We start from the raw sequence: 57,671 nt of genomic DNA on the forward strand, positions 1-57,671 counted from the left end.
CGTCTCGAGGATCTTCAAACTCTAGATACTCTCCGTCGTAGCCGGCAAAAAGGCTATCCAAATTGGGGTGTTCCTTATTTTTCTCGATTGCAGCGAGAGAATCGAGGGAGTCTAAACGAGCCTTTCTATATTCTTCCCACTCATTATTTTTACATATAAAGTAGTATATGTAACCACCTCCTTCGGAAGATGAAGTGTCACCATCATCACAACGATGGAAAATCAATTCGCTACTACTCGACTCAACAACACTCGAGCTACTATTCTTTCCGCTTACGGAGCTAGAAGAATTCTTTTCTGCAGCCGAGGAACTAGATTTTTTAGAATCTTTCTGTGAAGACGAAGATGCGTCTTTATCTTTACCCGAAGAACCGTTGTCGTCATTGCTACTCGACGAGATTTCACCGATTGGATCGGGAGCGGAGCTACTAGATTCATCGCCACATGCTGCAAGCAGGGCTAGGAGAATGGACAGAGCCAACGCGTTTGCAAAAATCTTCACAGAAGACCTCCAGTTGTAAAATCCCACCAAACCTTCATTTTTGCGAAATATAATAAATGTCAACTGTAGGTTGCAGAACAACAATCCGCCTCCCCCCCCCTTGTTTTTCCCAAACTCATTAGGTATATTATAAATACGCCGGTTTATGAGAGCGTTGCCGGGCTTTCACCTGTTTAGTGCCAGCTCCAGAGTTAATATATTCACCTTTAAAATAAGGATAAGGCAATGGCTGTTCGTTCAAAATCGGCTTGGTTCCCAAGTAATAAGCATGTTGTGGTTCCGCCCTCGCAGGTTGAAAGGGTCCTAAAATACCTTAGGGGCGAAATTAAAGTCCCGGTGGTTGATCGCCCGATTACATATAAGTCATCTGCCAAATAAACAGATGCTTGATGCAAATCATTTTTCTCTACTTCCTTGCACAAAGGAAGATATTTCGGCTATTGCCTCTCGGGGGCATTTCTGTTTCCCTCCATTTTGATACAGATGATTGTCGCCTTGTGCAATGGGCTACAGAAATGGGAGAAAGGCTGCCATGTGCTGTAAACGTCATGCATATTTCTTGAAGGATGATGATTCGTTACTGGCTCCGTGCTGTCGCAAGGCTATCTCGTGGAAATACGATGTTCAGGTGTTTAACGAAGAAAGACGTTCTGAGGATTTTTTTATAGATTTATGAATATGAACGAACAGCAGCAGATTCTTTTTATGCAGATTCGGATTCTGAGAATGGCCTCGGAACGGTTTAACCTGTCGTTGAAAGAAACTGCGCAACTTTTCAAAAAATGCGACGCTCTTAAGTATATTCGCGAGTGTTTCGGTATTTTCCACGTAGAAGGTGACGAAGCTGTCTTTGATGATATAAAGGACTACCTTAAAATCAAGGGGGCTGCGGTATGAAAACTCTAGAAGCGGGGATGATTCTTTACCACGGTAGTTACTGTGTTGTGGAAAATCCTGAATTAGAAAAGTGTGCACGATTCAAGGATTTCGGTCAGGGCTTTTATTTGACAACTTCAAAGGAACAAGCTCAGAGCTTTGCAAAGATATCTGCATCAAAGGCTCAAGGTCGTGGTTTAATCCCTGCACAGGAACGTCTCGCGTATGTATCATCTTTTAAGGTGGCGGATATAGCCGGGCTTGACATTTTTGCTTTTGAAACCGCCAATGTTGATTGGCTGCATTGTATTGTTGCCCATAGACGAAACAAAACTTTTGAAGATATTCGTAATCAGATGACTTCTTACGATGTTGTTTCGGGAAAAATTGCAAATGACGATACCAACGCTACGATTCTTGCGTATATGGGAAATGTCTATGGTCCAATGGGTAGCGAGCAGGCAGACAACATTTGCATTAGTCTTTTATTGCCGGAGCGATTGCAAGACCAATTCTGTTTCAGAAGCGAAAAGGCTCTTTCAAAACTTCAATTTATTAAGAGTGAAACGGTTGTTTTGAGGTAATCTATGGTTAGTGATAAAACTCTATTCGCCATGGATTTGACTGCGCTGATGGCCGTTGAAAAAATCGCGAAAGATTCACAAAGGCCACAAGAAGATGTTCTTGTGGATTTTATGGGATCAAATACGGCGAAGATGCTTTACGATGATTCAAATAAGCTTTGGTGGGATGGCCCCGACGCCACCGCCGAGGAATTTGAACGCGAAAAAGGTTAGACTGTTCAAGCCTTTACTTCGCCACTTCCACATACCTGCCCTTGGGCAAATCGGGGAGTGCTCCGTTAGCGTTGCGTACTCCGACGGGCTTTCCGAGCACATTGAATATCTTGCTGCCGGGCTTGCCGTATTTTGCCTTGCGCAGGTTGGTGATGACGGTGGTGCCGCCTTCGATTGTTACCGTGATTTCGAAGGTGACCTGCTTGCTTCTGTAAACGAGGGCCTGCCTTACGGTGAAGCTTTCGCCGCCTTTGACCTTGTTCGGCATGTGGCCGATTTTTGTGGTCATGGTCGTGAGGTCCACGTTGGAGAACACGATGCTAGAACCGTTCGGATCCCAGGTCGTGATTTTGCCGTCCTTGTCGAACCAGTGGCCGGTGCCTTCGCCGGTCGTTTGGCTGTTGAGCGTTCCGTCGGGTTCTACTCCGTAGAACTCTACTTTGTCTTCAATTTCGGTGCGTTTGATGCCGAGGATGCTTGCGACTTCGCTGCCGTTCAGGTCGAGCGTTACGGGCGCATAGCTGTCGCTTATTGGGAGCGTTGTCTCAAGTGCGATTTTCTGGATGGTGATTTCAGCGACGCTGCTGGAACTTGCCACTGTCGACGAGCTGGACGAGGGCTCGGAGCAGTTCTCGCCGATGCAGAACGTGAGCGATTCACCGGGTGTTCCGATGTCAGTAATCTTGAGACCCGTCTTGGTGCCGTTATACCAGCGGATAGCGGGGTAGGCATCATCTGAAAATTCCGAATAAGTACCGCTCTTGAAGAACGTGTTGGCGGTGCTGCCCGGGCTTGGCCACTGGTCGCCGGGGTTGTCGCTTGATTTGCCTGCGGCGTTCGCGTGCACGATTCGGAGCCCCAGTTTGTCTGCAGCGGAATTGCCTTCAATCGAAAAATCGTAGTGTTGCATCAAGAGTCCGCTCCCAGCGAGTATCTTGTTGCGGCCCGTGTTGCGTACGTAAGACCACACCAATCCTTCTTGATTCGGCCTTGCGGGGTTCTTGTAGCGGTAGCAGAACTCTCCCGGCTTCGTGACTTCGAAGTCTGTTACGTTGTCTACATCTTCGCTGGTGATGTCCACGAACGGAATCCAGCCCTGGTCCGCACGGTAGAAGTCGTTTATCGCCACCGGGTTCAGGTCGTTCGCGCGGTTGCCCATGGTGCAGTAGTCGCCATACCAGTAGAGGTCCGGCCAGCCAAAGATCATGTGCCCCGATTCATGCACAAAGACGTATATCGAAAACTTGCCCGGCATGTCCGTCATCTGGTGGTGCGTGAGTCTTACTCCGTCGCGCCTTTCGCTGGACCATCCGGAATGCGGCCAGAGCCCCTGACCCCAAGTTTGCCCGGCGCCGGCGTACACGATGTTGATGGCTTCGGTAGTGCCGTCCTTGTCATTATCGTAACGAGAAAAGTCGACTTGAGAATCGAAGTACGCGAACACCTCTTTCATGAGCGAGTCGGAACCCGAGTATCCGTTCAGGCCTTCGTACCAGGACTTGGGATGTTTTGCGCGGTACCAGCCGTAGACTTCGTTGGTGAGGTCGAGTTGTCCGTTTGAAACATCTAAATAGTAGTCGCGCACAGAACCGTTGCAGCCGTCCCTGTTGAAGCCTTCCTTGTTCAGCCATTCCTCGACTTCGTCCACTGTAACGGGGGCGGGCTTGTCCGAAAAATCGACAAGGAGCGTGAGACTGTAGATTTTGCCCTTGGGGGCGGCGTAGTGGCCTTTCGTTTGTGTTGCAACTGCTCTCGCTAAACCGGAACTAGAGTTACTCGGGCTGATTCCAGAGAATGTGGGTCGAGCCTCTTCGGGCCATTCCTGGACGCGTTTCCCCTGATACACGATGTCTGCAAAAAGTGTTGTCGGGAGCGCTAATGCGATAAGACCATAAAGTAAAAACTTGTTTTTCATAAACATTCCATTTTTTAAACCACCGTATATGGAAATACATTTTTTTGCGGCGAGTGGAACTCTTTGTCCGTTTTTTATTACATTTCCTTTGAATAAAAACATTAACCATAGGATGTTACCAGAGTTTCCTTTCACGGGCTACTTCTAACTTCCTACTTCCTACTAAAAACTATGTCAAAATTCAAGCGCATTCTTCTCAAGCTCAGTGGCGAAGCCCTCGCAGGCGAAAAGGGCCACGGTATCGACAACCAGATTCTCTCTGACATGGCGTCCGAAATTGCCTCCATCGTCAAGCAGGGCGTGCAAGTCGCGCTCGTGATTGGCGGTGGCAATCTCGTCCGCGGCATTTCTGCGTCTGCAGGCGGCATGAACCGCGCCCAGGGCGACGCCATGGGCATGCTCGGCACCGTGATGAACGGCCTCGCCATGCAAGATGCTTTGGACAAGCAGGGCGTTGACTCTGTTGTGATGTCTGCTATCCGCATGGAACCGGTCTGCGAATTTTTCGATCGCCGCAAGGCTCTCAAGCTTTTGTCCGCTGGCTCCGTGGTTATCTTCTCTGCAGGCACCGGCAACCCGTTCTTCACCACCGACAGCTGCGCCGCTCTCCGCGCTATTGAAAGCGAATGTGACGTGATCATGAAGGCAACCAAGGTCGATGGCATCTACACCGCAGACCCGGTCAAGGATCCGACTGCTACCCGCTTCGACGACATCAGCTACAAGGAAGTTATCTCCCGCGGCCTCAAGGTCATGGACACCGCAGCAGTCGCCCTCTGCATGGAAAACAACATGCCTATCTTCGTCTTCAAGATGGAAAAGGGCAATCTCACACGCGCCGCCGTTCAGGGCGACCTCGGCACGCTGGTGCACTGCTAATTTCAAACGGTTAAATCAAACTGTATTTCTGGCTTCGTCCGCCCTTGTTTTCGGGGCGGACGATTTCTTTTTGAATCAAGTCCTGGATGTCGCGGAGTGCGGAATCGTGGCTCGTGCCTGTAAGGGCGGCTACCTCTTTCACCGAGAATACGGCCGGCAGTTCTCCGTTCCAGACAGCTTCGATAATTTTCCTTTCGCGTCCACTCAAGTCGGCCTGCTGGTTCTTTTGCAAGAACAGTATTTTCTTGAGAGCGCCTGCAATTTCTTTCTTGCTGTCTTCAATCGATTTTTGCATCGCGTTCAAGAACCACAAAATCCATTCGGTCAAGTCGCCATTGCCGGCCTGCGCTTTGAATAAAGTTTGTATGTAATTGTCGCAGTCCTTCAAAATTTGTTCGTTCAGCGCATACTGGCAGCGAGTCGTGTCTTCGCTGCGGGCGAGTAGCATGGCGGCGAGCGCGCGGGCAATACGTCCGTTGCCGTCTTCGAACGGGCGGATCGTCAAAAACCAGAAGTGAGCAATCGCCGCTTTAATCGCACCGTCTTGCGTCGAGTTTTCAAACCAGTCTATAAAACGTCCGATTTCAAGCGGAATGCGTTCCGGGCTTACGCCGGTAAATGTTCCTGCAACGCTTTCTTTTGTCCTAAAGCTCTTGACTTTGTTCTGACCAATGGCCGCATGCCATGCGAACAGGCGTTCTTCGGTCAGCGGGAGCTTGGCGTTTTGAATCGCGCCTACAAAATTTCGAATGTCGTTCCTGGCGGAATTCTTTTTCTTGATTTCGCTTTCAAGTATCGGAATATCCAGAGTGTAGCCGTCCAGCGCGTAGTTGGCCGCAATGTCTTTCGCGAGCATGCGCATCTCTAAATCTGAATCGCAAACCAGGTCTGCAACGCCCACGAGGGCGCCTTCAAGCAGTCGAGTCTGTCCCAAGGCATCCATTACGCTTTGTGCGTTATAGCGGAACTTGGTCCAGTCAGGGTACTGGTGTATAAAAAGCGGCTTCGAAACGATCATTTAACGCAAAATATACGTAGAATGGTCGCTTTTGCAAGTCCAAAATAGGAATGTTCCATCTTGGAATAAGAAATTATCACTTTTTTTCGCCGAATTCCAAAATTGTGTTTATATTAGTTTACAAGATGGATGAAAGGGGCCAAGCGGTTTGAGGTGTTTGCGCTTGGTGAGAGGCTCGGTGACGAGGTTGGCGTACCGAGCCTCTCCTTTTTTTTATTTTTGCCCTATGCAAAAAATCGATACATGGTACAAGGCCGAGGGCTATTGCCCTGCCGAAGAATTTGAAATCGCAAGCTACCTGCTTTTCGAAGCCGGCGTGGCGACACTCGAAGAATTGGACCCGAAAGAAGATGGTCGCACGGACTTCTGCTTTTATACCGGCGACAAGGCCGAACGCGACCGTATCGTAAACGAATTTCCGCTGTATCATTTTGCTGTTAGCGAAGAACCCGCGAAGGATTGGGACAAGTGGTGGCGCGACCGTGCGCAGCCGGTGTCCGTGTCACCGCATTTGTGGGTGCGTCCGCCTTGGGTTGAATTTACACCTGACGATCCCAAAGCCGTGGTGCTTGAACTTGAAGCCAAGACCGCTTTCGGTACTGGCGAACACGATACCACAAGTAGCTGCGCGACTTTGATGGAATCGATTGATTTTAATGGCAAGACCGTGCTTGATATCGGAACGGGTACGGGCATTTTGGCCATGTACGCCCGACGCTTGGGTGCAAAGCTTGCCGTGGGTACCGAAATCGACCCGCTCACGATTCCCTGCATTGCCGAAAACTTCGAACGCAACGGCTTCAAGGAAAGCGACTGTATTTTGGGATTCCTGGATGCTTTCAAGGACGGAGCCAAGTTCGACGTCATTCTCTGCAACATGATCCGCAGCGAACTCTGGCCGCTCCGCGACGACATCGAAGACTTGCTCGCCGCAGGCGGTGAACTCATTATCTCGGGCCAGCTCCTCACCGAAAAGGACTACATTCTCAAGTGGTTTGAAGAAGCCGGCTTCAAAGTCAAAGAAGAACGAATCAGCACAGAGTGGTGGAGTGTTTTGGCGACAAATGCGTAAGGCGAGAGTCGCGACCGTGCTTGCACAGGCATGACCGAGCCTAGCATTTGGCAATCTCACGAAGTGAGATTGCAATGGTGGAGTGTGCTCGCTCACTCCTAATTTAAAGAAAGCGTATTATCTTCCCCGTTTAAACGAACTGAATTGAACAGGGGAATTGTTACGATTGTTTTGCTTGTTATCTTGGCGGTTTTTACCGCCATTTTTATTGAAGTTGTGACCCTTGTTTCCGCCACGATCATTGTTGAACTTGCGGTCGCTATGGAAACTCTTGCGCGGTTCGCCAAACTGGGCTGCGCGCCTCTCCTTGCGGGCGGAGTTTTCCCAGCGACCCTTGTCGCCGGATTTCTGCGGCACGATGGTGACGGCGCGCTGCTCGCGTTTCTGCTGTTCGCGCTCGCGGTAGACTTCGTTTTCTTCGCGTTCCTTGCTCGGGAAGAATTCCTTGCCTTCGGCCTTCGCGCTGCGGCTAAGGAGCAGGCGGCCGATCTTGCCGAGCTTAAGGCGCTCAAGCGTTGCACGAATCTGCGGGCGGTTTTCGGGAATGTACCAGAAGAAGAACTGGCGCTGACTCCGCTTCTGTTCCGGCGTTTTCGCTACGTAAAGCGGCTTGCCGTCCGGTGTCATTTCGCTGTAGAACATCTCGGTCGCAATCGTCATCGGTGTCGGCGTAAAGTCCTGCACCTGTTCCAGCTGGAATCCGAGCTGCTTTGTCTCGAGTGCAAGTTCCGCCATGTCGGCTTCGGTACATCCGGGGTGGCTACTGATAAAGTAAGGAATAATCTGCTGGCGCTTTCCGATGCGTTTGCATTCGTCGTCGAAAAATTCCTTGAACTTGTGGAACAGCGTAAAGCTCGGCTTGCGCATCAGCTTAAGGACTGCGTCGCTCGTGTGTTCCGGGGCCACCTTCAGGCGCCCGCTCACATGGTAGTCGATGAGTTCGCGGGCGTATTCCTCGTGGTCGCGGCGTAGTTCCTCGTCGTCGGTTTCTTGCAACAGCATGTCGTAACGCACGCCGCTTCCGATAAACAGGTGCTTCACCTTCGGGTGATTGCGCACTTCACGGTAAAGTTCCAAAAGTTCGTGGTGGTGCGTGTCCATGTTATCGCAGACTTTCGGCGTTAGGCAACTGGGACGTGCGCACTTTTGGCAACGGCTCGGGTCGCGACCGCGCATGTTGTACATGTTGGCGCTCGGGCCGCCCAAATCGGTGATGGTACCGGCGAATCCGTCCATCTTGGTGATCAAATCGACTTCGCGCAGGATGCTTTCGCGGCTACGGCTTGCGATGAATTTGCCCTGGTGTGCGTTGATGGCGCAAAAACTGCAACCACCAAAACAGCCACGGTGCGTGTTGATGCTGAACTTGATCATGTCGAACGCAGGCACGTTGCCGCGCTTTCTGTAACGCGGGTGCGGTTCACGGGCGTAGGGGTATTCAAAGCTCTCGTCGAGTTCGCCGTATTCGAGTGGCGGGTACGCGGGGTTAATCACCACGGTCTGTTCCGCGACATCTTGCAGAATGCGGCGCTGGAACCACTTGTTGCATTCGATATCTACCTTGCGGCAGTTCTCGATTTGATTGCGCTTGTTCGCGAGGCATTCCTCGTAACTGTACAGACGTAAGTCTTCCCACTGCTTGGTCGTAGGAATTTGTCCCTTGGGCGCAAGGTAAGCGGTCTGCGGAATCGAATGCAGGCTGGAGAACGGTACGCCCTTCTTCAAGAGTCGCACGATTTCCTTGAGCGGCTTTTCGCCCATGCCGTACACGAGAATGTCTGCCTGCGTATCGAAAAGAATGCTCGGCTTGAGTCTGTCGCTCCAGTAGTCGTAATGCGTCACGCGGCGCAGACTCGATTCAAGCCCGCCAATCAGCAGCGGAACATCGGGGTAGAGCTTCTTTAAAATCTTCGCGTAGGTGTAAGTTGCGTAATCTGGGCGGAATCCGGCTTTGTTGCCGGGCGTAAAGGCGTCGTCGCTGCGGAGGCGCTTGGCGGCGGTGTAGTGGTTCACCATAGAATCCATACCGCTTGAAATCGCGAAGAACATTCGCGGCTTGCCAAGCTTCTTAAAGTCGCGCAAGTCATCGCGCCAGTTCGGCTGCGGGAGTATTGCCACGCGTAAGCCTTCGTGCTCGAAAAGGCGACCCACCACGGCATGCCCAAAGCAAGGGTGGTCCACGTAGGCATCGGCGCTGATAATGATGACGTCCACGTAATCCCAGCCGAGCTCGTCTAGGTCTTCTTTACAGATGGGTAAAAAGCGCGGATCGTACATAATGTGAAATGTAGAAAAAAAGAACTTAGAGCTTAGAACTTAGATTATTCTTCTAAGCTCTACCAACTAAGTTCTACCAACTAAGCACTTTTTTCTGCCATCTTTCTTGCTAAATTTTCTCCCATGAAGCCTTTAAGTAATCGTACTGAACATTTTACGGAATCGGTCATTCGTCACATGACGCGCATCGCGAACGCTTGCGGTGCAATCAACTTGTCGCAGGGTTTCCCGGATTTTGACCCGCCCAAGGCCTTGCAAGACCGCCTCGCCGAAGTCGCCCACACGGGCCCGCACCAGTACGCGATTACGATTGGTGCGCAGAATTTCCGCGAAGCGCTTTCTAAAAAGCAGGAACATTTCAGCGGATTGCGTTACGACCCGCAAACCGAAATGGTCATCACTTGCGGCAGTACCGAAGCCATGATGATCACGATGATGTCGGTCTGCAATCCAGGCGACAAGGTGGTCATCTTCTCGCCGTTCTACGAAAACTACACTGCCGATACGATTCTGAGTGGAGCGACTCCGATTTATGTTCCGCTCGACCCGCACGATTTCACCTTCGATGCAAATGTCCTCGAAGATGCCATGAAGCTGCCGGGCGTGAAGGCGCTCGTACTTTGCAATCCGTCGAACCCGAGCGGAAAAGTCTTTACCCGCGAAGAGTTGCAAATTATTGCGGACCTCGCTATCAAATATGATTTGTATGTAATCACCGACGAAGTCTACGAACACATCGTGTTTGCGCCGCACCGTCATACTTATATTGCGACGCTTCCGGGCATGCGCGAGCGCACCATCGAATGTTCCAGCCTTTCCAAGAGCTATTCCATTACGGGCTGGCGCCTGGGCTACGTGCTCGCTGCCGAACCCGTCATGAATAACATCAAGAAAATTCACGATTTCACGGTGGTGGGCGCCGCCTCCCCGCTGCAAGAAACCGCGCTCACCGCCCTCAATTTCGGCGACGATTACTACGCGGAATTGCAGGCGCATTACACGCACATGAAAGAAATCTTCACTGGCGGTCTGCGCAATTTAGGTTTCAAGTTCACCGAGCCGCAGGGCACGTACTTCGTGATGATGGATATCAGCGAATTCGGCTACAAGTCCGATGACCAGTTCTGTATCGACCTCGCGCAAAAAGTGGGTGTTGCCGCAGTGCCGGGTTCCAGCTTTTTCCGCGAACCGGTAAATCACCTGATCCGCTTCCATTTCGCCAAGAAAGATGAAACTCTCTACGACGCGCTTAACCGTCTGGAAAGCCTCAGAAAGAAAATGAAATAGTAGACAGTAGGAAGTAGGCAGTAGACAGTATTTGTTGCAATTCTCATTGCTCAAAGCGAAGCGACCTCATACCTCGTTCTTTTCCGCGTCCCTCTTGGAATAAACGCACCCGCAGTAATTCTGCCGGTATAGATTGTATTCCGCCGAGAGCTGAATAGAACGCTTATAGCCGCCCTTCTTCTTGAAGTCGCTGGGCAGGCGTTTGATTCCGTAAATATCGCACTGTTCCTGCACCACCTCGTTCAGCACCTGCGCATTTTTCATGGGGCTAATCGTGAGCGTGGTGGTGAAGTATTCGCAGTTCAGTTCGCGGGCGAGTCTTGCCGATTCAGCGAGGCGCAGTTCAAAACACTTGCGGCAGCGCGCACCGCCTTCGGGTTCGTTTTCGAGCCCGCGTGCGACATCGTAGAATTTTTTCGGGTCGTATTCGCCCTCGATCAGCGTGACCGGATGCTTCGTCTTGAATTCGGCGACGAACCGCTTGATTTCTTCGACGCGGTGGCGGTATTCTTCGTCCGGCGCGATATTTGGATTGTAGTAGAAAAGCGTGATTTTGAAGTATTGCGACAGGTATTCGATGGTGTAGCTGCTGCAGGGTGCGCAACAGGCGTGCAGCAAAAGCGTCGGCACTTCGCCGGTGCGTTCCAGCCTGCGGATAATATAATCCAAGTCGCGCTGGTAATTATGCTTAGGCTCGTTGCTCATTCCTGTCTACTTCCTACTTCTAACTTCCTACAGGTAATGTCCCGAAAGCGGTGATCCAGTAGCAAATGCTCGTTACGACCGCAAACGAACCCATCACGGTACGTTCCTTGTGGGCGGTGCTAAAGAGGACCGTCGCGGTATAAAAAGTCAAGTACAGCGCAAAGAAGAATGCGAGAATCCGCGTCACCATGAACGGGATAATCTCGGGCAAAACGTGCCCTGCCGAAAGTAGCACGAAAAGGGCGACGAACTGCATCGTGGTCGGCACGATGAAAGCCTTGCGGACCTCGGGCGGAATCACCTTGTAGCGCGCATTCATGGCGTAGGCACCAAGAGGAGCTCCCAGAGCGAGCGCAATATTCAGAGCGATGGAGGGCAAAAAAGCGATAGCCCCGATGATTGTAGCGATAATCATTAGCTCAAATTTAGAATTTAACCCCTAAAAAAGAGGACGGCCCTGGGTAAAGGAGGTAACCTAGGGCCGTCAGGGAGTGTTTGGGTACCCATAAAATAGATATTCCAACTTGGAATAAGCCTAAAAATCGTATAAATCGCGTATACCCGAGTAAACATCCTGTATCCACCTAAAACAGGGGCAAAAATGGCTTATTTTTTGAATTTTAGACCTTTTTTTCTATATTCCTCACTATGCTGGACCTCTATAACATTGTGGCGGAATTGTGTTCCGATATTGTAAGCTCCTGCTCGGAGAAATTTTTTGTCGAATACAGCTGTGTTTCCCCGGCCGAAAAATCCCGCATCGCAAAAGTCGTCCAGGCAGAAATTCCCGCGCTGTTTCAGGAATCCGGCAATGGGGTGAGCGTCCGCGAACTTTCCTCCGAAAACCAAACCACGGAATTTCTCGAAAATTTGAAATCGCTCGTCAATCGGTTGAAAGCCGACCGCGATTATTACGCGCTACTGGGTCTTTTGCAAATTTTGGACCAGGCGATGGCTTCGCTGTTGAATCTGGCTATAGCGGAATTTGAACAGGAAAAATTTTCAATCGTACTGAATACCAACCGCGAATCGGTGGGGGTTGGGCTCTTGCCGCGCTGTTCCTGCGTGTGGGAACGCAAACACCGCCTGATTCACCGCTATAACAACCTCGAAAGCTTCCTGTACAATATTCTGCTGATTGAAAATTCGGTGCTCGGCGAACTGATTGACAAGCATTATTTCTTGAAGAAGGATTTGTTCCCGCATTTCAAGGAACGCCATGCCGTAAAAATTGCCGCCACCCCCTTAAGGCGCGAACGCAATTTTAAAGTCCAGCTCACCGACAAGGATAAAATCCAGTACTTCAATATCGCCTACGAAAATCCTTCATTTGAAGCGGACAACGAACTCATCTGGAAAAAGATCTGGACTGCCGCCGAAAACGAAAGCGATATCGTCGTGTTTCCGGAGCTCCTCGGGAATGCCGAGATGACGGAATTCATGTCAAGTAAAATCAAGTCCCTTTCGCCTGCCGATGCCGCTAAAATTCCGTCGCTTATCGTGCTGCCCTCATACTGGGAAAAGAACCGCAACGTCGTCACAGTCATGGACAAGTTTGGCAACGTGATTTGCAAACAGAACAAGCAGAATCCATTCCGCAAGGAATTCGATGGAATCGGTTACCTGGAACAAATCAGTTCCAATCTCGTGGTGAACATCCTGCATTTTGAAGGCCTTGGCCGCATCGCGATCATGGTCTGCCGCGATTTCCTGGAAACCGAATACATGCAGCAACTCATGCGCTGTTTCAAGCTCACGCTGATAATCGTGCCGTCATTCTCGACAGGTTCCTACGATTTTCGCCGTTCGTTCGACTTGTGCGCCCACGAAGACTGCAACGTGGTCTGGATCAATACCTGCGCCGCACTCGTTAAAGGCAAAGAGGCAAACTTCCGGGACATCGGCTACGTGCGCAAGCGAATTTCGCGCAACGAAGACGAAGCGCAAATGCTTTACAAGATGCCGATTTGCAACGGGGCCTTCGACGGCGAATGTGCCCATGACTGCATTTATTACGAAACTATACAAAGGGTGTGATTATGGAATTTGAATCGATTGAAAAAATCCACCAGGGCAAGTTTATCACCCGCTACGATATTCACTACAAAACGGTCAGCGGTAAGCCCAAGACTTACGAAATGATCAGCCGCAATCCCGACATTGCGGGCCTCAAGGACATGCTCGAAAAGAAGCCGCATGCGGTCGTGATGATCATGCACGACTGCACCGGTCAAAAGCTTTTGCTTTGCAAGGAATACCGTATGGCCGTCGGCGAAAGAATCTATAATTTCCCAGCCGGTCTCATTGATCCGGGCGAAACCTACGAAGAAGCGGCCGCCCGCGAACTCCGCGAAGAAACGGGCCTCTCGCTCATGCGCATCGACGAAGTCTGGAAACCGAGCTATTCCGCGGTCGGATTTTCTAACGAGCGAAATGTAGTCGTTTTAGGCGTTGCCGGCGGTGAAATTCGCCCGAGCGATTCCGAAGTCGAAGAAATTCAGGCGCAGTGGTTCGACAAAAAACAAATCCGCGAAATCCTCAAGGACGAACGCCTCTCCGCTCGCACGCAGACCTATTGCGCCATGTGGAGTAGACAATAGAAAGTGGTTAGTGATGAGTGATGTGGAATGTGAGATGTGAAATGTGGGATGAGTGATTATTCATTTCGTCATAGAGGATAACTCTACTAATGTGCTAAAGCACCAAGTATCGTTTATCTCATTTGTCATTTCACATTACACATTGTTATGTATTTTCCTCTAAAACATAACCTTCGCTTTCATCGCCGCGTGCAGCGGGTGCATTGCCTCTTCCGCAGTCCGCCTGAATGTGACCGCCAGTGACAATTGCAATAAATCGTTGCCGACTTCGGCGCTGCTGCGTAATTGGATTTCTCGCGAAGGTGCTCCCTTCGGAATCGTGATGGCGATGCTTGCGCTGTTAGCTGCGTCTTGCGCGTAAGCGATTCCCGCTTCGTAAAGAGGCGAGCCAAATCCTTCATCTCGCGTGTGCCTTGCGCGAACCTTTCCCGAAAATACCAGCTGCTCGCGGTCGACATTCCACGAAGACCTGATTTTTAGCGCCAAGTCTTTTTGCCCGCAATGTCCCTCTGCCGAAAGGCATGTCACGCTTGCCGTTCCCCTCAAAACACCTGGCCCCGATTCTGCGCTCGCCTTGAACCGGGTCTTGCTCGTGTCACCTTCAAGCGGAATCATTGTCCGCGCATTGAGCGTCCATTTGCTTTTCCACGCATCGTGCGCCGTAACGCCAACGGTCTGGCTTCCCCAAAGTTTACTCTTTGCAATCGTCGCACTCAAGCGCGATTCCTCTGGCAACGAATCCCCATGTACGTAAGCGTCCGTCTTCCATGCAATTGTCGCATACTCCATCTTTTCGCGGTGCTGCAATTGCAATTTCATCAAGGGCAAATCGCCTGCATTTTCCGGGATCCACCAAACCGCAAAATTTCCCCAACTGCCTTTGGCCTGCGCCGAAACAGAATGCCTCTCCACGCTGTCGGCCGGGTGCCTGTGATTCCAGTAGGCAAGTTCCATTTCAAAGTCTTTTTCTTTTTTGGGTCCGCGGAAAGGCGTGAAGGCGAAACTCGGGCGGATTGTTTTCGCCGTATCCAGGAGTCCCCCTAGGCGAAATATTCCTATCGGGCTGTAAAGCGGATAGAATAGGGCTGTGCCCCACAAGGTGTCAAGCGGAATCACGCTATGCAATTCCTTGGTCGAAATTTGGCCGAAGTGCGCTTCGCTACCTTCATTCCGGTAAGTCAAGAGCGACTGCGTCCCAAGCCGTAAAGAATAGCGGTAAAAATTCAAGCGCAATTCCGTACGCCCGCTTTCCAAGCGCCCAAGCGAATCGGTGCGGCCTCGCCATTCAATATACCCATGCGGAACAAGGCTCGGCCGCGATTCCTTTTTCGTTTTTTTCTGTCGTGATTTCGCTTCCTTGCGCTTCGCTTTCTTCGGCTTGGGAACTTCTTCGCTCGCGCAACTTTCAAGCGCATACACCTCGGCGAGCATGCATGCTTCCTGCTCGTTGCCTTCTTCGAGCAAGTCCAGAATTTCTCGGGCTTCGTCGCCGTCAATGATTCCGTCATCCCACCATTCGAAAACTTGCGCCTCGGTAAGTCCATGCGCAGAGCCCGCATTGGCGGGCGTCAAATTTAAGGCGAACAGGATTAAGAAAACCGTTAGGTATGGGCGGTATAGAATTCTCATTTTTTTGGGGTCCTCTATATCTATACGCCAGAATCGCCGAAAGTGTGAAAAATCGCCCCTAAAAAATTCTATTTTTGTTTTTATGGCAAACAACTGGTCTAAAAAGCCCTTCTCGAAGGCTCCTTCCCGCAATGCGTCCGCTGCCGGCCGCGACTTCGTGCCGCACCTCAAGGCGCCCCGCACCGACTTCCCGCTCTTTAACGGCAAGCGCGTCACGCCCTCGCTTGCGGGCCTCGACAAGTTGCTGCATTATTACGGCGTAGAACTCCAGCCCGAAACGCTCAAGCAGATTTGGGAGTTTCACCAGCTGTTGCGTGCCAACAATGACGACCAGGATCTAACGCGCCTCAATGCGTTTGAAACGATGGTGGAACGCCATTATGCCGACTGCACGCTCATCAATGCGTACGTGCCCAAGTGGCCCGCCCGCATGATCGATGTCGGTAGCGGCGCCGGTTTCCCCGGACTCCCGCTCAAAATCGTGAACCCTTCCATTCGACTCACGCTGTGCGAACCGCGCCCCAACCGAATCAACTTCTTGAATATGGTCATCGAAAAGATGGGCCTCAAGGGTATCGACGTATTCGGCCACAAGGTCACGAGCCGCAGCATGACCATCCCTGTAGATGGCGTCATCAGCCGCGCCTTTGAACTCATGGAAAAGACGCTCCCGCGCATTGCCAATTCACTGAAGGTCGGCGGCCGCGTGTTCTTTATGAAAGGCCCCGCCGTCGCCGACGAGCTCAAGACATTCCATCCCGAAGATTTTGGCTACAAGTTTGTGGGCAAGCATTTCTACACCATTCCGAACAGCACGCAAGAACGCGCTCTCATAATTCTTGAACGAGTAGAATAAAATTAATGTGTAATGTGAGATGTGTAATTAATTAGTCATTCCACACTACACATTTCACATTGCGGCGAAGCCGCTAAGATGCTAGAATTTGAACAGCATGCCAAAGCGCATCTGACCGTCACGCACGCCGTCGTTGTCGCCTACGTCCTTGATGGTGGCGAAGTCGAACTGCAACACGTCCGAAAGCATAAAGCCGAAGCCCAAGTCCACTTCGTTACGCTTACCGGTCTGGTCGTAAAGGTAACCGGCGCGCAGGGCGATCGTGTTGGCGTAAACGAATTCAGTACCCAGGTTGAACACGCCCTGCATAATGGATTCCTTGACCTTGTTGCCTTCTCTTTCGGGGTTAATCAAGGATTTCCAGCTTGCTATGTAGAACGGTTCCGGATTGCCCTTGGCGTCGTCGTAGACCACTTCGCGGTTGTAGTCGGCGATTACGGTCCACTTGTAATCGGCAAGGCTCAAGATTTCATAAGAAAGTCCCAAGCGCCAGGTCAACGGAATCGGGTCTTCGATGGTCTTGTCCACGTAGTAAACACTCGGGCCGATGTTTGCAAGTACCAATGCGAAATTTAATTTGTCTATAAACAGGTTCTTCTTGAGTACGCCGATATCGAAAGCGTAACCGAAAGTGGTTGCTTCTTCTTCGCCTGCGGCCGCGCCCGAACTCAAGTCTGAATAGAAGAACTTGATCGAAAGGCCCAGGCCCCAGTCGTTCGGGAATCGGGTGCCGTAGCTGAAGCCGCCCACGATTTCAGAACTGTTATAGGCAACTAGGTCGTCGGCGTCCACGTCGCCCGAGGCAACGGTCGAACCGAAGCTCACGAAGTTCACGAAGAATCCGAGCGTTCCCCAGTCGTTCAGCGGAACAGTCATGCCTGCAAAAAGGTGGTACAGGTCAGGAATGTTCAAAATCGGCAAGAGTTTTTCGTAGAATGCGGTAATCTGGTAATCTGCATCCTTGAACTGCTCCATGCCGTTCGCGGTGCTGAACCAGACGTCGTTTCCTTGCGGAAGCACTGCCCAAACCTTGTTGGTACTGAGTCCGTTACCGCTGTGGTAATGTACCCATTCGTCTTCGCTCTTGGTCGAACCTTCTTCTTCGGCGGCGCCGCGCTCAAGTTCTGCCTTGCGGCCGCTTGCGGTGGCATAGTCCGGCAGGTGGCGCCATACGCCCTTGTCGGTTGCAATCCAGATTCCGCCACGCTGGTCTACGGAAATGTCATTTACCTTGTTGTCGGCGAACTGCACCTGTTCCCACTTGCGCAGCGTAAAGTGCGAAAGCCCTCCGTTGTGGGCGGCCCACACATGTCCCGAACTGTCGACAGCGAGCGCAGTCGGGGAGAGGTCCATAATGCCGTCTTCCTGGTTGAACAGGCTCCAACGGTCCTTGTCGTTCACGCTCTTTTTCGGGATAAGTCTTGCAATGCCTGCGCCTTCGACCGCCACATAAAGTTCCTTGCGGTTTTCGGACCACACTAGGGCGCGGACCTTTTGGCTCGGGAGCACTTTACCTTTCTGTTCGAATTGACCGTTGCGGTAAACGAACAAGCCATCTTCGGTACCGATCCAGATAGAAGCACCTTGACTTTCGAGGGCGGTAATGCGGTGGTGGCCCAGTTCTTCGTCGTAGTTCTTCCAGGCCTTGCCGTCAAAACGGTAGAGGGACTTGGGGGTACCCACCCAGAGTTTTTCGGTGCGGCTTTCGTAAAGCACTGCCGTAATGGTATCCTTTACAATCAAGTTCCAGGGCATCTTGACTTCGACCACGTGCTTTTCGTCGTCGGCATTCTTGATGTCGTTGAACTTCTTCACCTGGCGAACGTATTCGTCGAGACCGCGTTCGGTACCTACGTAAACCTTGACGGCGTCGCGGACCTTGGCGTTACCCTGCAGCGTAATGGAATGGTAGTCGACCCATTGTTCGCCGTCGAATTTCTGAATGCCGTTGGCGGTACCGGCCCAAAGTTCGCTCTTGCTGAAGAAGCCGTCCTTGGAACGCGAAGCCATGCTCGTGAAAAAAGGGGAATTCTTGGAATCGGCGGGGTAGCTCATGCGCCATTCGTCAGCCAGGGGGCCAAAGGCGAGACCAGCCGGGTTGTAGTACATTGCAGTCGGGTCGTCGGCGAGGGCGGCACCGGCTTCGCCCATACCCAGTTGGCGGGCGCCAACGGGCATTTCGAGCGTGATAATGGCAGAGCCTGCCGCAAAAGACAATGCGGGCGCAAAAAAGAGAGCTGTAAGTAGAGATTTACGCAAGTTGCCTCCAATCGGGGACGTCGTAGTGGCTACCGTGCGAGGGCACAACTGCCTTCCAACCGGACTTGCTGGGATTTTCCCAGGGTTGCTTGGGCAACAGCTTGCAATCGCAGCCTAAACAATAGGGCGGGAGAATTTCCGCGTGATTGCGGATCTGCTCGCGGGTAATAAAGTTTTCGTCGCTCACGAACTTCACGTATTGCTTGCCCTTGGGGCCGAGCTCGATTCGGTAGGTGGCGGTGCCGTTCTTGTCGCCTTCGTCAATGGTGCGGATCGTTTCTTCCATGGTGGCGTTCCACCGGGCGATCAGCTCCTCCTTCTTTTCGGCGGGCAGGTCTTGAGTGTCGAGCCAAGACCTAAGGGAGGCTTCGGAAGGCTTTACGGCGTTGAGTGATTCTCGGGCAGGGCGGACTACCACGGCGTACTGGCCCGAAACGTCGATCACGCGCTTGGGTTCGTCCTTTTCGTCGGAACTGTGAATAATCACGTACGCGCCGATGGCGGCGAGTATCACGGACAACACGATTATCGCTATGACAATAATGACTGATAGCATATTTTATTCCATTTGGAATTATTCGTTACTCTCAAAAACTAGCATTTTCTAAATTGTGGGACAGGAGATTTTATGTTAAAATTGAAGATTTTTCTTGTATTGCTGATGTGTAGTGCCTGTTTTGCCATTCCATTCAAGGTGGAAACGGTGAAGGAAGGCTCTGGAGACCCTATTAAGGCGGGTCAGCTCATCAGGGTGCATTACAAGAGCTATGTGTATTTAGACAGTGCTAGAATCTTGGCAGAAAAGGCTCGCCTGGCCGATTCGCTCCGTATCGCCGATTCTTTAAGGCTTGCAAACGATTTCAATTCTGACCAGGTCGCCGGCGTGACAAATGTTGACACGACCGCGCTCTTAGACAAGTCCGCTAAAAACAAGAAGAAAAAGTCCAAGAACAAAAAGGAATCCAAAGCCGCGGTCGATACGGTGGCTCAAGCTCCTGTCGCAGAACCGGTAACGCTTGCGACCTACATCGATTCCATTTCTCCGCTGCCCTCCGATACTCGCTTCAGACTGTTCTCGGAATCTTATGCCGGTGGCGAACCGCTTGAATTCACGCTCGGCATGGGCCTTGTTATTCAGGGCTGGGAAAAGGGCCTTGTCGGCATGAAGCCGGGCGAAATCCGCAAGCTTTACGTGCCTTACCAGATGGGCTATGGCGAAAATTCACTGGAAGGAGTTCCTGAATATTCCGACTTGTTCTTTATCGTAGAACTCGTCAGCGCCGATCCACCCATGGAACCGGATGCATTCCCCAAGAACGTGGAAGGTCTCAAGTGGCGCGAAGCGGCTAAGGGCCTCAAGGTTTACGATGAAAAGGTCGGCACCGGAAAGCCCGCCATGGTTGGCTCCGTGCTCAAGACGCATTACACGGGTTGGCTCCTTTCGGGTCGCAAGTTCGGTTCCTCTAAAGACATGGGCAAACCGCTCTCGGTCGTGATGGGTGCCGGCAAAATGATCAAGGGCTGGGAAGTCGGTCTCGACGGCATGCGCGAAGGCGGCGTACGCTGGTTCCGTGTGTCTCCGGCCATGGGCTATGGCGCAACGGCCTACTCCATGATTCCTTCAAATTCGACCTTGGTCTTCCGCGTGGAACTCGTTTCTTCCGAAGTAGACGACGCGGTCATCGCGAACATGGACTTCTTCCCCGACACCACGACGCTTACGTTTGAAAACGGTCCCGAAGGTCTCCGCTATGCAATCATCAAGCAGGGCGAAGGCGAACCCGCACAAAAGGGCAACGTGGCCAAGGTGCATTACACCGGCTGGCTTACCAACGGTTACAAGTTCGACAGCTCCCGTGACCGCGGCCAGGTCTTTGGCTTTACGCTGGGTGCCGGTCGCGTGATTCGCGGCTGGGAACTCGGCGTGCAGGGCATGCTCCCCGGCGAAAAGAGAATCTTGGTGGTTCCGCCCGGACTCGGTTACGGTGCTCGCGGAGCAGGACCTATCCCTGGCGGTTCAACTCTGATCTTTGCAGTTGAATATCTCGGAGAGTAATTAGTTATTATTTACCGGTACGAATCAAACTGGAGTTTTTATGCAAATCAAATGGCTTAATCCTGATGCAAAATTTGATCGCCTGGTTTTGGCTGGCGATATTGGTGGTACGAATACGAACCTTGGCCTGGTGGGCTACAAAGATGGCAAGTTCACGCTGATTCTTGAAACCGATTGCCCGTCCAAGGATATCGATGGCCTGGACGCCCCGATTCGTGAAACGCTCAAGATCGCAGTCGAAAGCCGTGCAGACTTGAAGCCTTCCCACATTTGCATCAGCGCTGCAGGCCCTGTGGCAAACAACAAGTGCGTTATGACGAACCTCCCGTGGAGTGTCGATGGCGAAGCCCTCTCCGCAGCAACGGGAATCCCGACGCTTGTCATCAATGACTTCATGGCAATCAGCTATGGCATTCCGACTCTCGATGTCGATGATCCAGCCCAGATTCACAAGCTTGTGCATACCGACGGCAGCACGCCTGCCCCGCAGAAGGCGACCAAGGCCGTGATCGGCCCGGGTACTGGCATGGGCGTGGGCTTCCTCGCATTCGACGGCGAAAAGTACATTCCGGCCTGCTCCGAAGGCGGACACTCCACATTCGCCCCGTTCGACAAGGACTCCCAGGAATTCCACGACTACATGGAAAAGAAGATCGGCACCGTGCCCGGCGTAGAACCGCTCGTGTCTGGCATGGGCCTTCGCAACATGTACGAATGGTGGAAGGAAACCCGCGGAGTGCCCGATAACGAAGCCTTCAAGAAGATCGAAGAAACCGAACCCAACGATCGTCCCAAGTACATCAGCCGTGCAAGCGATACCGATCCGGTGGCTGCCGAGATGATGCGCCTGTTCGTGAAGATGCTTGCCCGTTTTGCAAGCGATGCCGCAACGCTCTTCCTCCCGCTCGGTGGTTTCTACCTCGCTGGCGGTACCGTGCAGAAGGATCTTCGCTGGCTCGAACGCGACAACCTGTTCATGAAGTATTTCGAAAAGAACTACAATCCGAACATCCGTCCGCTCCTGAACAAGATTCCGGTGTATGTCATCAAGGACTACAGCATCAGCTTGTATGGTGCGGCAAACGCAAGCCTGAACCTGCAGAAGTAAGAGCTTTTCAGCGCTGTTTTTAGAGAGATGCCCGGCTTGGCCTGGCATCTCTTTTTTTTTCGGATAACAAAAAAGGAACCCCGAAGGGTTCCTTTTCAATATCTGTAACTTTCCGCTTATTCCCAGTCGTCGAAGTTGTCTGCGGCCGGAGCTGCGGGGGCAGGTGCCGGTTCGGGTGCGGGTGCCGGAGCGGGTTCCGGTGCCGGAGCAGGTTCAGGCTCGGGTGCAGGTGCGGGAGCCGGTTCGGGCTCGGGTGCCGGAGCAGGTTCAGGCTCGGGTGCGGGAGCAGGAGCCGGTGCCGGAGCGGGTTCAGGTTCGGGTGCGGGAGCAGGAGCCGGTTCGGGCTCGGGTGCTTCAGCCGGTTCGTTATAAGTATTAGAATTAGAGTAAGAGTTGTTGGAATAGTATTCGTCGCCACCGGGGTTGCCGACGTCGTCGTTCTTGCTCTTGTCGACCCACCAGGCATAGTTAAGCGGGGTGAGGACTTGCTTGCCGTATTCCTGGGCGTTTGCGCTAGATTCAAAATAGCCCACGCGAATGCGGTAGTAGGTACCTTCGAGTTCACCCGGGTTTTCCACTTCGGCGACATAGGCTTTGATTCCGTTTTCGGCGAGCTTGCTCACGATGCCGTTGGCAGCTCTCTTGGAAGACTGGATGCTAACCTGGATGACGTATTCGCCTTTGGAAAGGGGCTGGACGCCACCTGCTGCTGCAGGCACGAAGTTCTTGGCAGGTTCTTCTGCTTTAGCTGCTTCGGCAGATTCAGCGTTTCCGGAAAGGGACTGGATGGGCACGAGTTCCGGTTCGTCGGCCTTCGGCTGTTCGGCAGCCTGTTCAGTTGCCTGGCCGGCCGGCTGGTCGGCAGGAGCCTCTGCGGTGGGTTTGGCCGGATCCATCTTCGGGACGAGTTCTTCATCTTCATTGCAGGCGACAAGCAAAGAGCTTGCGAGGGCAATGGCGCTCAGAGACAAGATTGATTTTTTCATCCAATTCTCCAATTTTTAGAAAATAAGACAACCTAGACGGTCTTTTATAACAAAAATATACATAAGTCTTTGATAAACCGCAAGTTAAATTGTAAAATTTATTCAGAAAAGCCGGCAAAACAGGTTTTTTTTATACCCTTGACGAAATTCCGGCAATTAAATATATTTGGCTATCCAAAAACGAATTTCTAATTTAACCAAAGGATAATCGTGATCGGCGTAATTGTTAAGTCCAACGAACCTTTTGAACGCGCTCTCAAGCGTTTCACCAAGTCCTGCGAAAAGAACGGCATCATTTCCGATGTCAAGAAGCGTCAGCGCTTCGAAAAGCCTTCTGAAGAAAAGAAGCGCATCGAAACTGCAGCTCGTCGCAAGCGCTTGAAGGAAATCGCTGACCAGAACCGTAAGCGTCTCTACTAGTCGCTAATAAGGCATCGATTTTGTAATGAGTCGTCGGTCCATGACCGGTGGCTCGTTGCGTGTTTCTAGAGAATTTAAACCGCGGATGTGTCCGCAAAGGGTAAAACATGAGCAGTGCATTGCTGACAAAGATTAAGGACGATATCAAGGCCGCCATGAAGGCGCACGACGCCGAAACTCTCGGAACGCTCCGTACCCTCCATTCCGACATCAAGAACGAAGCCATGAAGTCTGGTGCAACACCTGCCCAGATCGAAGAAACCATCACCGACGAAATGTGCGTCGATGTTCTTGCAAAGAGCGTCAAGCAGAAGCAGGAAGCCATCGATATCCTCAAGAAGGGTGGTTTCATGGACAAGGTTCCTGCCGAAGAAGCCTGCATCGCACTCTACCGCAAGTATATGCCGGCCGAAATGACCGAAGACGAAGTCAAGGCCCTCATCGCCGAAATCAAGGCCGCGACCGGCGCCTCCAGCCCCAAGGACATGGGCAAGATCATGAAGGAACTTTCCCCGAAGGTCAAGGGCCGTTTCGACGCCAAGCGCGCCTCTGCTCTCGTGCAGGAAGCGCTGAAGTAAAAAACGGCAACCTTTGATTAAGGAGTCTTCCCCGACTTGGTCGGGGGACTCCTTTTTTTATCACACAAAATGTTATATTGATGACATGTTTAAGCGGTTAGGATATCTTTTTGTGCTTGTCTTTATGTCGTATGCTTCGGCATCCGGCATTTCCTGGAAAACGATTGATGTCAAGGCAGGTCCCTTCATTGGGGGCTGGAACGATGTCTCGACAACGATGACAGGCTTGTCGCTGTCGGTTGTGAAACCGATAACGTCTTTCGTCGGTGTTGGTGTTGTGGCTGAAATCGGAACATCTGCTTCGGAATGCGAAGACTGCATGGAATATGAGTTCAACGAACTTTCCGAAGGTGCTCTTGTCAACTTTAACTATCCTATCTGGGGTGGCTTTAGCATTGTTACGAACTTCATGTTCCTTGTGGATTTTCAGGATGGATCGTATGCCGGTATAGATGGTGTTGTAAGGACTGATGCCTTTGATGAAGAAGGAAATCGTTTCGATGCTTACCAATATGAATTTGACGAAGGGGATTATTATCGCGAATCTTTCATGTTCCGCTCAAATTTGGGTTTTGCCTGGCGTACCAAGAACAATGTTTTTGGATTGGAAGTTTATCCGATAAACTATGCCATAACGGAATATGATGCTTGTTTGACTTTTTCGTTGAATGCGGTCTTTCGAATTTTTTAGGAGATTTTCTTGCCCACCTCCCAAACCAAAATCCAGGAACTGGAACTGCTCTACAAGATCAGTTCCATTCTGAACCAGACGCTCGATTTCGAGAGCGTTGCGCACCCGATTCTGGAGGTGGTGGAATCGACGATGGGCGTGGAACATGCGACACTTACGCTGTACAACCGCCACACCGGTGAAATCTCCATTGAAATTGCGGAAGGCTTGAGTAGTCGCCAGGCGCGCAAGGGCCGCTACAAGGTGGGCGAGGGCATTACCGGCCGTGTGGTGGAAACGGGCAAGCCGATTATCATTCCCTCGGTCGCGAAAGACCCGGACTTCTTGGACCGCACGGGGCGCGGCAAGACGGAGGACAAGGCGTTCCTCTGCGTGCCTGTCATCATGGAGCATCAGGTGATTGGCGCCTTCAGTGCCGACGTGCAGAATCCGGTAGAAGACGAACTTCCCGAAAAGCTCCGCCTGCTGGAAATCATCGCACAGATGCTTGCGGCGGCAGTGAAGCTCCGTCGCGAAGCTCGAGAGGAAAATGAACTCCTGAAGGCCGAAAACGAACGCTTGACATTGGAACTCAAGGACCGTTTCCAACCCGACAACATTATCGGTCGCTCCAGCGAAATGCAGCGCGTGTACGCGCAGATTGACCAGGTTTCAAAGAGTCCGCTCCCCGCACTCATTGTGGGCGAGGTGGGTACGGGCAAGGGGCTCGTGGCCGAAGCCATCCATTACCGTTCCGACCGCAACATGGGCCCGTTCGTCCGCGTCCATTGCGCCTCCATGCCGGAATCGGTACTTGACCGCGAACTTTTCGGCAGCGTGCGCGGTGCCCTCGTGGGTGTGTTCGCCGAGACGCCCGGCCGCGTAGAACAGGCCGAAGGTGGCACGCTGTTCCTGGACGAAGTGGGCGAGCTTTCGCCAAACCTTCAGGTGAAACTCCTGCGCCTGTTGCAGAACGGCGAGGTGGAACGCATTGGCGCCCGCATTCCCAAGAAGGTGAACGTGCGCGTGATTGCGGCCACCACCAAGAACCTGCAGCAGATGGTCGAAGAAGGAACCTTCCGTGAAGACCTCTATTACCAGCTGCACATTTTCCCGATTTACGTGCCGCCGCTCAGGAACCGCAAGACAGATATCGTGCTTCTTGCCGACCACTTTGTGGAGCATTACTGCCGCATCGTGGGCAAGAACGTGCGCCGCCTTGCCCGCACCACCATCAACATGCTCATGAGTTACCCGTGGCCCGGAAACGTGCGCGAACTTGAAAATGGAATCGAGCGCGCCGTCCTCGTTGCTGACGAAGACGTCATCTACCCGCACCATTTCCCGACCACGCTGCAGACCGCCGAAACCAGCGGCACTCCCGTGAACGGAAACCTGAAACTCATGGTGGAAGCTTACGAGAAGGATATCATCTGCGATGCCCTCAAGAGCAGCCGTGGGAAAATCGCCGCTGCCGCCCGCAGTCTTTCCACAACTCCGCGCATTCTTACATACAAAATAAACCAGCTCGGTATAGACCTCGCTGGTTTCGGTAAATAGTTTTGCGGGGCTACAGCCCCGTTTTTTAGTTGTATGTTGCGGAAAACCTTAGACTGATGGAAAGCGAAGATTCTCTAGCGTCGGCGAGATTTGTTTCAAAGCCGTACAAAAGTGCTGCTGTTGCACCGATGCCCCAGTTGTCGCTGACCCACCATTCCTTACCGGCTGCAATCTGGAATGCAAATCCGCTGCGGGAATATTTGTCTGGGTTAGAGACTACATGGGCATGGAAGGTAGAAATGTCGTCATAGACGCGGAATTGTCCAATGCCAAGGGATGCAGAAGCAAGATAGTTTCCTGGGAAATAGAGGGTGGTGCCGATGCCCAGCAGCGACAGGTTCGCTTTGACTTCGTTGTCATCGAGTCCTTCTCCAACGCTTTCTGTGGGGGTGTCTCCGGTTAAGGTGATGTGTACGGCAACCATGTCTGTTACGCTACAGCCGAGCTTTACATCAATATCGGTAGCAAGACCGGAATGACCGTAAGTGTCTTCGTCATAATTGTATGTAGTGTAGTCCATAGACTGGTAGCCCATGCCCATGGCGAAGTTCAAAAAGAACCCGTCGTGGACATGCGGTTCCGATGTAGCGAAAGAAAATGATGCTGCAAGGGCTGTCAACATGAAGAGCTTTTTCATTTCGTTATCCTTGAAAGGCTTATGTGTAATTAGTTGAATGTGAACGTGGCGCTAAGCGAGAACATGTTGGTGGTCGCTTCGTTCTTTTCGTTATCGTATTCGCCTTCAGCCGAGGTGTAGGTGTACGAGAATGCGATGCCGAGGCCAAGTTCTTCGTGAATCCACCATTCCTTACCGATTGTTGCGATGATTCCAAAACCGGAATCAAGATTCAGAAAATCGGCGGATTGGTTTCCGAAGGTTACGCTGTAAGTGGTGACACCGGCCGATGCGCCGAGGAATACGTTGCTTCCGCCAGGAATATAGAAGGTTGCGCCGCCGCCCATAAAAAGAATGTCGAAACCATCGTGCGACAAGCGGTCGTCTCTGCCGGTCTTGCTGGTAGCTTCCAAATCAGGATAGAGTTGGTTCATGGCGAATGTTGCATGAATGATAAGCCCATTAACAATGGCTCCACCAATCTTGATGGAGGCTTCTGCTTGAAAACCGTTGGATTCAATTTGGGCAAAACCATCATCAATGTCATCATTGAATGTTCCGTAACCTAGTCCGGAAGTGACGCTGAAAAAGAATCCGTCATGGGTGAAAGGAGCCGATACGGCAAAAGAGAGGGAGGCCGCAAAGGCGATTAGCGCAAATAGCTTTTTCATTATGTTCTCCTTTAAGCTGGAAAAAAGATAGAAATATGTTCTCTTGTCTTTATGTGCCTTCGCCTTATGAAGTTAATTTCTATATTTATTTCCGTTATGATAATCCATTCCTTCTACATGGGCTTTCAGTGATTAGCGGTTAAAACTTGTAATTTCCCTGACCACTAATCACTAACCTCTAACAACTGAGAAAATTATGCAATTTCGTCCCGTTAAGGAACAGCTTGATATTTTGATGCGCGGTGTTATCGATGTTGTGCCGCAAGATGAACTTGAAAAGAAACTTCAGAAGTCCTACGATACCGGAGTTCCGCTCCGTATCAAGATGGGTGTGGACCCGACGGCCCCGGACGTGCACTTCGGCCACACGGTCGTGATGCGCAAGCTCCGCCAGTTCCAGGATTTGGGTCATACCGTCGTGCTTATCGTGGGTGACTATACCGCACAGATTGGTGACCCCAGCGGCCGCAACAAGGCCCGTCCGCGTCTCAGCCATGAACAGGTGCTCGAGAACGCGAAGGAATACCAGGAACAGTTCTTTAAGGTCGTCCGCCGCGACCAGGTGGAAATCCACTACAACGGCGAATGGTTCTCCAAGCTCCCGTTCAGCAAGGTGACCGAACTCATGGGCCAGTTTACCGTTGCCCAGATGCTCGAGCGCGAGGACTTCCACAACCGCTATGCCGCGAACACTCCGATTAGCCTGCACGAATTTATGTACCCGATGATGCAGGGCTACGATTCCGTGGCCATCAAGAGCGACGTGGAACTGGGCGGTACCGACCAGAAGTTCAACGTGCTCCGCGGTCGTGACTTGCAGCTTTTCGAAGGCATGGAACCGCAGATCGGCCTCTTCATGCCGATTTTGCTCGGTACCGACGGCAAGGTCAAGATGAGCAAGTCCATCGGCAACTATGTGGGCCTGAACGAGCCCGCCGACGTGATGTACCACAAGATTTACAGCCTCGCCGACAGCATCGTCGAGAACTGGTTCGAACTTCTCACGAATATTCCGCTTGCAGAAATTAAGCAGATGATGGCAGACATTGCCGCAGGCAAGATGAACCCGAACGATGCCAAGCACCGCCTCGCCATCGACATCGTGACGCAGTACTACGGTGCAGAAGCCGCCGAGGCCGCCGCTGCCAAGGAACGCGAAATTCACAGCGGGAACGCTATCCCTAGCGATGCTGCCGAGTGCAGCGTGGCGGCCGGCACCTACGGTGCCCTGGACCTGCTCGTAGAAATCAAGGCCTTTGCAAGCAAAGGCGAAGCCCGTCGCATGGTCCAGAACGGCGGCGTGAAAATTGCCGGCGAAAAGCTTGCCGATCCGCAGTCCCAGATCGAAATCAAGGGTGGCGATCAGTTGGTTGTCCAGGTGGGCAAGCGCAAGTTCTTTAAGGTGAATTTCTAGGAAAGCCATGTCCCAAGAAGTCCTCATACTAGGTTTGAATCCCGCGTGGCAGCGCTTGTTCTATCTGGACAAGTTTACGCCCGGCGAGGTTCACCGCATTGAGCGCGTCGAAGAATACGGTTCCGGCAAGGGAATCAACTGCGCCCTTGTGCTCCGCCTTTTGGGCGGTTCCCCTCTGATGATGCACTTCTTGGGCTCCGAACACGGTTCTCGCATCTTCGACGAAATTTCCGCCTATGGTATCCAGCAGGCTCCCGTTTGGATCAAGGAACCGACGCGCATTTGCACGACAATCGTATCTGGCGGTGATTCTACGGAACTCATCGAACCCTCGCCAGACCTCACGGAATACGAGAACGAAGACTTTATCCAGACCTTGAATGACTACTGGAGTTCAACCCAGAGTGTGGCTCTTTGCGGTACGTTCCCGCGGGGCTTTAACATCGAGCAGTTGAACGCGCTCGACTTTGCCGGTAAAAAGATTTATGTCGATGCCATCGAAGGGATCGATACGTGGCTCGAAAAGGGTGTCGAGCTTTTGAAAATCAACATGCAGGAATACTGCAAGCTGCTTACGCGCCTTGGTCTTCCCATAGTCTTGTCAAGCCCGCAGTTCTGGAAAATGACTGCCACGGCGGTCCTTGAACGCCTGCCGATTAAGGCGCTTGTCGTCACTGACGAAGACGCTCCGGTTCGCGCCTTCCGCCTTGTCGAAAAGAAGTTCCAGGGCGTGCAGATTCAGCCTCCCCAGATTCAGGTGAACAACCGTATCGGAGCAGGGGATTCCTTCTTTGCTGGCTGGCTCTATGCCGACGGCATGGGCATGGATTTTGAACATTGCCTGATCAAGGCGACTGCGGTTGCAACGGCCCGCTGCGAAGTCGATCGTCCTTGTAATCTCAAACTTGAACGCGTTGCCGAAGTCGAGGTGATGCTTGCCGATGCGGTAGAAAAACTGGAGTAAGTCGTGCTCTTTCCCGACAAGAATAATTTGTTCGCGTTTGCAACGCCAATGGAATTTGCTTCTTGTTTTCCGGAATACGCCGATACCGCCGATAGCATATCTTCAGATAAATTAATTGAACTCTCGGAAAACCGGGGCTACGCCTGCATTCTCGGGATGGGAATCCTTAGTTTCTCGACGAATCTAACGTACCTGATCAGTACTGCTAAACAGCAGGGAATTCATTTTACTGCGGTATATATTCTCGGCGTCTGTGGCGCCTATCCCGGTCGCGGAATCAACATCCTTGACGTCGTCCGTGTCGATTCCGAAAGCGTGGGGGATATGGGCTACCAAGAAAAGGACTGTTCCTTTTTCCCGTTCCCAAGTGCAGTTCGCGCTACTGCCGCAGAACACGCTCCTGCGCATTTGCAAAAACTAAAATCAGTCGTGGGCCTTACGGTGAATTGCTGCACGGGCACAGAAGAACTAGCTCTTTTGCGCTCCAAGATGTTCAACGCCGATATCGAAAATATGGAAGGGGCTGCCGGAATTGCGGCCTGTATGGCCCATAAAATCCCTGTTTTCGAAATCCGTGCCGTATGCAATATGGCTACCACCCGCGACCGTGAATCCTGGAAATTCCACGAGGCCCTCTCCGCCCTCCGCCAAGCCCTTTTCAATGTGAAATGACAAATGAGAAATGTGTAATGAAAAATGAGTAATTTCACATTCTACATATCACATTACACATTACACATCACACATTACACATTACACATTACACATTACACATCTCAAATCCCTAACCACTTCTCATGCGTTTAACTCTCGGAATTTCCACCTGTCCTAACGACACCTACATTTACGAAGCTCTTGTTCAGGGGCTTGAAAATTCCCCCTTTGAATGGGATGTCCACTTTGCAGACGTGCAAACGCTCAACGAAATGGTCAGTCGCGGTGAACTCGATGTGGCCAAGGTGAGCGCCCAGGTATACCCCAAAATCGAGGCGGAATACGCCTGCCTTTCGTGTGGAGGCGCTATCGGGTATGGTTGTGGCCCTCTGTTGCTTTCGTCTGTAGGCAACGTTTTTTGCCCCGAAAAACCGGTCGTTTTGCCCGGTGCAGACACGACTGCAGCCCTTTTGTTCAAGTTTTGGCATAAAAAAACGGGCTTGTCCGAACAGAAAATCGAATACGCCCTGTTTGACCAGGTGTATCGTTCACTGCGCTCCAAGGAGGCTGTACAAGGCGTTGTAATACACGAACACCGCTTTACCTGGAAACGCGATGGCCTTTATTTGTTGCAAGATTTAGGCGCTTTCTGGGAAGAAAATACGGGCACGCCGATTCCGTTAGGAATCGCTGTAGCAAAGAAATCCCTTGGCGTCAACACCGTTTTCCAGATCGAAGACGAAATCCGGAAAAGCTTAAATATCGCCCGCAAACGCGAAAAACTGGTCACTCCGTTTATCGATAAATTGGCCCAAATAGACGACCCCAATGTCATGGAAGCGCACATCAGAATGTTCGTAAATGACTTTTCCGAGGAGGTCGGAGAGAAGGGTCGTGCCTCTCTCAGGTACCTTTGGACCCTTGTCAAGGGTTAAAATCGTGTTAATTTTTGGCAAAATAGGCAATTTTTGGCCTATTTTGAACATTTTTTTACAAAACGGCTAAATTTTAGGAATAACTTTAATTTATTTTCCATACTGCATATCTTTATATGGAGTTTGCTTATGAGTTTAGTGAACGATCTTGAACTGGAAGTCGAGAACTTCAAGCGCGAGTACGAAAAGTTCGAGCGCGGTAACAAGTCCGCTGGCACCCGTGCCCGCAAGGTTCTGCAGGACATCAAAAAGACCTGCCAAGAAATTCGCGTGTCTATCCAAGGCGCGAAAAAGGAAGAGGAAAAGGCCGAACCGGCATCCGCCGATTGACCTCGAATGGGCTAGATACACCTCGATGAATCAAATTATTCGACATTTTCTCAATTATTTTGGCATTTTTTGCGAAAAGCGTTTGACTAATGCCGTTTTTAGAGGTATATTCCCACTTGAATTTTGCATTTGCCGTTTTGGCAGGTGTATAGGTTTTAATTTCAAAGTGTTCTATGATTGGAGAAACGTAGCAGTATGACCCTAAAGAAACTGGTCTTAATCACGGCCGGGGCGATGCTTCTTTCTGGAACCGCCATGGCAAAGAATATCAATGTTCCTGGCGACTATCAGAAAATTGCAGATGCTCTCGGTAATGCGGACGCCGGGGATACCATCCTTGTCAAACGCGGAACTTATAACGAAAACATCACCTTGATCATGGGTGTTGTACTTAAGGGCGAGGATCCCCATACTACCATCATTGATGGTGGCCGTAGAGGTCCGACCGTCATGGGTACTTCGGGCGCCGAAATGTCGCACTTCACTGTGAAGAACGGTCTCGAAGGTATCCTTTGCGAAAACGCAGCCCCTTACATTCACCATTGCTACGTGCTTGATAACCACGCTACCGGTATCGGTGCGTTTATCTCGCTCCCGCATCTCCGCAACAACGTGGTGTACGGCAACCGCTGGTCCGGTATTCTCGCTTGGGGTGCTAAGTCCCTCGACGCCTTTATCGAACACAACGTCGTCCTCCGCAACGGCTACTCTGGCCTTGCATTGAAGGGACCGACCAACGTGACCGCACGTAACAACATCTTCATGGAAAACCACTACTATGGTGTGTTCGCCGACCCCGCTGCCGGCCAGACCAAGGTGGAATACAACAACATCTACAAGAACTACTACCCGTTCAACCAGTTCATCAAGGTGAACCGCACGAACGTGTCGCTCGACCCGAAGTTCATCAATCCTTCGCTGTCGCAGCCGAACTTCTACTGCCAGTCCACCTCGCCGATGCTCAAGCGCGGTAAGGGTAAGGCTGACATCGGTCTGACTGCCGCCGAACTGGTGAAGGAAGAAGAAGTGGTCGAAGAAACTCGCAACCCGGATACCGATGGCGATGGCCTTTGCGATCCGTGGGTTTCTGAAGAAGGCGTTTCCGACAAGTATGCAAGCGTCTGCACCGGCCTCGACAACTGCCCCGAAGAAGCTGAAGACTTCGACGGCTACCAGGATGACGATGGCTGCCCGGATGCCGACAACGACCGCGATGGTCTCTGCGACCCGTGGGTTGAAGCTAAGGGTATGCTCGCAACGTTCGCTCACATTTGTAAGGGCGTTGACCTCTGCCCGGAACAGGCAGAAACTCTGAACAGCTATAAGGACGAAGATGGTTGCCCGGACGAAGTCCCGCAGCCGCCTAAGAAAGTCTTCGTGCTGGAAGGTGTGAACTTCGAATCCGGTAAGGCTACGATTACTCAGGATTCCTACATCTCCCTCATGAAGGTGGTAGACATTATGGAAACCTTCCAGGAAGCAACCTTCGAAATTGTCGGTCACACTGACAACGTCGGTAGAAAAGAATCGAACATGCAGCTCTCTGCAGACCGCGCCGCTTCCGTGAAGAACTTCCTCGTGGAAAAGGGCATCAATGAAAGCCGCATCGTTACGAGCGGTAAGGGTGACACCGAACCGGTTGCCACGAACAAGACCCCTGAAGGTCGTGCCCAGAACCGTCGTATCGAGTTTATCCGTACGGATATCAAGTAAAGGAGTAAGTGATGCGTACTAGTGTTATTAAAACAGCAGTCCTTGGACTCACGGTAGCCAGCACTTCCTTGTTTGCAGAAGCCACTTATTCTCCGCATAAGTATCAGCAGAATGACTGGTTTGCAGAATTTGGTGGCAATACTGCCATGTATGTGAACCCCGCAGGAATTTCTGAAACAGACCAGTTGGAATTCAGCGCCGCGTTCTTTAGCTCTATTAGTGGTGAAGCTAGCCAGGAATACGTTAGCTTGACTTTCCCGATGGATTACAAGCACACTCTCGGTTTCTCGTTCTTCGAAAACGGTGCTTCCATTGACGGTGGTAAGTCTTACGGCGAATATGCCTTCTTGCTCGGTTATGCCTACAGGCTCATGCATTGCATCGCCTTGGGTATCGACGTGTCCGTGCTCTACATTAACCAGTTTGACGATGTGAAGCAGGTGACGGTCGGTTCCGACGTGGGCCTCAGCTGGAACCCGCTCAACTCTTCTAAGTTCGGTTACCTCTTGGTTGGCGTTGCCCTCCAGAACATCGCCCAGCCGGGCGTTAGCATGGAAGACGACGGTGGCTTCGTTGCCCCGGGCTTCTTCGGCGGTGACCGCGACGATGCTTACAACATTCCGTCTAACCTGAACTTCTCCCTTTTCTGGCGTGGTTTCAACCGCGTGATCGAAGCTAAGGCAGAACTTTCTCTCATCGATGTGTTCCATTCCGACACCGAAGGTGGCGACGGTTTGAATCCGGAAATGAGCTTCACCTTGACCTACTACCTCTCTCCGCACCTTGGTGTCCGCCTCCGCTTCACGAAGGAAGGTTACCCGGTTGCCGGCGCGACGGTTAACGTCAAGGACGTGAGCATCTTCCGTTACCTCGCTCTCGACCTCGAAATGTCTCACGACGACCTTTACGCCAAGAAGAACCGTGGCTTCATCTGGGCAGTCAAGCTCACCAGCCGCTTCGGTGACACTCGTGAAGAAAAGATCGGTGAAGAACGTTATCGTCGTTTGAAGATTGAACCTGAAAACGACTACCGCGCCGCTATGCGTCTCTACTTGAACCGTCAGTTCTTGGAAGCTGCATACGCCTTCGGTAAGGTTCAGACCAAGTACCCGGCATTCCACCTTGTGGACCAGGCCGCCTTCTATAAGGCTAAGTCTTTTGAAAACCTCCGCATGCACAAGGCTGCAAAGTCCGTGTACGAAGACGCTATCAAGCGCTATCCGCAGAGTGACCAGCGCGCCAAGTATCACTTCCAGTTGATGAACATCGACTATAAGGAAGGCAAGTACATCGACGCTATGGCCAAGTACCAGAATATTGCTCAGAAGTTCGGTGAAAGCGACGTGAAGGCTGACGCTGACTACGTTGCCGGCCAGATCAAGTTCGAACAGGGTCTCTACCAGGAATCTGTCGACCTGCTCGCCGCCATCCTTCCGGGTAACGCCAACTACTTCTACGCCCGCTATACCATGGGTATTGCCTACAGCCGTCTCGGCAAGTTCGACGAAGCTGAAAACTGCTTCCGCGACATTACCGAACAGCCGGTGTCCAACCAGTCCGAACGCGACTTGCAGGACGCTGCTAAGGTGAAGCTCGGCCACATCTACTTCTCTGGCGAAAAGGCCGACATTCCGGCAGCAGCCCAGATGTATGGTCAGGTCCAGCCCGGTTCTCCGGTGTACGACGAAGCTATGCTCGGTATCGCTTGGTCCTTCCTCAAGGTGAACAAGCCTGATGAAGCTATCAAGCCGGCGCAGTGGATCATTAAGAATATGCCTGAATCCTTCCTCGTGTCTGAAGCATACCTCGTTCAGGGTTACTGCTACTTCATCAAGAAGGACTACAACAACGCTGTCAAGTCTCTGGAACAGGCTGAAAAGCGTACCGAACAGCCGGTTGTGACCGTCGCTGCTCGCGACAGTGCCCGCCAGGCTTACGATGCTATGCAGGACGAATTTGACTCCGTGCAGGTCAAGGCACTTGACCTTGCCCGCCAGCTCCCGACTCCGCGTGTGCAGAGCAAGCGCGAAGCCTTGCAGCCGAGCTTCGACAAGGCTAACGCCGCTATCGAAGACTACGCCGCCTTCACTCAGAAGGCTATCCAGAGTGACCGATTCGAATCCAACCGCAAGCGTATTTTGGATGACGCAGGCTTTACCTTGGCAACCGTCAAGACCAAGATGGGTCAGGGCGCTGCTAGCTCCGAAGCCGCTCAGGAACTTGAAAGCTTGGAAGACGACTTAGACGAATTGGAATAAACAAAGAATAAAGTTAGACCTGGCTTTTTAAAACCAGGTCTTCCCCTTTTTTATCTTAATAGGTGGAAAGAGAAAAATGAAAAAATTTTTGCTTGTTGGTGCAATCGTCTGCTCGCTCGTAGGCTCCTCCTTTGCAGCGTCGGATCCTTGTAAAGACAAAGTCAATGAAGCCAAGAAGTTGGCGGCCAAGTGTAAGGCCATGCCGAAGGGCTCGGAAAAGACTCAGTGTGTGGGTTCCTACAAGGTGCTCAAGAACCAGGCCGAACAGGCTTGCCGTTCCGGCGGCCTCGATGAAAAGGGCATGGAAGATGCCATTAGACAGTGGGAAAAGCAAGTTAACAACTGTAAGGGTAAGCAGAACAAGCGTTGCGCTTCTGCACTCCAGCAGTTGGGCCACTATCAGTTCCAGCTCGAAGAAAAGCTCTTCCTCGATAAGAACGCCCAGTACGAAGAAGATGTAGCATGGTGCGCCGACCGTGACAACAAGCCGGCAAAGTGCGCCAACATCGACCAGCTCCCGAAGGCAGACCACCAGAAGTCTCTCGGTTACTTCCTTGAATATATCGACAAGTATCCGAAGGAAGACAAGACTCCGACCGTGATCTACCAGGCTGCCGCCGTGCAGGAAGCCAGTGGCGAAGACGAAAAAGCATACAAGCTCCGTATGCGCTTGGTCGAAAACTTCCCGGACAACGGTCTCGTGCCGAAGGCTTGGCTCCGTATTGCGGAATACCACTTCATGAACCGCAAGTTCCGCGACGCAATCAAGGCGTACAAGAAGGTGACTGGTTTCGAAACCCTTACGGGTAAGGAAGCGGCTCTCGCCATGTACCACTTGGCTGAATCTTACTACAACATTGCAGAATACGAAACTGCAGCAATCAAGTACTACGAATATATTATCGGTGCCGACAAGGGTAAATATCCTGCAGACTTGCGCGCAGAAGCTATGGACTTCATGGCTGCCTCTTTCTCTGACCTTGAAGGTGGTGGTGTCTCTGAAGCTGAAGCTTTCTTGAAGGACAAGAAGGTTCCGTTCAAGGACTCTGTGTACTATCGTATCGGTATGAAGAACAAGGACCACGACCGTAACGAAGAAGCCGTGCAGTCCTTCAAGCGCTTGATGGCCATCAACCCGGACTACATCGACGCTCCGCTTGCTGATATTGCGATGATTGAAATCCTCATCATCCAGCAGAAGTTCGAAGAAGCCCAGCAGCACCGCTATGTCGTGGTGAAGCGTTATGACCGTAGCTCCTCTTGGTACAAGAAGAACCAGAAGTATCCTGAATCTGTGAAGAATGCTGAAACTGCAATCCGTGGCGCTATGCTCGACATTCCGCAGTACCACCACGCACGCGCAGCTAAGCTCACCAAGGAAGGTGACCTTGAAGCCGGTAAGAAGCAGTATGCCGAAGCCATCAAGGCTTACGAAGCATTCCTCAAGCGTTATGCCAAGGAACCGACCTGGGACGAATACAAGGTTCACATCAACCTCGCTCTCGTGTACCAGGAAATGGGCCAGTTTGCTAACGCCGCCAAGATGTTCAACTGGATCGTCGATACCGACACCACTCGCTACGGCCGTCGCCCGATGGGCTCCGAAGCTCTCCTGAAGAAGGAAGAAGCTGCATATAACGCCGTGCTCATGATGGACCAGTCTCGCGAAAAGGCCAAGAAGACCAAGTATGGCGATGACGCTGTCAAGGCTTATAAGTCCGAAGAAACCAAGGCTTACTTCGAACAGGTTAACAAGTACATGGCCAAGTACGGCCAGAACAAGGAAGCTGCAGAACTTGCATACAACGCCGCTATCGTTCATTACGAAGCTAAGCAGTTCAAGGTTGCTGTGGGCGTGCTCCGCAAGCTGAAACAGGACTTCCCGAAGCATCAGTACATTTTGCTCATCAGCCGTATGCTTGCCCAGTCTCTCTTGGAATCTGGTCAGTATGACGAATCCCTCACCGAATTCGAATGGCTCTACAAGCAGTACACCCAGGTCAAGGAAACTCGCAACGACTCCATGGCCAAGGAAATCGAAAAGGCTATTGCCTACGTGCTCTTCCAGATGGCAGAACAGTCCGTCAAGCAGGGCCAGTATCAGAAGGGTGCTGAATCTTACCTCGCTCTTGTGAAGCGCTACCCGCTTATCGACATTGCTGACAAGGCCGTGTTCGAAGCCGGTGCCGCCTACGAAAAGGACCAGCAGTTCACTAAGGCTGCCGAAACCTTCATGATCCTTCCCAAGCAGTATGCCAAGTCTCCGCTCACTATTAAGGGTATCGTCCGTGCTGGTGACGCTCACAAGAAGGCTGCCAACCTCAAGAAGAGCGACAAGGCTTACTACGAACAGGAATACCGCGAAGCTGCACAGACCTACTTGTTCATCACGAACAACTTCCCGCAGGATTCCATGGCCTTCATGGCTATCGGCTCTGCAGCCCAGGTCTATGACACCATCGCCGACAAGAAGTCTGCTGCTGTGACCTATGAACTTGCTTACAAGCGCTATCCGAAGGATGAACGTACTCCGGGCTACCTCTATAGCGCATGCTTGAGCTACGACGAAGCCAAGATGACCGACGAAGCAATCCGTTGTAACAAGGACCTCGTTCGCGACTACCCGAAGAGCTCCTACGCCCTCGACGCTGCGTTCAGCATCCCGATGGCCTACGCCAACGCCAAGAAGTGGGATCTCGCCGCTTCTGAATATCACAACTTCATCAAGGCTTACGGTAACGATGACAAGGAAAAGCTGATTGCTGCCTACATCGGTGCTGCCCGTGCCTACATGGAACTTAAGGAAGAAGACAAGGCTGTTGAAGACTACCGCAAGACTTTGGAAGCCTACGACAAGTATGGTCTTCAGATCAAGAATGCTGACCCGGGTGTTCCGGCTGAAGCTGCCTTCTACCTCGGTGAATACGAATACCACAAGATGGATCCGATTGTCCTGAAGGGCAAGGAAAAGGAAAAGGCCAAGACCATCAAGCAGTTGGTGGACATCCTGCAGAAGGCCATGAGCCAGTACTCGAAGTCTGCTACCTACGCATCTGAACGCTGGACCTTCAAGGCTACCAACAAGATGGGCTTGCTCTTCGTGACCATGGCCGCCAAGATCCGCGAACAGGAACTCAACGGCAAGAAGGAAGAAGAAATCTTCGCCGAACGAATCGGTATCGTGCAGCAGCTCCCGAGCTACTACGAACAGGCACGTCCGATCTTCCAGAAGAACATCGACCTTGCCCGCGACCAGGGCTTCTACAACCAGGATGTGATCGAAGCTGAAGAAGGCTACATCGAAATGTACTACCAGGGTTGCGCCGTGTTCGTCGAAGTGGCTGATGCGTTCGCCAACTCCCCGCTGCCGGACTCCGCTTCTATCGTGAAGGAATATGTGGAATACGAAGGCATGGTCAAGGAAGACGCTATGGAAGCCGTCCACGAAGATTTGGAAGCTTACCGCGAGGAATTGACCAACCGTTCTAACGGCGCTAAGGAACTCGCTATCCCGCAGTGCGCAACCGGTATTAAGGCTGCTGCTCACTACGGTATCGAAAACCAGTGGACCGAAAAGCTCTTCGAACTCCTCAAGAGTCTCGATGAAAACAATGAGACCTTGAACACCAAGATCGAAAAGTTCGACCCGTCCACCTTGTTCTCTGACCCGGCTTACTTCAAGACCAAGGCTCGCTTGGAACAGATTGCTAAGTCCGAAGTCATGACTCCGGAAGAACAGATCACGACCTACCGCGAAATCATCAAGGACGCCAAGGCTGAAAACGAAAAGCTGAAGGCTGAACTTGCTGACCTCCAGAAGCAGCTCGCTGGCGGTGCCGTCTCTACGTCCTCTTCTGCTGGCTCTTCTATGGATGATGCCGCCGACTCCGCTGAACCGGAAGCCGCTCCGGCTCCGGCCCCGAAGGCTAAGAAGAAGGCCGCTAAGAAGAAAGGCAAGAAGAAATAGCGGTAAAAACAATTTTACGGGGAACCTAGTTCATAGGGTTCCCCTATTCTATAAGGGTAAAAATGGCGTTTTTTGAGTAGTAAACAAGATTTTACCGGCTCGACTACACAATTTTGCCCTAAAAAAGATTAAATATGAACAAAGATTTTTCAAAATAAACCAAAACACTCAATCAAGGAGTACTCTAATGTCTAAAATGCTTCAATCCTTCAGCCCGGAATCTGATGGTTACCAGTTCATGTGGATCATCCTCGTGGTGTTCATGATTGGCCTCGGCTTCTCTGTTGAACGCTTCCTTTACATCATGGTGAAGAGCGCTAAGGGCCGTAAGGATTTCTTGGCCAAGTTCGGCACTCACATCTCTGCTCAGCGCTATGATGAAGCTCTCAGCTATGCCAACGCAACCAAGCTTCCGATCGCTCGCGTGATGGCTGCAATCGTTGCTGCCCGTAACGGTGGTCGCGAAACCATGCAGGCCGCATGCGACGCCGTGTTCCTGACTGAAGCTCCTCGTCTTACTCGTTATATCAGCATCATTCAGGTTATGGCTTCCATCTCCACGTTGCTTGGACTTATGGGCACCATTTACGGTCTGATCTACACCTTCGATGCCGTGGCTAACAAGCCGGCTGCTGAACGTGCCAAGGCCCTTTCCGATGGTATTGCTATCGCTATGGGTACGACTCTCCTCGGCCTTCTCTCCGCTGTGCCTCTTCTGGTCATCGTTGGCCTCCTCAACATGAACTCCGAACGCCTCATCCAGGAAATGGAAGAAAAGGGCCTCAAGATTATCAACTCTCTCGCTTAATCGAAGATAGAGAGATAATTTTAACGGAGTTATAAAACAATGGCAAGAGAACTTAAGAAACCTGCCAAACCCGAAGAACCGGACCTGTTGCCGGCAATGGGTTTGTTTACAATCCTGATTCCTATGCTGTTGTCTATGACCGCCTTCTCCAAGCTTGCTATCGTTGAAATCAACATGCCGGAACGCAGCATGATGAACATGGACAACGATACGCCTCCGGAACCGGACCAGCAGGCTTTGAACCTCTCGCTCGCCATTACCAGTGACTACCTGGTGATCGGTGCCCGCGGTGGTTTCCAGCCGAACGTTTACTTCAAGGAAATGTGGACGTTCCGTTGCAAGTCCGATGCGCAGCTCATTACGTATGCGCCGGAAGATGTGAAGACGGCCGTTGATGGCGGTCATGGTCCCAAGTGCAAGGATGGCTCTGAGATGGATAAAGAAAAGTATCTTTATGAAATCGAGACCATCGAACTCTGGGCAATCAACAAGGAATCCGAAGAAGACCCGGGCCGCGTGATTTGGGCCGTGTATTCTTCTCAGTCCGAAAATGTGCCTGACAGCGCATACGTGGACGGTAACAACGCATTCCTCGCTGCTCCTGGCGAAGGCGCTATGGGTCTGACCCCGCCGCCGATGCTCAAGAAGCCGAGCGCAGGCGCTGTGCTTGCAACCCTCACTCCGAACTCGGCTCGTACGCTGAAACCGGATGTGGCTGCAAAGAACATCATCTACCCGCTGTCTGCTTACGACTTGATCGCTAAGGACCTGATTCAGATCCATACGCAGTTCATTGACCTCGAAGACGTCGATAACATCATCATCGTTGCTAACGACGACACCCAGTTCGATAAGATCATTCAACTTATGGACCGCGCTAAAGAAGCCGGTTTCAGCAAGATCAACCTTGCTAAGCTGGGAGGTTAATCATGGCTAGAAGAACTCGTAAATTTAGCGAAGACGTACCTTTCTCCCTCACGTCCATGATGGACATGATGACCATTATTCTGGTGTTCATGATCAAGAACTTGGACGCTGAAGGTCAGCTTTTGACCCAGGCCGAAAACCTCATTCTTCCGGTGTCTACCTCCAAGGTGCAGCCGAAGGAAGTGGCTCTGACGGTCGTGGTCGATAACAACTACGTTGTGGTCGATAATGCAAAGATCGTTCCTACCGAAGACGTCTTGAAGCAAGAAGACCTTCTTGTGACCAAGGTGGACTCCGTTCTTAAGGAACGCCGCGCAACGGAACAGGAACATGCCCTGAAGATGGGTCTTCCTGCTGACGAAGCCGGTAACATCGTTGTGCAGATCGACAAGAACATCCCTTACGATGCAATGTATAAGGTCATGGCCACTTGTGGCTTCTCTGGCTACACGCACATTGCATTCGCCGTTATGCAGAAGAACGGAGGGGAGGAATAATTATGGCTAAAAAGAATACTCCCGAAATGGATCCGTTAGTAGCGTCCCTGATGCCGGAATCCGACAAGAAGATGGGTGCTATTGCCGGTATCTCTTTAGTCGTAGCTTTGGCTATCTGCCTTTGGGCTTCCATGTACGAACAGGTGGTGGACGAAGTCGTGTTCGACGACTCTGCCGCTGCTGATCTTACTGCTTCTATGACCATCGATGAAAAGAAGGAAGAGAAGAAGGAAGAGAAGAAGAAGGAAGAACCCAAGAAGCCTCGTAAGAAGGCTGGTGGTGGTGGCAAGCCGCGTGGTAAGGGTCAGCCCAACGCTCCCCAGACTCGTGGTGTGCTTAAGCTCTTGACTGCTCAGACCAAGAATGCCTCCGCAGGCGCCTATGACCTCATGAAGAACCAGAAGTTCTCCAAGGACATCGACAAGGTGCTGAAGGACGTGGCTGGCCTCCAGACGACGGGTAAGACCGTTCTCGGTGGTCGTCGCGGTAAGGCTGATGGTGGCTTTAACGAAGGTTATGCCGAAGGTGGTTCCGGTGGTATCGGTGACGGCCTGGCTGGTCTTCTCGGCGGCGGTGGCGGTGGTATCGCTACCAAGGCTAAGGGCTCCATCAGGACTCCGTCTGAACGCGATATCGACATGGGTGCCGGTGGTGGATCTCGTTCCGCTGCAGACATCATGAAGGTTGTGCGTCAGCGTACTCCGGGTCTCCGCCACATCTATAACAAGTTCCTGAAGAAGAAACCGGGCTTCCAGGGTAAGGTTACCTTGAAGTTCACGATCGCTCCGGGTGGCGAAATCATCAGTATCTCCATTGCTTCTTCTACGACCGGTTACGGCGAATTTGACGGCGAAGTCAAGAACGCTGTGAGCCGCTGGAAGTTCAGCAAGGTGAAGTCTGGTAACACCACTGTTACGATCCCGTTCACCTTCTCCGAATAATTCGGCGAAAACTTGAAAAAAGACCGGACTTTCTAGTCCGGCCTTTTTTTGTATAAAAAAATTGGCTTTTGTTTAAAATATTGTTGCGTTTTTCGTTTAATTAAACTAACTTTAAAAACAGAAATTTCAATAGGAGTTTTCCAATGAACTTAAGAACAGCTGCCGCGGTTGGAGCCGCATTCGGTATTCTTGGTGTGGGTTCTGCTTTTGCAACCTTTGCACGTGTTGAATCCATGGGCAAGAACTCTACTTACATCATGGACGATGTGAGCATCTTCGATAACCCCGCAAACGTAAACCTTTACTCCAACTATTTGATCGGTGGCTTCGGTGCCTATACCGACAACAATATGTCTGCTGGCGGCAACGTTGATCCGCAGCACCCGACTTTTGGCGGCATCTTTGCAATCTCCTTCGGTGATGACAACAATCCCGATCCCAAGTTCTCGATTGGTGGGCTCTTCGGCCGCGTTAACTCCGACCTCGCCATGTACCTGCCTGACTACGTGCAGACTGGCAAGAATACCTATGCGGTTGTTCCTGAAACGGTAACGAACTTTGACGGTTTCTTGGGCGGTACGTTCTCTAGCGGTGACGCTTGGGGCTTGCACATCTACATCGCTCACCAGGATGGTGGCGATCTCGATGAAAGCGGCACCTACCAGACTGACGACGATGCCTATGCATCTATCGTTCAGTTGGACGGTGGCTTGAATTTCCAGACGGGTAGCGGTACCTCTTATGAATTGGCCGGCGGTATCGCTCGCGTGCAGTATGGTCCGGATCGCCACAGTTTCTTTGACGATGGCGACTTCACGATTCTCGCCAAGGCTCGCGCCTTCTTCACCATGGAAGCTATCGATGGTGAATTGGTTCCGGCAGCTTCTATCAAGCTTGCTCAGGCTCCTGGCATCGAAGACAAGCATGCTCAGGCTGGCATGGGCATTAACGTTGCTATGGATCGCGGCTTCTTCTGGCTCGGCCTTGACTTCATCTGGAATCAGAAGAAGGCTCATGACTGGTTCTATGACAAGACTGTGGACGGTGGCGCATGGGTTTATGATTCCCGCGACGACGAAGACCCGCACTGGGACAAGCGTTCCGACGTTGGCGGCAAGATCAGCTTCGGTATCGAACGTAACATCTGGTGGGATTGGTTCGTTATCCGCGTGGGTGGCCAGAAGTCCATTCTCTACACCGATTGCAACGTGAATTCCAAGAACAACTACACCGATTCCCGCTATGGCATTTGCAAGGACGACGGTACGTTCTTCTCTACCAACCCGCTGGCTGACGGCACTGCCGACGACCATGTTGGATTCGGTTTCGGTATCAACATCGAAGAACGCTTGAAGATTGATGTGACTGTTGCTGAAGACGTACTGTTCCGCAACCCGTTCCAGGGTGAAGGACGTCTCTTCTCCCGCCTCGATGCTACCTACTCGTTCTAATTCCTTCGGAATTGTTCGGACTTGAATACGAAGACGCCCCTCTTGGAGGGGTGTTTTTTGTTTACGCCTTCGGCGCAAATTAGTGGTTAGTAAATAATGATTAGTAAACAGGGGTTGAATATATCAAGATTCTCCTAATCACCAACCACTAACCACTGTTTACTCTATTCTCTTTCTACATTTAAGGTATGAAGTTTATTGTTTGCCTATTGGCTACAGCTGTTTTGCTTTTGGGCTGTTCCGAACCGACGGAACGCATTGAGAATAAATTAACTGATTACCTGCAAGACGACTTGAAGTTCATGGTGGCAGAGACCATCAAGTCCTCCAAAACGCGCGAAGGACTCCTGGACACGCCTTACTACCGGGTCAAGGACTTTAGACTTTTCGATGGCGCGGAGGCCCGCGTTTATGCGGCCTATGCCGAGGTGGATTTCTTTATCTACAAAGACATTGCCATGCACGAAAAGCGAAAGTATCGCTATGATGTGAATACGCGTGGTTGGGATCGCTACAAGAAAGAATGGAAGTTCGGCGCGGACTCGCTGCGGTGATGCCGCTTCGCGACAGTTCTGAGTTCCAAGTTACTAGAATTTCATATTGAAAATCTTTAGGAACAAGGAACTAATAACTGGTAACTTTTTATATTTTAATTGGAAGTTAAATCTTAAACAAGGATTGGATTTTGTTCGGCCTCTTTTCTTGCGATATCGGTATTGACCTCGGCACAGCGAATACGTTAGTCCATGTGGCAGGTCAGGGAATTGTCATTAATGAACCTACGGTTATTGCGGTGGACAGCAAAAATAACCGTGTTTCTGCCATCGGTTTTGAAGCGAAAAAGATGCTTGGCCGTACGCCAGGCGAAAGCCGCGCCGTGCGCCCGATGCGTGATGGCGTGATTGCCGATTTCGAACTGGTGGAAAACCTTTTGCAGACATTCATCAAGCGCGTGCAGAAGTACCCGCTGTGGATGGTGAAACCCCGCGTGGTAGTCGGTGTCCCGAGCGGTATTACCGAAGTGGAAAAGCGTGCCGTGATCGATGCGGCCAAGCAGGCCGGCGCCAAGGAAGTTCACCTGGTGCACGAACCCATGGCTGCCGCCATCGGTATGGGCATTCCTGTGGAAGACCCTGTGGGTAACATGATTGTGGATATTGGCGGTGGTACCTCCGATATCGCCGTTATCGCCTTGAACGGCACCGTCTGTAACGCCTCTGTGCGCGTGGGCGGTGACGAAATGGACGAAGCGATTGTCCGTTACCTGCGCACCATGTACAACCTTTGCGTGGGTGATAGCACTGCAGAACAGATCAAGATCCAGATTGGCTCTGCCAGCCCGCTCGAAGAAGAATTGACCATGGAAGTGAAGGGCCATGACTTCTTGGCCGGCATGCCGCGTACAACTACGATTAACAGCGCCGAAATCCGTGAAGCCTTGAACGAACCTGTGACGGCCATTATCGAAGCCGTGAAGCAGGCCTTGAGCATCACTCCGCCGGAACTCTCTGCCGATATTTACGACAAGGGTATCATCATGACGGGTGGTGGTTCTCAGTTGCGCGGCTTTGATGAACGTATTCGTAAGGAAACGGGTCTTTCGGTGAACGTGATTGATGAAGCTCTGACCTGCGTCTGTAAGGGTGCTGCACGCATTCTTGAAGACTTGGATAAATATCGCCCGGTTTTGATTGCATCTTCGAACTAATTTGACAGGGCTCGATGCTTAGGGCGATTCGCTTTATTGTCGACTTGTTTACACAAAGGCACGGCATCGTTGCCTTTGTCTTTTTCTTGGCTTTAGGCCTTTTGATGAGGCAGGCGCCGAACACGATTCGCGAGAGTATTGTCTCGTCGGCGGTGTCGACGCTGTATTTCCCGGTGCAGCGCATTGTGTCTGCGGTGGGGCATTACAAGGCTGTAGCGCTTGAAAACGAACAACTGAAAGAAGAAAACGCACGCTTGAGGCAAGAATCCTACCATGCCCGTGAAGGCTTGCAGGAACTTGCCCGACTGCACACGCTAGTCCGATTTGACGACAAATGGGATTTCCCGATTGTGACGGCTCGCGTGATTGGACACAATCCCGGAAGATTCCTTACGACGATGGTGATTAACCGCGGTACAGAACATGGCGTGAAAGAAAACATGCCCGTGTTTTCGATGAACGGCTTGGTCGGAAAAATCTCAAAAGCGGGCATAAGCCATTCGCGTGTGCAGCTGCTTGTAGACCCGAATCTTAAGTTGTCTGTAATGGACCGTCGTACTCGCGTGGTGGGATTCCTGGAATCGATGGATGGCGTCCGCTTGACGGCGCTTGTTCCGACCCATGCGGGAGTGCATGCGGGCGATACGCTTGTGACTTCTGGCCTGGGAGGCATTTTCCCGAAGGGCATTCCCGTGGGCACCGTAAAGGAAGTCCGCAAGTCCGATCTCGATGTGATGCGCCAGATGGAAGTAAGTCCGTTCCAGGATTTTTCGATTCTTGAAGAAGTGTTCGTGATGGAAAAGGAACCGGACTGGATAATCAAGGAGCTGCTCGATGAATAACTTGGGGTGGCTGAAATCGCTTGTTTTGTTTGTAATCGTATTTGCTTTGCAAATGACGGTTGCCGATTGGCTCAGTTTCTTTGACGTGGCGCCCGATTTCGTAATGATCTTCATTGTGGCGATGGCCATTAGAAGAGGGCCTACGGCCGGATGTTTTTGGGGCTTTATTGCGGGCTTTACGCAAGACGTGTATGCGCCTGTGGAGTGGCTCGGGGCAAATACGATTGCCATGACTGTGGTAGGCTATGCGGTGGGGCAGCTTGAAGAACGATTCCTTTCGCTCAATTTGCCCGCTAAAGTCGGCGTGCTTGGCCTTGGCTTTTTTGTGAGTGACATGATTTACTTTGCGATTACGGGCCTTTCTAAAGACGTTGTCACGAATTTGTTCCTTACGAAATCGCTGCCCGAATGCATTTACACGATGCTGATTGGCGGCATATTCTTCTACCTGGATTTGGGCAGCAAAAAGAAGAAGCATGCTTAAGGGAATGTCCGAAAACGAGACCCTGCAAAACAGGAACTGGAATGTGCTTGTTTACATGACAGGTGTCGTGGTCATGTTCTTCGTTCTCATTTTGCGCCTGTTTTCGCTGCAGTTTACCCATTACGACGAAAACCTGCAACGTTCCGAAAACAACCGCCTGCGCAAAGTGGTTCTTGTTGCCGAGCGCGGATACATTTATGACCGCAATGGCGAAGTGCTGGTGCGTAACCGTCCTTCTTATCAGATTGCATTAACTGCAATCAACATGCCCCGCAAGAAAGTGGATCGCGATTCCCTGTTCATGAAGTTGCTCGGCATCAAGGATGCTTCGGGCGAACGCCTGTTTGATTCCCTTTCGCTGGATACGGCGTTCCAACGTTCCCGCTGGATCAAGAATAGGCCGATTCGCCTGCTGGAAGATGCAACCGCCGAACAGGTTGCCATTATTGAAGAACGTTCCGAAGAATTGCCCGGTATCATGACGGTGATTGAATCTCGTCGCGAATACCCTTACGGCACGCTGGCCTCGCATGCGCTGGGTTACACTAGCGAAATTTCGGAAGAGCAACTCAAGTTGCCGGAATACGAAGGCTATACGCAGGGGGACCGAATCGGGCAAAAGGGACTGGAACAGTTTTACGACAAGGAGTTCCGTGGCGTTAACGGCATGAAGCTTGTGGAAGTGAACGCTTCCGGACGCGAAGTGGGCTCGCTTGACGGCGTCGAGGGCACGGAACCCGTGCCGGGGCTTCGCCTGGTGTCGACGATTGATTTGCGCCTGCAGAAGGTTGCCGAAGAAGCGATTCCCGATTCGGCGAAGGGGGCGCTTGTGGCGATTGATCCGCGCAATGGTGAAATTCTGGCGATGGTTTCTTCGCCGCGACTGGACCCGAATATATTCTCCCTGAAAAAGCGCGAGCGTAACAAGGGCTGGGCGCATGTAGCGCTTGATTCCATGAGACCGCTTACGAACCGCGCCATTTCGGGTACGTATCCGCCGGCATCTGTTTTTAAACTGGTGACGGCGGGCGCTGGCCTTGAAAGCGGAATTTTGACCGAGAACAAGTATTATTCCAAGCCCTGTACGGGTGGCTACCAGTACGGGGCGCGCTACCAGAAATGCTGGGGCACGCACGGCAGCTTGAATGTGGTGAACGCGATTCGCCTGAGCTGTGACGTGTTCTTTTACCAGGCCGGTCTCGATATTGACATGGCCCGCATTAATGAATTCGGCCGTCGTTTTGGCTTGGGCGAAAAACCGCTTGGAATTGACATTCCTGGCGAAAAGGGTGGCTGGCTTCCGGATTCGGCGTCGTTTAACCAGAAAAACAAGCGCTTGGGCTGGCGCTGGGCTCGCGGCTTGATTCTGAACCTTTCGATTGGCCAGGGACAGATTGTAACGCCTTTGCAACAGGCGACCCTGATTGGTTCCTTGGCGACGGGGCGTGGCGTTTACAGGCCGCACTTTATGAAGGAACTCCGCGATATCGACGGGAATGTCGTCCGCCGTTACGAGCCCGAAATTGTTCGCCCGGGCAACATGAAACCGTATACGCACCGTATTTTGCTTGCCGCCATGGATTCCGTGGTGAACCATCCAGGGGGCACTGGTAAGCGTGGCGCCCTCCCTGGAATTCGGGTGGGGGCAAAGACCGGTTCCGGTGAATGGAAGAAGGGCGAAAAGACTCACGCCTGGTATGCCGCGGTGGCGCCGCTTTACGACCCGGAAATTGCCGTGGCCGTGATTATGGAAGCTGCGGGTGGCGGCGGTGCTGTTTCGGGCCCGATCGCCAAGAAGGTGATGGAAGCCTATTTTGAAAATAAGGAAAAGGAGGCGGGAAAAAATGAAGCCCAATCGACTCCTTAGCCGTTCGCTCCGGTTTGACTGGATGTTCATTGCTCTTACGCTTGCCTTGATGAGCGTGGGTGTTGCCCTTGTGTATTCGGCTACGATTGCTGAAGATACTTCTGTGGTGGAATTGTTCTGGTTCAAGCAGATCGTTTACTTCGTTTTCGGTAGCGTCATTGCCGTAGCTTTGATTTTTGTGCGTATTGACTGGTTGAAGCGAGCGGCAATTCCGCTGTATGTGCTTGCGCTCGTGTTGCTTGTGGTGGTGTTGTTCTTTGCCGGTGACGTGGTGAAGGGTGCTGGGCGCTGGATCGACTTGGGCGTTTTCAAGTTGCAGCCTTCGGAATTTGCAAAGATTGCTTACTTGCTGATTATTTCTTACTGGCTCTCGAAACATCCGGTTAGCTTGTACAAGCTGAAATCTTTCGTGGTTCCTTTTTTCTTGTTCATTGTGCCTTTCGCCTTGGTGCTTAAGCAGCCGGACTTGAGTACGGCTCTCGTGTTTATCGCCGTGACCATGGTGGGGTTCTTTTTTGCGGGCCTTACCCTGACCGATATGTTCCTGATCGTGAGCCCGGTGCTTTCGGTGCTTTTCTCGCATTCGCAGGCGCTTTTATTTGAAATCCTTTGGGGACTTTTGATTTGCGTGGTGGTGTTTGCCCTGTTCCGCAGGAAACTTCCGAAGGTGTTGACGGCTTTGATCCTGATGGCGAATATTTTTGCGGGCTATGCAAGTTCCATGGCGTGGAACATGCTCGAACCGCACCAGCAAAAACGCGTGAACACCTTCTTGGACCCGATGAGCGACCCCTTGGGTGATGGCTATCAGGTGTTACAGTCGCTGACAGCAATCGGTTCGGGCGGCCTTACCGGAAAAGGTTTTGGAAACGGTTCGCAGACAAACCTTGCCTTTTTGCCCGAAGAACATACGGACTTTATCTTTAGCGTGCTCGGTGAACAGTTCGGCTTTTTGGGATGCGCCTTTGTGCTGGTTCTTTATGCCCTGTTCCTGTGGCGTGCTACATCGATTTGCAGGTTGTCTTCGGACCCGTTCGTGACGCTCATGGTCATGGGGGCTTCGACGATTTTCTTGTTCCATATTATGGTGAATATCGCGATGACGGTAGGCCTTATGCCGGTAACGGGTTTGCCTTTGCCGTTCCTGTCTTATGGCGGCTCGTTCGCGTTGACGTGCATGGTGCTGGTCGGCTTTTTGCTTTGCTTGCACTTCCAGGCTCGTCGCCGCTAGTCAAAAGTTGCCGGGGATCATTTTTCCCACTTTTCAGAAATTTGGCGTATAGATAAAGAGGGACCCGTTGCCTGGGTTCCGAGGAGTTCATATGCGCTGGATAGAAAATGTGGAACGCTTTGTTTTTGGAGCCGAATGCCTAGGATGCGGGAGCCCTTCGGGGGCCTTGGACCCTTGGCTGTGCCCGGAGTGTGTCAAGGAACTGGAACGCGAATCGACTATAGATGTGGCTCCCGGGCCGGATACCTATAGTTTGTACCCCATGCGGCCCTTGACACGGCGCTTGGTGCATGCGCTCAAGTATAGGGGAATTTCGGGAATGGCGACGTATCTGGTCAAACATTCGGCATCGGTTCGGTGTGGGCTTTTGCGCGAGGAAATGTCCATGTTCCCGAAACCGCTTTACTTTGTTCCTGTTCCGCTCCATAGGGCCAGGTATAGGGAACGCGGCTACAATCAGGCCGAAAAGATTGCCGCGGCGCTTTCGCTTGCTTTGGGCGGTAAAGTCTGCCGTTGGCTGAAGCGAAAGACTTTTGTTGTTTCGCAGACGAAGCTTTCCAAGGAAGAACGGGAGCGCAATGTGGCATTTGCATTTGGCTGCGTGCTAAAAAAGCCTCCTTTATCGGGGACGGTTGTCGTCGTGGACGATGTCTTTACGACGGGGGCGACCACTTCGGCATGCCTGGCGGCTTTCGGACGGGATTTCCCGCTCCCGGTCAAGGTATGCACGCTACTTTATGACGAGCCGGCCTCGGCTGTTGCCGATTTTGTCGCCGACAACCAGATGGAATGGGAAATCAATTAGATGTGAGATGGGGGAATGGGGAATGCAAAAAAGCTCCCGGACGGGAGCTTGTTCGCGGAGGAAGAGGGACTCGAACCCCCAAGCCTTACGGCGGCGGTTTTCAAGACCGCTGACTTACCAATTAGCCTATTCCTCCAAGGTTTCCCAAGGATAGAAAATTTCGCCTAATTCTGTCAAGCGTAGTTGAGAATAATGCAAAGTTTATCTAAATTTTACATAGTATGACGGATTTGGACGACAAGCAGGTTGTAGAATCCCAAAGGATACTGGAGCTGTTGTTCGCTTACATGCCGAAAATTGCGGCAGAGCGAAAGATGGATGGCTTGCTGATTCTGATGGCTGATTTGGGACGCTCCATTGTGGTGGCGGACCGCTGCTCCCTGTGGCTTGTCGATAACGATCGTGGCGAATTATGGACCAAGGTTGCGCACGGCGTAAGCGAACTTCGCATTCCGCATGACGCGGGCTTCGTGGGCTATTCCGTCAGGACGGGTGAACCACTCTTGATCAAGGATGCCTACCAAGACCCGAGGTTCGATCGTCGATCAGACGAAAAGACGCATTATCGAACAACGTCTGTAATGACCGTTCCGCTCATGAATTCGGCTGGCAACGTGATGGGTGTGTTCCAGGCGATCAACAAGCGGGGAACTAACGAACAGGGTGAAGCTGCCGTATTCTCGATACAGGACTTGGAACGCCTGAGCCTTACGGCTGTCTATTCTGCAAAGACTGTCGAATCTGCCATGTTGAATATGGAACTGGAAGCGACCCAGCGTGAAATCATCCATATTCTGGGTGAGGTTTCGGAATACCGTAGCGAGGAAACTGGCGACCATATTCAACGTGTCGCCGAGATTTCTAGCATGCTGGCGAAGTTCCTGGGGCTCCCGGAAAACGAGGTGGAACGTATTCGCTTGGCCGCCCCGATGCACGATTTGGGCAAGGTCGGCATCCCCGACGCCATTTTGAACAAGCCGGGCCGCTTTACGGACGACGAATACACCATCATGAAGACGCATTCCGAAATCGGCTACAACATGCTCCACAATTCCAAGCGCCAGTTGCTTCGCTTTGCAGCTGAAATTGCCCGTTCTCACCATGAACGCTGGGATGGCCGAGGCTACCCGAAGGGAATTTCCGGCGAAGAAATCCCCTTGGCTGGCCGCATTTGCTCTGTTGCCGACGTCCTGGATGCACTTTCTAGCCCGCGTTGCTACAAGCAGCCCTGGCCCGAAGAAAAGGTCAAGGAAGAATTCCTGAAACAGCGTGGCGCACAGTTCCAGCCGGAGCTTGTGGACGTGTTGATGGAACACTGGGACGAAATTTACTGCCTCTACCGACACAATTTCGATTAAAATTTTCTAAACACTTAGCGCTTTTTAGAATTTTTGAAAACAAAAAATTAAAAAAGACCTCGAATTCGAGGTCTCTTTTTCGTGGCACCGGTCAGAATTGAACTGACGACACGCGGATTTTCAGTCCGCTGCTCTACCAACTGAGCTACAGCGCCGACTTGGTAGGCCAAATATAGAACACTCTGTGATACTTGTCAAGGGTAAATAGAATATTACTGATAATTTTCCCTTTTTTTTGAATAATCTTCTAAATTTAGTATCTGGGTGCTAAAGAATATGGCCTTGGAAAGTGGGATTTCCCGGGAAACGTTTTTAATAGGATAGCAGTGTGTACATATTCAACAAAGTAAATAGTCTGGCTTTGATGGGCGGACTGAGTTTGGTTTTCTCGGGTCTGGTTGCCTGTAACGATGACTCTGCATCGCATAACCGTGCAAATGACGATCCTCCTGTAAAGATTGATACGGTGAAAAAGGTTGATCCGGTTACCGGTGATACTGTTACGGAAATTAAGGAAACTCCTGCGACGAGGGATACTGTCCGTACGATTGACCCGGTTACGGGCGATACGCAGTATGTAGATAGAATCATTTATGTCCCGGCCGACACGACCGTTCACTGGGTGGGTAATTCTTCTTTGGTGATTACCGAAATTAGCCCCGTAAACTTGGACTGGCTCGATGAAAACGGAGACGATCCGGGTTGGATTGAAATCTACAATGCCGGTGATGTCGCTGCTAACCTCAAGGGTTATTCGCTTGTTGAAAATTTGGAAAAGCCGCGCAAGTGGATTTTTGGCGATGAACTGCTTGCTCCAAAATCGTTCCGCACCGTGTTCTGCGACAAGAATGATGTGAACGCCGTGGCACCCTCTGCAGATACGTCCAAATATAAATCACGTACCCATACTAACTGGAAACTGGAAAAGAAGGGCGGCTCTGTCTACCTGATTGACCCGTATTACGCAATCCGTGACTCGGTGAACTATCCTGAACTTTCCTCGGGGATGAGCTGGGGCATTGTGGACGGCGGTGCGTGGAAGTACTTTGAAAAGCCGACTCCGGAGCAGCCGAATACGGCAAGTACGGCATACGAAGGCGTTGCCCCCAAGTTCAACTTTAGCGGAAACCAGGGCGGTTTCTACAATGACAAGGTTGTCTTGAATGCCCCGACTGGCCTTCCGGAAGGAATGAAGGTGCGCTGCACCCAGGATGGATCCGCTCCGACCGAAAGCTCTCCCGAGTTCAATAGCGAGCTGGTCATTGACCATACGATGGTTTTGCGTTGTGCCGCGTTCAAGCAGGGCCTCTTGACCAAGGATGTGGTGACGAATACGTACTTTATCGGCGAGACGGTGAATATGCCGGTGGTGGCTTTGAGCGTGGATCCGATTTTCTTTGAGAAGCATTACGTTAAAAAGAGTTCCTGTGGCAGTTCTGATCCTAATAGCTGTCCGCCGGGATTGATGGAAGATATTGAATACCCGGTGCATGTGGAATATTTTGCCGAGGGCAGTAGTTCTAAAGAAAAGGCTTTTGAAGTCGATGCCGGTATTTCTTTGATGGGTGGCTGGAGCCGCGTCAACGATAAAAAGTCCGTTGCGATTGCCATGCATGAAGAGTACCAGGCCGGCAAGATTGAGTATCCGTTGTTTGAAACGCGTAAGGGTGTTAATGACAAGTACAAGGCTTTTAACCTGCGTAACAACGGCAACCGCTTTGTAAGTGACTATGTCGAAGATGCTATGGGTGGTGCCCTTCTGGAAGGCTCGGGTGTGGATTACCAGCGTAGCCGCCAGGTGGTGGTGTTCTATAACGGCAAGTATTATGGCATTCACGACATGCGCGAACGTTACAACCGCGCCTATGTAGAAACCAACTACGGTATCAACAGCAACTCTGTTCAGATGGTTAAGCATTTGGGAGCTATAGATAAAATTACGGCCAGTGGCGATGATGCTTCTGCCGTTGCGAATTACAAATCGATGCTTACGTTTGTCGGTAGCAACGATATGTCCTCGGCAGAAAATTACGAAATGGCGAAGACTTTGTTGGATGTCGGTAATTTCGCCGATTACATGGCTGCAGAAATTTACTACCACAATGGCGACTGGCCGAACAACAATGTGCGTGCCTGGTCTGTTCCGGGACAGCAACCCTGGAAGTTCATGGTTTATGACTTGGACCATGGTTTCGGTTGGGCTTCGGATTGGGGCGTAAAAGATCCCGTTAATGGAGGCAAGTTTGGCGAAGGTACTAATATGTTCACCTGGATCAAGCAGGGTGGTGGCAACAAGCCGTGTAATGAAGTTGGTTGCTTTGCCAATCTTTATATCAAGTTGATGGAAAACGCCGATTTCAAGCGCATGTTTATCAATCGTAGCTGCGCAATGTGGACCAGTTATTTGAATTCCAAGAATGTGTCTACAATTGTAGACCAGATGGTGGCGACGATTCCTGAGTCTGAAAAGAATAGAGATGTTGAAAAGTTCAAGCAGGATGAAATGTATTACCCGGACGGATTTGACTGGAAGGGCTCTCATTTGAAATCCTGGGCTTCTGAACGCGACGCCAAGGTAATCTCTGAATACAAGAGCGAATTCAAGCTGGGTGAAATGGTGAACGTGACGATTTCCGCTAATGGCAATGGCTCAATCCTGATGGACGGCATGAAACTTCCGAGCACGAGTTACAAGGGCAGGTTCTTTGCCGGGAACACGATGGAACTGACGGCTATGCCTGCTGCCGGCGCCGTATTTGCGGGCTGGTCCGATGGTGTTGCGGATTTGACCCGTACCGTAACGATTGCTGACGGTTTGTCGATTCAGGCTAATTTCAAGTAGTTGCACTTTGCAAGCATTTAAAAAAGGAGTGTGTGGCATTGCGCCCCACTCCTTTTTTCTAAATTTGGCGCCATGAAAAGTCCCGTGCGCAAGATGTTCGACGAAATCGCCAACCGCTATGATTTTCTGAATCATACGCTAAGCTGCTTTCAGGATATCTTGTGGCGTCGTAGTTGTTGTCGGGAACTGAAACGGATGCGCCCGGGGAAGCGTCTGCTGGACCTTTGCGGTGGAACGGGCGATTTTGCGGCTACTTACGAAAAATTCAATGGCAAGCCCGATATCGCCGTTTTGGGCGATTTTTCTTATGGAATGCTGAAGGGCGCTGCAGGGAAGACGATGACGGCTATCCCTGTGCAGCTGGATGCCATGAAAATGCCTTTTGGCGACGCCTCGTTCGATGTGATTCTGAACGGATTTGGAATGCGTAACTTGCCCGATGCCGAAGGCGGCTTGAAGGAATCTGCCCGCGTGCTCTCGAATGGGGGGTACTTGCAGGTGCTGGAATTCTTTTCGCCGAGGAACGCGTTCAACAAGTTTTTCTACAAGAGACTTGCACCGCTCTTTATTCCGGTGCTGGGTGCCTTTTTTAGCAAGCGGGAAGCTTACGAATATTTGGTGAATTCGGTGCTTCGTTTTTTGCCGGTTGCAGACTTTGTCAAGTTGGCGGAGTCGAACGGCTTTGAACTGGTGCATGTGAAACCTTGCTTTTTCGGTGTAGCTTATCGCATATTACTGAGGAGACGGACATGAGGTTCATTTTGGGGGTGACCGGCGCGAGTGGCGTCATTTACGCGACAAGAACCGCGATGCATTTAAAACGCCTGGGGCACCATGTGACCGCCTTGGTGACGCCGCCGGGCAGAGGCGTGGTAGCCTACGAGGGCCAGGACGAATTGTTCGATTACGTGGACGAAGCTCCCGACGTGAAAAACTTCTTTGCCGAATGCGCCAGCGGATCTGCCGACTATGCCGGCATGGTTGTGGTTCCCTGCTCCATGGGTACGATTGGCCGCATTGCCGGCGGAACGTCGGATAACTTGTTGATCCGTGCCGCCGATGTCTGCCTCAAGGAACGCCGCCCCTTGATTGTGGTGCCGCGCGAGACTCCTTACAACTTGATCCACTTGGATAACATGACCCGTTTGACTCGTCAAGGCGGGATTGTGATTCCGGCTTCGCCGCATTTTTATGACCACCCGAAGACGATTGAAGAATTGGTGGATACCGTAGTTGCAAAAATCCTGATGCACTTGGGCGCGATGAGGGATGCTGCCGATATTGTAAAGCCTTGGAAGGGAATTTCGATTCCTAAGGCTGCCAAGCAGAAGACTCCTTCTGTGAAACACTTGGCCAAGGTGAGAGCGAAAAAGAAATAACTATGCTTAAAAAGGTTCTTGAATTCGGCCACATGGTGCGCTTTAGCCATTCGCTTTTCGCGATGCCTTTTGCGATTGGCTCCATGTGGGTGGCGGCTGATGGTTTCCGCGGCATGGCTGCCGCGGAGGCGGTCAAGATGATTGCGCTTATTGTGGGCTGTATGGTGACCGCCCGTAACAGCGCCATGAGCTTTAACCGCATTGCCGACGCCGATATCGATGCCAAAAACCCGCGTACTGCAAAGCGCCACCTGCCTGCGGGGCGCCTGAGCAAGGCGTCGGTAATCGCCTTCCTTGCTATAAACGGAGTGCTTTTCGTGCTGTTTGCCGCGCTGTTACAACCGCTCGCCGGCTTGCTTGCATTGCCCGTATGGCTCCTGTTGCTTTCTTATTCCTACTGGAAACGCTTTAGCTGGCTTTGCCACTGGTTCTTGGGTTTTGCGATTGGCATGAGCCCGCTTGGCGCCTGGATCGCCATTCGCGGCGAATTCGCTGTATTCCCGATATTCTTGCTCGTGATTCTGATGCTCTGGATGGGCGGCTTTGATATCATCTACGCGACACAGGACGAAGAAATCGACCGCGCCATGGGACTGCATTCGGTGCCTGCCCGTTTTGGCCGCAAGCGCGCCTTGCAAATCGCTTTCTGGAGCCATGTGGCCATGCTTGCCTTGTGTGTGGTCTTCGGCGTGTTTTGGGACATGGGAATCCCTTGGTGGGTGGTGACTGGACTCATGACTGCTGCAATCCTCTACATCCATTTATTCCGCAAATCCGATGACCTGGACACCATGAACCGTGACTTTTTCTTGGCGAATGTCGCCATCAGCGTACTCGTGATGGCGGGGCTTATCGTATGGATTTGCATGGGAGGCGATGTCGATGCCCTTTACTAACGGCCCCTTCAAGAAACCATTCTCTATCGAAGACAAAATCAAGATGTTCGACCGCATGGGCGC

The 57,671-nt window shown here is 51.6% G+C and carries 52 protein-coding genes, 2 tRNA genes and 1 pseudogene (1 of these 55 running past the window's edge); 41 read left to right on the plus strand and 14 right to left on the minus strand.

The window, feature by feature from the left end; translation table 11 throughout:
• A pseudogene (locus tag B7988_RS08905) lies at positions 1-502 on the minus strand (hypothetical protein); the annotation flags it as partial.
• Positions 503-1,174: 672 nt separating this feature from the next.
• On the opposite strand from B7988_RS08905, the gene B7988_RS08910 reads away from it, so the two are divergent.
• The 3 genes from B7988_RS08910 to B7988_RS08920 are packed head-to-tail and all read left to right on the plus strand — an operon-like array spanning position 1,175 to position 2,175.
• Positions 1,175-1,399 (plus strand): DUF3791 domain-containing protein, encoded by a 225-nt coding sequence (locus B7988_RS08910; RefSeq protein WP_212668308.1) that lies wholly within the window; start codon positions 1,175-1,177, stop codon positions 1,397-1,399.
• A complete protein-coding gene (locus tag B7988_RS08915) occupies positions 1,396-1,962 on the plus strand; it encodes a DUF3990 domain-containing protein (RefSeq protein ID WP_073319299.1) in 567 nt (188 codons plus the stop codon). The genes B7988_RS08910 and B7988_RS08915 overlap by 4 nt, the downstream gene beginning before the upstream one ends.
• Before the next feature lie 3 nt (positions 1,963-1,965).
• On the plus strand, positions 1,966-2,175 hold the full coding sequence (locus B7988_RS08920) for a hypothetical protein (RefSeq protein WP_073319301.1): 210 nt from the start codon (positions 1,966-1,968) through the stop codon (positions 2,173-2,175).
• 13 nt (positions 2,176-2,188) lie between these two features.
• On the opposite strand, the gene B7988_RS08925 is transcribed toward B7988_RS08920, so the two are convergent.
• Entirely contained in the window at positions 2,189-4,090 is a 1,902-nt protein-coding gene (locus tag B7988_RS08925; protein ID WP_088657640.1) for a M6 family metalloprotease domain-containing protein, read from the minus strand.
• 171 nt (positions 4,091-4,261) lie between these two features.
• Here B7988_RS08925 and pyrH point away from each other — a divergent pair, with 171 nt between their 5' ends.
• Positions 4,262-4,969 (plus strand): UMP kinase, encoded by a 708-nt coding sequence (gene pyrH / locus B7988_RS08930; protein ID WP_088657641.1) that lies wholly within the window; start codon positions 4,262-4,264, stop codon positions 4,967-4,969.
• A gap of 10 nt (positions 4,970-4,979) precedes the next feature.
• On the opposite strand, the gene B7988_RS08935 is transcribed toward pyrH, so the two are convergent.
• A complete protein-coding gene (locus B7988_RS08935; protein ID WP_088657642.1) occupies positions 4,980-5,987 on the minus strand; it encodes a DUF4172 domain-containing protein in 1,008 nt (335 codons plus the stop codon).
• 226 nt (positions 5,988-6,213) lie between these two features.
• Between B7988_RS08935 and B7988_RS08940 the strand changes: the two genes are divergently transcribed.
• Positions 6,214-7,059, plus strand: coding sequence for a 50S ribosomal protein L11 methyltransferase (locus B7988_RS08940; RefSeq protein ID WP_088657697.1), 846 nt, complete (start codon positions 6,214-6,216; stop codon positions 7,057-7,059).
• A 117-nt stretch (positions 7,060-7,176) separates the two neighbouring features.
• Here the strand turns inward: B7988_RS08940 and B7988_RS08945 are convergent, their stop codons facing one another.
• Entirely contained in the window at positions 7,177-9,336 is a 2,160-nt protein-coding gene (locus B7988_RS08945) for a YgiQ family radical SAM protein (protein WP_088657643.1), read from the minus strand.
• A 123-nt stretch (positions 9,337-9,459) separates the two neighbouring features.
• On the opposite strand from B7988_RS08945, the gene B7988_RS08950 reads away from it, so the two are divergent.
• Positions 9,460-10,623: an aminotransferase class I/II-fold pyridoxal phosphate-dependent enzyme gene (locus B7988_RS08950; protein ID WP_088657644.1), complete on the plus strand. Its 1,164-nt coding sequence runs from the start codon at positions 9,460-9,462 to the stop codon at positions 10,621-10,623.
• Positions 10,624-10,689: 66 nt separating this feature from the next.
• Here the strand turns inward: B7988_RS08950 and B7988_RS08955 are convergent, their stop codons facing one another.
• A complete protein-coding gene (locus B7988_RS08955; RefSeq protein WP_088657645.1) occupies positions 10,690-11,328 on the minus strand; it encodes an epoxyqueuosine reductase QueH in 639 nt (212 codons plus the stop codon).
• A gap of 19 nt (positions 11,329-11,347) precedes the next feature.
• Positions 11,348-11,743 carry a hypothetical protein gene (locus B7988_RS08960; RefSeq protein WP_088657646.1) on the minus strand — a complete coding sequence of 132 codons (396 nt, stop codon included), beginning with the start codon at positions 11,741-11,743 and terminating at the stop codon, positions 11,348-11,350.
• 233 nt (positions 11,744-11,976) lie between these two features.
• Between B7988_RS08960 and B7988_RS08965 the strand changes: the two genes are divergently transcribed.
• Positions 11,977-13,365, plus strand: coding sequence for a hypothetical protein (locus B7988_RS08965; protein ID WP_088657647.1), 1,389 nt, complete (start codon positions 11,977-11,979; stop codon positions 13,363-13,365).
• A 2-nt stretch (positions 13,366-13,367) separates the two neighbouring features.
• Positions 13,368-13,928: an NUDIX hydrolase gene (locus tag B7988_RS08970; protein ID WP_088657648.1), complete on the plus strand. Its 561-nt coding sequence runs from the start codon at positions 13,368-13,370 to the stop codon at positions 13,926-13,928.
• A gap of 159 nt (positions 13,929-14,087) precedes the next feature.
• On the opposite strand, the gene B7988_RS08975 is transcribed toward B7988_RS08970, so the two are convergent.
• On the minus strand, positions 14,088-15,557 hold the full coding sequence (locus tag B7988_RS08975) for a hypothetical protein (RefSeq protein ID WP_141225617.1): 1,470 nt from the start codon (positions 15,555-15,557) through the stop codon (positions 14,088-14,090).
• Positions 15,558-15,639: 82 nt separating this feature from the next.
• On the opposite strand from B7988_RS08975, the gene rsmG reads away from it, so the two are divergent.
• Complete coding sequence (rsmG, locus tag B7988_RS08980; RefSeq protein ID WP_233144321.1) at positions 15,640-16,413, plus strand: 16S rRNA (guanine(527)-N(7))-methyltransferase RsmG; 774 nt, start codon at positions 15,640-15,642, stop codon at positions 16,411-16,413.
• Positions 16,414-16,494: 81 nt separating this feature from the next.
• On the opposite strand, the gene B7988_RS08985 is transcribed toward rsmG, so the two are convergent.
• Complete coding sequence (locus B7988_RS08985) at positions 16,495-18,672, minus strand: PorV/PorQ family protein (protein WP_088657650.1); 2,178 nt, start codon at positions 18,670-18,672, stop codon at positions 16,495-16,497.
• The gene (locus tag B7988_RS08990; RefSeq protein WP_139261021.1) at positions 18,665-19,228 is read right to left on the minus strand and encodes a hypothetical protein; all 564 of its coding nucleotides are present in this window, start codon (positions 19,226-19,228) and stop codon (positions 18,665-18,667) included. The genes B7988_RS08985 and B7988_RS08990 overlap by 8 nt, the downstream gene beginning before the upstream one ends.
• A gap of 72 nt (positions 19,229-19,300) precedes the next feature.
• Here B7988_RS08990 and B7988_RS08995 point away from each other — a divergent pair, with 72 nt between their 5' ends.
• A complete protein-coding gene (locus tag B7988_RS08995; protein WP_249268929.1) occupies positions 19,301-20,728 on the plus strand; it encodes an FKBP-type peptidyl-prolyl cis-trans isomerase in 1,428 nt (475 codons plus the stop codon).
• A gap of 40 nt (positions 20,729-20,768) precedes the next feature.
• Entirely contained in the window at positions 20,769-21,836 is a 1,068-nt protein-coding gene (locus B7988_RS09000) for a glucokinase (protein ID WP_088657651.1), read from the plus strand.
• 116 nt (positions 21,837-21,952) lie between these two features.
• Here B7988_RS09000 and B7988_RS09005 read toward each other — a convergent pair whose 3' ends face one another.
• Positions 21,953-22,822, minus strand: coding sequence for an SPOR domain-containing protein (locus B7988_RS09005; RefSeq protein WP_088657652.1), 870 nt, complete (start codon positions 22,820-22,822; stop codon positions 21,953-21,955).
• 210 nt (positions 22,823-23,032) lie between these two features.
• On the opposite strand from B7988_RS09005, the gene rpsU reads away from it, so the two are divergent.
• The 4 genes from rpsU (at position 23,033) to B7988_RS09025 (ending at position 26,050) form a co-directional block, all read left to right on the plus strand.
• Positions 23,033-23,242 (plus strand): 30S ribosomal protein S21, encoded by a 210-nt coding sequence (rpsU, locus tag B7988_RS09010; protein WP_014546541.1) that lies wholly within the window; start codon positions 23,033-23,035, stop codon positions 23,240-23,242.
• A 107-nt stretch (positions 23,243-23,349) separates the two neighbouring features.
• Entirely contained in the window at positions 23,350-23,820 is a 471-nt protein-coding gene (locus B7988_RS09015) for a GatB/YqeY domain-containing protein (protein ID WP_088657653.1), read from the plus strand.
• Positions 23,821-23,905: 85 nt separating this feature from the next.
• The gene (locus B7988_RS09020) at positions 23,906-24,511 is read left to right on the plus strand and encodes a hypothetical protein (RefSeq protein WP_088657654.1); all 606 of its coding nucleotides are present in this window, start codon (positions 23,906-23,908) and stop codon (positions 24,509-24,511) included.
• 9 nt (positions 24,512-24,520) lie between these two features.
• A complete protein-coding gene (locus B7988_RS09025) occupies positions 24,521-26,050 on the plus strand; it encodes a sigma 54-interacting transcriptional regulator (protein WP_088657655.1) in 1,530 nt (509 codons plus the stop codon).
• Between the two features lie 25 nt (positions 26,051-26,075).
• Here B7988_RS09025 and B7988_RS09030 read toward each other — a convergent pair whose 3' ends face one another.
• Together B7988_RS09030 and B7988_RS09035 are read right to left on the minus strand one after the other, a co-directional pair.
• Positions 26,076-26,687 (minus strand): outer membrane beta-barrel protein, encoded by a 612-nt coding sequence (locus B7988_RS09030; RefSeq protein WP_088657656.1) that lies wholly within the window; start codon positions 26,685-26,687, stop codon positions 26,076-26,078.
• Positions 26,688-26,716: 29 nt separating this feature from the next.
• Positions 26,717-27,337 (minus strand): hypothetical protein, encoded by a 621-nt coding sequence (locus B7988_RS09035; protein ID WP_088628020.1) that lies wholly within the window; start codon positions 27,335-27,337, stop codon positions 26,717-26,719.
• Between the two features lie 196 nt (positions 27,338-27,533).
• Between B7988_RS09035 and tyrS the strand changes: the two genes are divergently transcribed.
• From tyrS to B7988_RS09135, 20 genes are all read left to right on the plus strand, one after another.
• On the plus strand, positions 27,534-28,751 hold the full coding sequence (gene tyrS / locus B7988_RS09040; RefSeq protein WP_088657657.1) for a tyrosine--tRNA ligase: 1,218 nt from the start codon (positions 27,534-27,536) through the stop codon (positions 28,749-28,751).
• A gap of 7 nt (positions 28,752-28,758) precedes the next feature.
• Positions 28,759-29,715: a PfkB family carbohydrate kinase gene (locus B7988_RS09045; protein WP_073055350.1), complete on the plus strand. Its 957-nt coding sequence runs from the start codon at positions 28,759-28,761 to the stop codon at positions 29,713-29,715.
• A 3-nt stretch (positions 29,716-29,718) separates the two neighbouring features.
• Positions 29,719-30,387 (plus strand): futalosine hydrolase, encoded by a 669-nt coding sequence (locus B7988_RS09050; protein WP_088657658.1) that lies wholly within the window; start codon positions 29,719-29,721, stop codon positions 30,385-30,387.
• 125 nt (positions 30,388-30,512) lie between these two features.
• Complete coding sequence (locus tag B7988_RS09055; protein WP_073319359.1) at positions 30,513-31,304, plus strand: 1,4-dihydroxy-6-naphthoate synthase; 792 nt, start codon at positions 30,513-30,515, stop codon at positions 31,302-31,304.
• Between the two features lie 129 nt (positions 31,305-31,433).
• Positions 31,434-31,634, plus strand: a complete 201-nt coding sequence (locus B7988_RS09060) for a hypothetical protein (RefSeq protein WP_072801029.1) — start codon at positions 31,434-31,436, stop codon at positions 31,632-31,634.
• A gap of 195 nt (positions 31,635-31,829) precedes the next feature.
• The gene (locus tag B7988_RS09065) at positions 31,830-33,347 is read left to right on the plus strand and encodes an OmpA family protein (RefSeq protein WP_249268930.1); all 1,518 of its coding nucleotides are present in this window, start codon (positions 31,830-31,832) and stop codon (positions 33,345-33,347) included.
• Positions 33,348-33,358: 11 nt separating this feature from the next.
• A complete protein-coding gene (locus B7988_RS09070) occupies positions 33,359-35,605 on the plus strand; it encodes a tetratricopeptide repeat protein (protein ID WP_249268931.1) in 2,247 nt (748 codons plus the stop codon).
• Positions 35,606-35,681: 76 nt separating this feature from the next.
• Positions 35,682-39,572: a tetratricopeptide repeat protein gene (locus tag B7988_RS09075; protein ID WP_088657661.1), complete on the plus strand. Its 3,891-nt coding sequence runs from the start codon at positions 35,682-35,684 to the stop codon at positions 39,570-39,572.
• Positions 39,573-39,759: 187 nt separating this feature from the next.
• Positions 39,760-40,380, plus strand: a complete 621-nt coding sequence (locus B7988_RS09080) for a MotA/TolQ/ExbB proton channel family protein (RefSeq protein WP_073055360.1) — start codon at positions 39,760-39,762, stop codon at positions 40,378-40,380.
• 39 nt (positions 40,381-40,419) lie between these two features.
• Entirely contained in the window at positions 40,420-41,307 is an 888-nt protein-coding gene (locus B7988_RS09085; RefSeq protein ID WP_073319371.1) for a biopolymer transporter ExbD, read from the plus strand.
• Between the two features lie 2 nt (positions 41,308-41,309).
• The gene (locus B7988_RS09090; protein WP_073319374.1) at positions 41,310-41,804 is read left to right on the plus strand and encodes a biopolymer transporter ExbD; all 495 of its coding nucleotides are present in this window, start codon (positions 41,310-41,312) and stop codon (positions 41,802-41,804) included.
• A 2-nt stretch (positions 41,805-41,806) separates the two neighbouring features.
• Positions 41,807-42,745 (plus strand): AgmX/PglI C-terminal domain-containing protein, encoded by a 939-nt coding sequence (locus tag B7988_RS09095; RefSeq protein ID WP_073319377.1) that lies wholly within the window; start codon positions 41,807-41,809, stop codon positions 42,743-42,745.
• A gap of 143 nt (positions 42,746-42,888) precedes the next feature.
• Complete coding sequence (locus tag B7988_RS09100; protein ID WP_088657662.1) at positions 42,889-44,196, plus strand: hypothetical protein; 1,308 nt, start codon at positions 42,889-42,891, stop codon at positions 44,194-44,196.
• 188 nt (positions 44,197-44,384) lie between these two features.
• Positions 44,385-44,750, plus strand: coding sequence for a hypothetical protein (locus B7988_RS09105; RefSeq protein ID WP_073319383.1), 366 nt, complete (start codon positions 44,385-44,387; stop codon positions 44,748-44,750).
• A 131-nt stretch (positions 44,751-44,881) separates the two neighbouring features.
• Positions 44,882-45,904 carry a rod shape-determining protein gene (locus B7988_RS09110; protein ID WP_073319386.1) on the plus strand — a complete coding sequence of 341 codons (1,023 nt, stop codon included), beginning with the start codon at positions 44,882-44,884 and terminating at the stop codon, positions 45,902-45,904.
• A 14-nt stretch (positions 45,905-45,918) separates the two neighbouring features.
• Entirely contained in the window at positions 45,919-46,746 is an 828-nt protein-coding gene (gene mreC / locus B7988_RS09115; protein ID WP_088657663.1) for a rod shape-determining protein MreC, read from the plus strand.
• The gene (mreD, locus tag B7988_RS09120; RefSeq protein WP_073319391.1) at positions 46,739-47,230 is read left to right on the plus strand and encodes a rod shape-determining protein MreD; all 492 of its coding nucleotides are present in this window, start codon (positions 46,739-46,741) and stop codon (positions 47,228-47,230) included. Before mreC ends, mreD begins: the two co-directional genes overlap by 8 nt.
• Positions 47,223-49,097, plus strand: a complete 1,875-nt coding sequence (mrdA, locus tag B7988_RS09125) for a penicillin-binding protein 2 (protein ID WP_073319394.1) — start codon at positions 47,223-47,225, stop codon at positions 49,095-49,097. Before mreD ends, mrdA begins: the two co-directional genes overlap by 8 nt.
• On the plus strand, positions 49,075-50,328 hold the full coding sequence (rodA, locus tag B7988_RS09130) for a rod shape-determining protein RodA (protein WP_073319397.1): 1,254 nt from the start codon (positions 49,075-49,077) through the stop codon (positions 50,326-50,328). Before mrdA ends, rodA begins: the two co-directional genes overlap by 23 nt.
• A 91-nt stretch (positions 50,329-50,419) precedes the next feature.
• The gene (locus tag B7988_RS09135) at positions 50,420-51,133 is read left to right on the plus strand and encodes a ComF family protein (RefSeq protein ID WP_073319400.1); all 714 of its coding nucleotides are present in this window, start codon (positions 50,420-50,422) and stop codon (positions 51,131-51,133) included.
• A gap of 55 nt (positions 51,134-51,188) precedes the next feature.
• On the opposite strand, the gene B7988_RS09140 is transcribed toward B7988_RS09135, so the two are convergent.
• Positions 51,189-51,269 (minus strand) — tRNA-Ser (locus B7988_RS09140).
• An 85-nt stretch (positions 51,270-51,354) separates the two neighbouring features.
• Here B7988_RS09140 and B7988_RS09145 point away from each other — a divergent pair.
• Positions 51,355-52,491 carry an HD domain-containing phosphohydrolase gene (locus B7988_RS09145; RefSeq protein WP_088657664.1) on the plus strand — a complete coding sequence of 379 codons (1,137 nt, stop codon included), beginning with the start codon at positions 51,355-51,357 and terminating at the stop codon, positions 52,489-52,491.
• 82 nt (positions 52,492-52,573) lie between these two features.
• On the opposite strand, the gene B7988_RS09150 is transcribed toward B7988_RS09145, so the two are convergent.
• Positions 52,574-52,646: transfer RNA gene (locus tag B7988_RS09150), tRNA-Phe, on the minus strand.
• Between the two features lie 173 nt (positions 52,647-52,819).
• Here B7988_RS09150 and B7988_RS09155 point away from each other — a divergent pair.
• From B7988_RS09155 to B7988_RS09175, 5 genes are all read left to right on the plus strand, one after another.
• Positions 52,820-55,333, plus strand: a complete 2,514-nt coding sequence (locus B7988_RS09155; protein WP_249268932.1) for a CotH kinase family protein — start codon at positions 52,820-52,822, stop codon at positions 55,331-55,333.
• Between the two features lie 72 nt (positions 55,334-55,405).
• Complete coding sequence (locus B7988_RS09160) at positions 55,406-56,086, plus strand: ubiquinone/menaquinone biosynthesis methyltransferase (protein ID WP_088657666.1); 681 nt, start codon at positions 55,406-55,408, stop codon at positions 56,084-56,086.
• On the plus strand, positions 56,083-56,712 hold the full coding sequence (locus B7988_RS09165; protein WP_073319412.1) for a UbiX family flavin prenyltransferase: 630 nt from the start codon (positions 56,083-56,085) through the stop codon (positions 56,710-56,712). Before B7988_RS09160 ends, B7988_RS09165 begins: the two co-directional genes overlap by 4 nt.
• 2 nt (positions 56,713-56,714) lie before the next feature.
• On the plus strand, positions 56,715-57,608 hold the full coding sequence (locus tag B7988_RS09170; protein WP_088657667.1) for a 4-hydroxybenzoate octaprenyltransferase: 894 nt from the start codon (positions 56,715-56,717) through the stop codon (positions 57,606-57,608).
• A protein-coding gene (locus B7988_RS09175; protein ID WP_073319417.1) for a hypothetical protein crosses the window boundary here: on the plus strand, positions 57,595-57,671 show its 5' end (the start). 157 nt of this gene lie beyond the right edge of the window; 77 of the gene's 234 nt are visible here — the first part of the coding sequence; its start codon is at positions 57,595-57,597; the stop codon falls past the right edge of the window. Before B7988_RS09170 ends, B7988_RS09175 begins: the two co-directional genes overlap by 14 nt.

It is taken from the genome of Fibrobacter sp. UWB1 (assembly GCF_002210325.1).
In the GTDB taxonomy this organism is placed as follows: domain Bacteria; phylum Fibrobacterota; class Fibrobacteria; order Fibrobacterales; family Fibrobacteraceae; genus Fibrobacter.

Excerpts from the sequence above, each read along its gene's own strand:
- B7988_RS09090 (WP_073319374.1), top strand. The coding sequence starts at position 41,310 with ATGGCTAGAAGAACTCGTAAATTTAGCGAAGACGTACCTTTCTCCCTC.
- rsmG (WP_233144321.1), top strand. The coding sequence starts at position 15,640 with ATGGCAAACAACTGGTCTAAAAAGCCCTTCTCGAAGGCTCCTTCCCGC.
- B7988_RS09100 (WP_088657662.1), top strand. The coding sequence starts at position 42,889 with ATGAACTTAAGAACAGCTGCCGCGGTTGGAGCCGCATTCGGTATTCTT.
- B7988_RS08990 (WP_139261021.1), bottom strand. The coding sequence starts at position 19,228 with ATGCTATCAGTCATTATTGTCATAGCGATAATCGTGTTGTCCGTGATA.
- B7988_RS08970 (WP_088657648.1), top strand. The coding sequence starts at position 13,368 with ATGGAATTTGAATCGATTGAAAAAATCCACCAGGGCAAGTTTATCACC.
- mreD (WP_073319391.1), top strand. The coding sequence starts at position 46,739 with ATGAATAACTTGGGGTGGCTGAAATCGCTTGTTTTGTTTGTAATCGTA.
- B7988_RS09105 (WP_073319383.1), top strand. The coding sequence starts at position 44,385 with ATGAAGTTTATTGTTTGCCTATTGGCTACAGCTGTTTTGCTTTTGGGC.
- pyrH (WP_088657641.1), top strand. The coding sequence starts at position 4,262 with ATGTCAAAATTCAAGCGCATTCTTCTCAAGCTCAGTGGCGAAGCCCTC.
- B7988_RS09000 (WP_088657651.1), top strand. The coding sequence starts at position 20,769 with ATGCAAATCAAATGGCTTAATCCTGATGCAAAATTTGATCGCCTGGTT.
- B7988_RS08955 (WP_088657645.1), bottom strand. The coding sequence starts at position 11,328 with ATGAGCAACGAGCCTAAGCATAATTACCAGCGCGACTTGGATTATATT.
- B7988_RS09005 (WP_088657652.1), bottom strand. The coding sequence starts at position 22,822 with ATGAAAAAATCAATCTTGTCTCTGAGCGCCATTGCCCTCGCAAGCTCT.
- B7988_RS09135 (WP_073319400.1), top strand. The coding sequence starts at position 50,420 with ATGCGCTGGATAGAAAATGTGGAACGCTTTGTTTTTGGAGCCGAATGC.
- B7988_RS09055 (WP_073319359.1), top strand. The coding sequence starts at position 30,513 with ATGCGTTTAACTCTCGGAATTTCCACCTGTCCTAACGACACCTACATT.
- B7988_RS09170 (WP_088657667.1), top strand. The coding sequence starts at position 56,715 with ATGCTTAAAAAGGTTCTTGAATTCGGCCACATGGTGCGCTTTAGCCAT.
- B7988_RS08995 (WP_249268929.1), top strand. The coding sequence starts at position 19,301 with ATGTTAAAATTGAAGATTTTTCTTGTATTGCTGATGTGTAGTGCCTGT.
- B7988_RS09060 (WP_072801029.1), top strand. The coding sequence starts at position 31,434 with ATGAGTTTAGTGAACGATCTTGAACTGGAAGTCGAGAACTTCAAGCGC.
- B7988_RS08950 (WP_088657644.1), top strand. The coding sequence starts at position 9,460 with ATGAAGCCTTTAAGTAATCGTACTGAACATTTTACGGAATCGGTCATT.
- B7988_RS08945 (WP_088657643.1), bottom strand. The coding sequence starts at position 9,336 with ATGTACGATCCGCGCTTTTTACCCATCTGTAAAGAAGACCTAGACGAG.
- B7988_RS09070 (WP_249268931.1), top strand. The coding sequence starts at position 33,359 with ATGCGTACTAGTGTTATTAAAACAGCAGTCCTTGGACTCACGGTAGCC.
- B7988_RS09080 (WP_073055360.1), top strand. The coding sequence starts at position 39,760 with ATGTCTAAAATGCTTCAATCCTTCAGCCCGGAATCTGATGGTTACCAG.
- B7988_RS09045 (WP_073055350.1), top strand. The coding sequence starts at position 28,759 with ATGTCCCAAGAAGTCCTCATACTAGGTTTGAATCCCGCGTGGCAGCGC.
- mreC (WP_088657663.1), top strand. The coding sequence starts at position 45,919 with ATGCTTAGGGCGATTCGCTTTATTGTCGACTTGTTTACACAAAGGCAC.
- B7988_RS08925 (WP_088657640.1), bottom strand. The coding sequence starts at position 4,090 with ATGAAAAACAAGTTTTTACTTTATGGTCTTATCGCATTAGCGCTCCCG.
- rodA (WP_073319397.1), top strand. The coding sequence starts at position 49,075 with ATGAAGCCCAATCGACTCCTTAGCCGTTCGCTCCGGTTTGACTGGATG.
- B7988_RS08910 (WP_212668308.1), top strand. The coding sequence starts at position 1,175 with ATGAATATGAACGAACAGCAGCAGATTCTTTTTATGCAGATTCGGATT.
- B7988_RS09085 (WP_073319371.1), top strand. The coding sequence starts at position 40,420 with ATGGCAAGAGAACTTAAGAAACCTGCCAAACCCGAAGAACCGGACCTG.
- B7988_RS08960 (WP_088657646.1), bottom strand. The coding sequence starts at position 11,743 with ATGATTATCGCTACAATCATCGGGGCTATCGCTTTTTTGCCCTCCATC.
- B7988_RS09075 (WP_088657661.1), top strand. The coding sequence starts at position 35,682 with ATGAAAAAATTTTTGCTTGTTGGTGCAATCGTCTGCTCGCTCGTAGGC.
- B7988_RS09035 (WP_088628020.1), bottom strand. The coding sequence starts at position 27,337 with ATGAAAAAGCTATTTGCGCTAATCGCCTTTGCGGCCTCCCTCTCTTTT.
- B7988_RS09015 (WP_088657653.1), top strand. The coding sequence starts at position 23,350 with ATGAGCAGTGCATTGCTGACAAAGATTAAGGACGATATCAAGGCCGCC.
- B7988_RS09095 (WP_073319377.1), top strand. The coding sequence starts at position 41,807 with ATGGCTAAAAAGAATACTCCCGAAATGGATCCGTTAGTAGCGTCCCTG.
- B7988_RS08915 (WP_073319299.1), top strand. The coding sequence starts at position 1,396 with ATGAAAACTCTAGAAGCGGGGATGATTCTTTACCACGGTAGTTACTGT.
- B7988_RS08920 (WP_073319301.1), top strand. The coding sequence starts at position 1,966 with ATGGTTAGTGATAAAACTCTATTCGCCATGGATTTGACTGCGCTGATG.
- B7988_RS08935 (WP_088657642.1), bottom strand. The coding sequence starts at position 5,987 with ATGATCGTTTCGAAGCCGCTTTTTATACACCAGTACCCTGACTGGACC.
- mrdA (WP_073319394.1), top strand. The coding sequence starts at position 47,223 with ATGCTTAAGGGAATGTCCGAAAACGAGACCCTGCAAAACAGGAACTGG.
- B7988_RS09065 (WP_249268930.1), top strand. The coding sequence starts at position 31,830 with ATGACCCTAAAGAAACTGGTCTTAATCACGGCCGGGGCGATGCTTCTT.
- B7988_RS08975 (WP_141225617.1), bottom strand. The coding sequence starts at position 15,557 with ATGAGAATTCTATACCGCCCATACCTAACGGTTTTCTTAATCCTGTTC.
- B7988_RS09030 (WP_088657656.1), bottom strand. The coding sequence starts at position 26,687 with ATGAAAAAGCTCTTCATGTTGACAGCCCTTGCAGCATCATTTTCTTTC.
- tyrS (WP_088657657.1), top strand. The coding sequence starts at position 27,534 with ATGCAATTTCGTCCCGTTAAGGAACAGCTTGATATTTTGATGCGCGGT.
- B7988_RS08965 (WP_088657647.1), top strand. The coding sequence starts at position 11,977 with ATGCTGGACCTCTATAACATTGTGGCGGAATTGTGTTCCGATATTGTA.
- B7988_RS09160 (WP_088657666.1), top strand. The coding sequence starts at position 55,406 with ATGAAAAGTCCCGTGCGCAAGATGTTCGACGAAATCGCCAACCGCTAT.
- B7988_RS09020 (WP_088657654.1), top strand. The coding sequence starts at position 23,906 with ATGTTTAAGCGGTTAGGATATCTTTTTGTGCTTGTCTTTATGTCGTAT.
- B7988_RS09145 (WP_088657664.1), top strand. The coding sequence starts at position 51,355 with ATGACGGATTTGGACGACAAGCAGGTTGTAGAATCCCAAAGGATACTG.
- B7988_RS08940 (WP_088657697.1), top strand. The coding sequence starts at position 6,214 with ATGCAAAAAATCGATACATGGTACAAGGCCGAGGGCTATTGCCCTGCC.
- B7988_RS09165 (WP_073319412.1), top strand. The coding sequence starts at position 56,083 with ATGAGGTTCATTTTGGGGGTGACCGGCGCGAGTGGCGTCATTTACGCG.